At 68.2% G+C, this 48,078-nt stretch carries 43 protein-coding genes and 1 pseudogene; 23 read left to right on the top strand and 21 right to left on the bottom strand.

What is annotated here, in order from left to right:
- Positions 1–198 precede the first annotated feature (198 nt).
- A complete protein-coding gene (locus tag NFU04_RS16495) occupies positions 199–453 on the top strand; it encodes a GNAT family N-acetyltransferase (RefSeq protein ID WP_459382073.1) in 255 nt (84 codons plus the stop codon).
- Positions 454–675: 222 nt separating this feature from the next.
- On the top strand, positions 676–2,862 hold the full coding sequence (locus tag NFU04_RS07955; protein ID WP_251308968.1) for an OsmC domain/YcaO domain-containing protein: 2,187 nt from the start codon (positions 676–678) through the stop codon (positions 2,860–2,862).
- A 148-nt stretch (positions 2,863–3,010) separates the two neighbouring features.
- Here NFU04_RS07955 and NFU04_RS16375 read toward each other — a convergent pair.
- The 7 genes and pseudogenes from NFU04_RS16375 to NFU04_RS07925 form a co-directional block, all read right to left on the bottom strand.
- Positions 3,011–3,175, bottom strand: a pseudogene (locus NFU04_RS16375) (hydroxymethylglutaryl-CoA lyase); the annotation flags it as partial.
- Between the two features lie 28 nt (positions 3,176–3,203).
- Positions 3,204–4,103: a hydroxymethylglutaryl-CoA lyase gene (locus tag NFU04_RS07950; RefSeq protein WP_251308967.1), complete on the bottom strand. Its 900-nt coding sequence runs from the start codon at positions 4,101–4,103 to the stop codon at positions 3,204–3,206.
- A 4-nt stretch (positions 4,104–4,107) separates the two neighbouring features.
- The gene (locus NFU04_RS07945; protein ID WP_251308966.1) at positions 4,108–6,138 is read right to left on the bottom strand and encodes an acetyl/propionyl/methylcrotonyl-CoA carboxylase subunit alpha; all 2,031 of its coding nucleotides are present in this window, start codon (positions 6,136–6,138) and stop codon (positions 4,108–4,110) included.
- Entirely contained in the window at positions 6,135–6,953 is an 819-nt protein-coding gene (locus tag NFU04_RS07940; protein WP_251308965.1) for an enoyl-CoA hydratase-related protein, read from the bottom strand. The genes NFU04_RS07945 and NFU04_RS07940 overlap by 4 nt, the downstream gene beginning before the upstream one ends.
- A gap of 135 nt (positions 6,954–7,088) precedes the next feature.
- Positions 7,089–8,696, bottom strand: a complete 1,608-nt coding sequence (locus tag NFU04_RS07935) for a carboxyl transferase domain-containing protein (RefSeq protein WP_251308964.1) — start codon at positions 8,694–8,696, stop codon at positions 7,089–7,091.
- A gap of 38 nt (positions 8,697–8,734) precedes the next feature.
- A complete protein-coding gene (locus NFU04_RS07930; protein ID WP_251308963.1) occupies positions 8,735–9,904 on the bottom strand; it encodes an isovaleryl-CoA dehydrogenase in 1,170 nt (389 codons plus the stop codon).
- Between the two features lie 231 nt (positions 9,905–10,135).
- A complete protein-coding gene (locus tag NFU04_RS07925; protein ID WP_251308962.1) occupies positions 10,136–11,077 on the bottom strand; it encodes a sodium-dependent bicarbonate transport family permease in 942 nt (313 codons plus the stop codon).
- Positions 11,078–11,203: 126 nt separating this feature from the next.
- On the opposite strand from NFU04_RS07925, the gene NFU04_RS07920 reads away from it, so the two are divergent.
- The 5 genes from NFU04_RS07920 to NFU04_RS07900 all read left to right on the top strand — a co-directional run bounded on the left by NFU04_RS07920 (position 11,204) and on the right by NFU04_RS07900 (position 16,355).
- Complete coding sequence (locus NFU04_RS07920) at positions 11,204–12,163, top strand: LysR family transcriptional regulator (protein WP_251308961.1); 960 nt, start codon at positions 11,204–11,206, stop codon at positions 12,161–12,163.
- Between the two features lie 119 nt (positions 12,164–12,282).
- Positions 12,283–13,293 carry a Bug family tripartite tricarboxylate transporter substrate binding protein gene (locus NFU04_RS07915; RefSeq protein ID WP_251308960.1) on the top strand — a complete coding sequence of 337 codons (1,011 nt, stop codon included), beginning with the start codon at positions 12,283–12,285 and terminating at the stop codon, positions 13,291–13,293.
- Between the two features lie 56 nt (positions 13,294–13,349).
- Complete coding sequence (locus NFU04_RS07910; RefSeq protein WP_251308959.1) at positions 13,350–13,805, top strand: tripartite tricarboxylate transporter TctB family protein; 456 nt, start codon at positions 13,350–13,352, stop codon at positions 13,803–13,805.
- 12 nt (positions 13,806–13,817) lie between these two features.
- Positions 13,818–15,326, top strand: coding sequence for a tripartite tricarboxylate transporter permease (locus tag NFU04_RS07905; RefSeq protein WP_251308958.1), 1,509 nt, complete (start codon positions 13,818–13,820; stop codon positions 15,324–15,326).
- A 3-nt stretch (positions 15,327–15,329) separates the two neighbouring features.
- Entirely contained in the window at positions 15,330–16,355 is a 1,026-nt protein-coding gene (locus tag NFU04_RS07900) for an AbrB family transcriptional regulator (RefSeq protein ID WP_251308957.1), read from the top strand.
- Here NFU04_RS07900 and NFU04_RS07895 read toward each other — a convergent pair.
- The 5 genes from NFU04_RS07895 to NFU04_RS07875 all read right to left on the bottom strand — a co-directional run bounded on the left by NFU04_RS07895 (position 16,294) and on the right by NFU04_RS07875 (position 20,766).
- Entirely contained in the window at positions 16,294–17,697 is a 1,404-nt protein-coding gene (locus tag NFU04_RS07895) for a sensor histidine kinase (RefSeq protein ID WP_251308956.1), read from the bottom strand. The genes NFU04_RS07900 and NFU04_RS07895 overlap by 62 nt on opposite strands.
- Positions 17,694–18,368 carry a response regulator transcription factor gene (locus NFU04_RS07890; protein ID WP_251308955.1) on the bottom strand — a complete coding sequence of 225 codons (675 nt, stop codon included), beginning with the start codon at positions 18,366–18,368 and terminating at the stop codon, positions 17,694–17,696. The genes NFU04_RS07895 and NFU04_RS07890 overlap by 4 nt, the downstream gene beginning before the upstream one ends.
- A 117-nt stretch (positions 18,369–18,485) precedes the next feature.
- Positions 18,486–19,298 carry an ABC transporter substrate-binding protein gene (locus tag NFU04_RS07885; protein WP_251308954.1) on the bottom strand — a complete coding sequence of 271 codons (813 nt, stop codon included), beginning with the start codon at positions 19,296–19,298 and terminating at the stop codon, positions 18,486–18,488.
- A 26-nt stretch (positions 19,299–19,324) separates the two neighbouring features.
- Positions 19,325–20,065: an ATP-binding cassette domain-containing protein gene (locus tag NFU04_RS07880; protein ID WP_251308953.1), complete on the bottom strand. Its 741-nt coding sequence runs from the start codon at positions 20,063–20,065 to the stop codon at positions 19,325–19,327.
- Positions 20,062–20,766, bottom strand: coding sequence for an ABC transporter permease (locus NFU04_RS07875; RefSeq protein ID WP_251308952.1), 705 nt, complete (start codon positions 20,764–20,766; stop codon positions 20,062–20,064). Before NFU04_RS07875 ends, NFU04_RS07880 begins: the two co-directional genes overlap by 4 nt.
- 150 nt (positions 20,767–20,916) lie before the next feature.
- Between NFU04_RS07875 and NFU04_RS07870 the strand changes: the two genes are divergently transcribed.
- On the top strand, positions 20,917–21,804 hold the full coding sequence (locus tag NFU04_RS07870; RefSeq protein ID WP_251308951.1) for a helix-turn-helix transcriptional regulator: 888 nt from the start codon (positions 20,917–20,919) through the stop codon (positions 21,802–21,804).
- Positions 21,805–21,899: 95 nt separating this feature from the next.
- On the opposite strand, the gene NFU04_RS07865 is transcribed toward NFU04_RS07870, so the two are convergent.
- Positions 21,900–23,321, bottom strand: a complete 1,422-nt coding sequence (locus NFU04_RS07865) for an FAD-binding oxidoreductase (protein ID WP_251308950.1) — start codon at positions 23,319–23,321, stop codon at positions 21,900–21,902.
- Positions 23,322–23,495: 174 nt separating this feature from the next.
- Between NFU04_RS07865 and NFU04_RS07860 the strand changes: the two genes are divergently transcribed.
- A complete protein-coding gene (locus NFU04_RS07860) occupies positions 23,496–25,532 on the top strand; it encodes a BTAD domain-containing putative transcriptional regulator (RefSeq protein WP_251308949.1) in 2,037 nt (678 codons plus the stop codon).
- A 129-nt stretch (positions 25,533–25,661) separates the two neighbouring features.
- Positions 25,662–26,534: a class I SAM-dependent methyltransferase gene (locus NFU04_RS07855; protein ID WP_251308948.1), complete on the top strand. Its 873-nt coding sequence runs from the start codon at positions 25,662–25,664 to the stop codon at positions 26,532–26,534.
- Between the two features lie 133 nt (positions 26,535–26,667).
- Here NFU04_RS07855 and NFU04_RS07850 read toward each other — a convergent pair whose 3' ends face one another.
- Complete coding sequence (locus NFU04_RS07850) at positions 26,668–28,671, bottom strand: sigma-54-dependent Fis family transcriptional regulator (RefSeq protein ID WP_251308947.1); 2,004 nt, start codon at positions 28,669–28,671, stop codon at positions 26,668–26,670.
- A 295-nt stretch (positions 28,672–28,966) separates the two neighbouring features.
- On the opposite strand from NFU04_RS07850, the gene NFU04_RS07845 reads away from it, so the two are divergent.
- Genes NFU04_RS07845 through NFU04_RS07815 form a run of 7 tightly spaced genes read left to right on the top strand, consistent with a single transcriptional unit; the run spans position 28,967 to position 34,874 of the window.
- Positions 28,967–29,476 carry a twin-arginine translocation signal domain-containing protein gene (locus tag NFU04_RS07845; protein WP_251308946.1) on the top strand — a complete coding sequence of 170 codons (510 nt, stop codon included), beginning with the start codon at positions 28,967–28,969 and terminating at the stop codon, positions 29,474–29,476.
- 12 nt (positions 29,477–29,488) lie between these two features.
- The gene (locus tag NFU04_RS07840) at positions 29,489–31,069 is read left to right on the top strand and encodes a GMC family oxidoreductase (protein WP_251308945.1); all 1,581 of its coding nucleotides are present in this window, start codon (positions 29,489–29,491) and stop codon (positions 31,067–31,069) included.
- 15 nt (positions 31,070–31,084) lie between these two features.
- Positions 31,085–32,083 carry a thiamine pyrophosphate-dependent dehydrogenase E1 component subunit alpha gene (locus NFU04_RS07835; protein ID WP_251308944.1) on the top strand — a complete coding sequence of 333 codons (999 nt, stop codon included), beginning with the start codon at positions 31,085–31,087 and terminating at the stop codon, positions 32,081–32,083.
- A complete protein-coding gene (locus tag NFU04_RS07830; protein WP_251308943.1) occupies positions 32,080–33,111 on the top strand; it encodes an alpha-ketoacid dehydrogenase subunit beta in 1,032 nt (343 codons plus the stop codon). Before NFU04_RS07835 ends, NFU04_RS07830 begins: the two co-directional genes overlap by 4 nt.
- Positions 33,112–33,123: 12 nt before the next feature.
- On the top strand, positions 33,124–33,360 hold the full coding sequence (locus tag NFU04_RS07825; RefSeq protein WP_251308942.1) for a lipoyl domain-containing protein: 237 nt from the start codon (positions 33,124–33,126) through the stop codon (positions 33,358–33,360).
- A gap of 11 nt (positions 33,361–33,371) precedes the next feature.
- Positions 33,372–34,112, top strand: a complete 741-nt coding sequence (locus NFU04_RS07820) for a 2-oxo acid dehydrogenase subunit E2 (RefSeq protein WP_251308941.1) — start codon at positions 33,372–33,374, stop codon at positions 34,110–34,112.
- Positions 34,113–34,127: 15 nt separating this feature from the next.
- Positions 34,128–34,874, top strand: coding sequence for a lipoyl protein ligase domain-containing protein (locus tag NFU04_RS07815; RefSeq protein ID WP_251308940.1), 747 nt, complete (start codon positions 34,128–34,130; stop codon positions 34,872–34,874).
- Here the strand turns inward: NFU04_RS07815 and NFU04_RS07810 are convergent.
- The 5 genes from NFU04_RS07810 to NFU04_RS07790 form a co-directional block, all read right to left on the bottom strand.
- Positions 34,852–35,262 (bottom strand): VOC family protein, encoded by a 411-nt coding sequence (locus NFU04_RS07810; protein WP_251308939.1) that lies wholly within the window; start codon positions 35,260–35,262, stop codon positions 34,852–34,854. The genes NFU04_RS07815 and NFU04_RS07810 overlap by 23 nt on opposite strands.
- 11 nt (positions 35,263–35,273) lie before the next feature.
- The gene (locus tag NFU04_RS07805; protein ID WP_251308938.1) at positions 35,274–36,320 is read right to left on the bottom strand and encodes a proline racemase family protein; all 1,047 of its coding nucleotides are present in this window, start codon (positions 36,318–36,320) and stop codon (positions 35,274–35,276) included.
- Positions 36,317–37,519 (bottom strand): alcohol dehydrogenase catalytic domain-containing protein, encoded by a 1,203-nt coding sequence (locus NFU04_RS07800; protein ID WP_251308937.1) that lies wholly within the window; start codon positions 37,517–37,519, stop codon positions 36,317–36,319. The genes NFU04_RS07805 and NFU04_RS07800 overlap by 4 nt, the downstream gene beginning before the upstream one ends.
- 127 nt (positions 37,520–37,646) lie before the next feature.
- Complete coding sequence (locus NFU04_RS07795) at positions 37,647–38,135, bottom strand: LabA-like NYN domain-containing protein (RefSeq protein WP_251308936.1); 489 nt, start codon at positions 38,133–38,135, stop codon at positions 37,647–37,649.
- Complete coding sequence (locus NFU04_RS07790) at positions 38,132–38,698, bottom strand: thioredoxin family protein (protein WP_251308935.1); 567 nt, start codon at positions 38,696–38,698, stop codon at positions 38,132–38,134. The genes NFU04_RS07795 and NFU04_RS07790 overlap by 4 nt, the downstream gene beginning before the upstream one ends.
- Positions 38,699–38,826: 128 nt before the next feature.
- Here NFU04_RS07790 and NFU04_RS07785 point away from each other — a divergent pair, with 128 nt between their 5' ends.
- On the top strand, positions 38,827–39,303 hold the full coding sequence (locus tag NFU04_RS07785; protein ID WP_251308934.1) for a YbhB/YbcL family Raf kinase inhibitor-like protein: 477 nt from the start codon (positions 38,827–38,829) through the stop codon (positions 39,301–39,303).
- Between the two features lie 10 nt (positions 39,304–39,313).
- On the opposite strand, the gene NFU04_RS07780 is transcribed toward NFU04_RS07785, so the two are convergent.
- Positions 39,314–40,252, bottom strand: a complete 939-nt coding sequence (locus NFU04_RS07780; RefSeq protein WP_251308933.1) for a 2-dehydropantoate 2-reductase — start codon at positions 40,250–40,252, stop codon at positions 39,314–39,316.
- Between the two features lie 16 nt (positions 40,253–40,268).
- Positions 40,269–40,550: a hypothetical protein gene (locus NFU04_RS07775; protein ID WP_251308932.1), complete on the bottom strand. Its 282-nt coding sequence runs from the start codon at positions 40,548–40,550 to the stop codon at positions 40,269–40,271.
- Between the two features lie 277 nt (positions 40,551–40,827).
- On the opposite strand from NFU04_RS07775, the gene NFU04_RS07770 reads away from it, so the two are divergent.
- The 5 genes from NFU04_RS07770 to NFU04_RS07750 form a co-directional block, all read left to right on the top strand.
- Positions 40,828–42,636 (top strand): TolC family outer membrane protein, encoded by a 1,809-nt coding sequence (locus tag NFU04_RS07770; protein WP_309296789.1) that lies wholly within the window; start codon positions 40,828–40,830, stop codon positions 42,634–42,636.
- Positions 42,637–42,710: 74 nt separating this feature from the next.
- Positions 42,711–44,861 carry a type I secretion system permease/ATPase gene (locus tag NFU04_RS07765; protein WP_251308931.1) on the top strand — a complete coding sequence of 717 codons (2,151 nt, stop codon included), beginning with the start codon at positions 42,711–42,713 and terminating at the stop codon, positions 44,859–44,861.
- Complete coding sequence (locus NFU04_RS07760; RefSeq protein WP_251308930.1) at positions 44,861–46,285, top strand: HlyD family type I secretion periplasmic adaptor subunit; 1,425 nt, start codon at positions 44,861–44,863, stop codon at positions 46,283–46,285. The genes NFU04_RS07765 and NFU04_RS07760 overlap by 1 nt, the downstream gene beginning before the upstream one ends.
- A 2-nt stretch (positions 46,286–46,287) precedes the next feature.
- Positions 46,288–46,902, top strand: a complete 615-nt coding sequence (locus NFU04_RS07755) for a helix-turn-helix transcriptional regulator (RefSeq protein WP_251308929.1) — start codon at positions 46,288–46,290, stop codon at positions 46,900–46,902.
- Between the two features lie 171 nt (positions 46,903–47,073).
- On the top strand, positions 47,074–48,078 hold a 1,005-nt coding region (locus NFU04_RS07750; protein WP_251308928.1), incomplete at its 3' end, for a retention module-containing protein.

Raw genomic sequence — 48,078 nt, 5'->3', positions numbered from 1 at the left:
TTGGAGCCGATCGGCAACATGCCACCGGCCGAGCGAGAAGCGCTGTATTATGAGCAACAGGGTCAGGCCAAGAAGGCGGCCTGACTCAAACCAACGGGTCTCCGAGAAAGCCGGGACGGCTCAGGGTGCCGAATGAGGCAGGATTATCTAACGCTGATAGCTATCTAGGAGGCTTCGGTCAGGGCCACACACGACTTCCTGGCGGAGGAAGACCTGCAGGAGCTCAAGCCGCTTATCCTCGATCAGTATTTCGATGCCGTCGAGCTGAGGTGTGCCAGGAGTGACGAGGGCGAGATATTGGGCTTCTGCGGTGTCCATGAGGGCAATATCGAGAGGCGGTTTGTCTCGCCGGAAGCCCGCGGGAAAGGCGTCGGCACGCTGCTGGTGACGCATGCCACCGGCATTCAGGGGCCACGCGGGTCGATGTCGATGAGCAGAAGCACCAGGCCTTGAGGCTCTATCGGCATAGCGGGTTTGCGGTAACGGGACGCTCGATGGCCAGGGCAAGCCGTACCCACTGCTGCATATGGAGTGGGTGGTGACGCGGTGACGACGTCGGCAGGCGGTCGGTGAATTTTTAGCCAGCCCCCGAGACGGGTGGCGGGAAAAGCTGGATAATGGCAGGTTACGCGCCCTCGGGGCCTCGCCGAAATTCATAGATCCGGTGCTTTGTCAATGGAAATCAAGGTCAACTATCTCGATAACCTCCGGCTGGAGGCGAAGTTCGACGACTTCACCGTCATCTCCGACCAGCCGATCCGCTACAAGGGCGACGGCTCGGCCCCGGGACCCTTCGACTACTTCCTGGCGTCGTCGGCGATGTGCGCGGCCTATTTCGTCAAGGTCTACTGCAACGCGCGGGATATCCCCACCGAGAATATCCGCCTGGCGCACAACAATATCGTCGACCCGGAGAATCGCTACAAGCAGATCTTCAAGATCCAGATTGAGCTGCCGGAGTCCATTTCCGACAAGGATCGCGAGGGCATCCTGCGCTCCATCGACCGCTGCACCGTGAAGAAGGTGGTGCAGACCGGCCCGGAATTCCAGCTCGAGGTGGTGGAGAACCTGGACGAGGATGCCCAGGCCCTGCTGCTGGGCGAACCGCAGGGGGAGGGCAACACCTGGATCGAGGGCAAGGACCTGCCGCTGGAGCAGACCATCGCCAATATGACCCAGATCCTCGCCGATCTCGGCATGAAGATCGAGATCGCCTCCTGGCGTAATATCGTGCCCCATGTGTGGTCGCTGCATATCCGCGATGCCGCCTCGCCGATGTGCTTTACCAATGGCAAGGGCGCCACCAAGGAGAGCGCGCTGTGTTCGGCGCTGGGCGAATTCATCGAGCGCCTGAGCTGCAACTTCTTCTATAACGATCAGTTCTTCGGCGAGGAGATCGCCAATAGCGACTTCGTTCACTACCCCAACGAGCGATGGTTCCAGCCGGGGCCGAACGACGAGCTGCCTGACGAGATCCTCGACGACCATACCCGCGAGATCTATGACCCGGAGGGCGAACTGCGCGGCTCGCACCTGATCGACACCAACTCCGGCAAGGCGGAGCGGGGCATCGTCTCGCTGCCCTTCGTGCGTCAGTCGGATGGCGAGACGGTCTACTTCCCCTCCAACCTGATCGAGAACCTCTACCTCAGCAACGGCATGAGCGCGGGCAACACCCTGCCCGAGGCCCAGGTGCAGTGCCTCTCGGAGATCTTCGAGCGGGCGGTGAAACGCCAGATCATCGAGGAGGAGATCGCCCTGCCGGAGGTGCCCCTGGAGGTGCTGAAGCAGTACCCGGCGATCCTCGAGGGCATCGAGGCGCTGGAGGCCCAGGGCTTCCCGGTGCTGGTCAAGGATGCCTCCCTGGGCGGCCAGTTCCCGGTGATGTGCGTGACCCTGATGAACCCCAAGACCGGCGGGGTCTTCGCCTCCTTCGGCGCCCACCCGAGCTTCGAGGTGGCGCTCGAGCGCAGCCTTACCGAGCTGCTGCAGGGGCGCAGCTTCGAGGGCCTCAACGACTTCATGCCGCCCACCTTCAGCTCCCTGGCGGTGACCGAGCCCAACAACTTCGTCGAGCATTTCATCGACTCCTCCGGGCTGATTTCCTGGCGTTTCTTCAGCAGCAAGGCGGACGTGGAGTTCGTCGAGTGGGACTTCTCGGGCAGCAACGAGGAGGAAGCCGCCGGCCTGTTCGGCATCCTCGAGGAGCTGGGCAAGGAGGCCTATATGGCCGTCCATGAGGACCTGGGCGCGCCGGTGTGCCGCATCCTGGTGCCGGATTTCTCCGAGGTCTATCCGGTGGAGGACCTGATCTGGGACAACACCAACCAGGCGCTGGAGTACCGGGAGGATATCCTCAATCTTCACCGCCTGAACGATGATCAACTGGCCGACCTGCTCGAGCGCCTGGAGGAGAGCCAGCTCGACGAGCATATGGATATCATCACCCTGATCGGTATCGAATTCGACGAGAATACCGTCTGGGGCCAGCTGACCATCCTCGAGCTGAAGCTGCTGATCAACCTGGCCCTGGGCCAGCACGAGGAGGCCCTGGAACGGGTCGAGATGTTCCAGCAGTTCAACGACAATACCGTCGAGCGTGGGCTCTTCTACCAGGCGGTGAGCGCGGTGCTGGAGATCGTCCTGGATGACGAGCTGGCGCTCGACGACTTCCTCTACAACCTGCGCCGCATGTTCGGCGAGCAAACCATGGAGGCGGTGGTCGGCTCGGTGAACGGCAGCGTGCGCTTCCATGGCCTGACCCCCACCAGCATGGAGCTGGAGGGCCTGGAGAAGCACCAGCGGCTGGTCGAGAGCTACAAGAAGCTGCACGCGCATCGCGCCGCCAGGGCCGCTCGATAGTCACTCGTTGAAGGTGCCATAAGCGATGGCACCGCCCGCGGTGATGAGCGTCGACTCCCTGGAAGATCGACAGGGAGCCCCGGCGCTTCGTCCATATCGGGCCCCGGCTCGCGCGCTTGCTGGGCTCGGGCGTGGAGAGAGGCAAGCTGGCGGCCAGTGCCACGCCCACCTTGGCGCGGTTGGGGCGGCCGATGGCCTGGGTGATCCAGGAGCCCGTTTCGGCGAGCTTGTCCAGGTCGATGCCACTTTCGATGCCGAGTCCCTGGAGCAGGTAGGCCACGTCCTCGCTGGCGACGTTGCCCGAGGCGCCTTTGTGACTATAGAGAGCGGGCAGCCGCCGATCAGCGGCTGGCCAGGGCGACACCCACCTTGGAACGGTTGGGGCGGCCGATGGCCTGGGTGATCCAGGCGCCCGTTTCGGCGAGCTTGTTCAGGTCGATACCGCTTTCGATGCCGAGTCCCTGGAGCAGGTAGACCACGTCTTCGCTGGCCACGTTGCCGGAAGCTCCTTTCGCATAGGGACACCCCCCCAGGCCCGCCACCGAGCCGTCGATTACCGCCACGCCTTCCTCCAGCACGGCGTAGAGGTTGGCGATCGCCTGGCCATAGGTGTCGTGGAAGTGGGCGGCGAGTTTCGCCATGGGGACTTCCCTGGCCACCGCCTCGAGCATGCGCTTGGCCTTCAGGGGCGTGCCGACGCCGATGGTGTCGCCCAACGAGATCTCGTAGCAGCCCATCTCGAAGAGCGCCTTGCTGACCTCGGCGACCCTGGCGGGGGCGATCTCGCCCTCGTAGGGGCAGCCCAGCACGCAGGAGACGTAGCCGCGCACCCGCACGCCGGCCTCCTGGGCACGGGCCAGCACCGGGGCGAAGCGCTCCAGCGACTCGGCCACCGAGCAGTTGATGTTCTTCCGGGAGAAGGCCTCGCTGGCCGCACCGAATACCGCCACCTCCTCGACGCCGCACGCCAGCGCCGCCTCCAGGCCCTTGAGGTTGGGGGTCAGCGCCGAGTAGACGACGCCGGGGCGGCGCTTGAGGCCGGTCATCACCTCCCGGTGGTCGGCCATCTGCGGCACCCACTTGGGGGAGACGAAGCTGGCCGCCTCGATATGGGTGAGGCCCGCCGCGCCGAGGCGGTCGATCAGTTCCAGCTTGGTGGCCGTGGCGATGGGCTCGGCCTCGTTCTGGAGGCCGTCCCGGGGGCCGACCTCGACCAGGCGCACCTGGGTGGGAAATGCCATCGTCTTACTCCTTCGCGGAAAACTCGAGCAGCACATCGCCCTGGCCGACGGTGTCGCCGGCGGCGAAGTGGAAGCTCTCCACCTGACCATCGGCGGGGGCGGTCAGGGTGTGCTCCATCTTCATCGCCTCCATGACCATCAGCGGCATGCCTTTCTCCACCGCCTGGCCGGGCTCCACCAGCAGCGCCACCACGGTGCCGTGCATGGGGGCGGTGAGGGTCGATTCCGCCTCGTGGTGGCCGTGGTCGATGCCGTCGATGCGCCGCCAGTGCAGGCGGGTCTCGCCCTGGGGATCGGCCATGACCACCAGGCTGTTGTCCACCAGGCGGGCCTGGAGGCGGCGGCGGTGCCCGTTCAATGTCACCGCCACGGCATCGCCGGCCAGGCGTTCGAGGCGGGCGCTGAGGGTCTGGTCGCCGATGGTCAGCTGCCAGGCGTCGGCGTCGCCCTCGCGGCGGCCTTCCACCACCACCGGGGTGGCCTCGCTGTCGTTGGCCTCGGCGGGATCGCCGAGGGCGAGCCGGATGGTATGGGGGGCGTTGAGGCGGAAGCCGTCGTGGCGGTCCCAGGGGGAGCGGCTCTCGCACTCCCGGGCCAGCTGGTCGAGGCCGATCAGGGCGGCGCCGGCGTAGTCCTCCACCCGGTAGGGCTGGGGGGCGAAGAGGCTGGCCTCGTGGCGCTCGATAAAGCGGGTATCCAGCTCGCAGGCCTTGAAGGCCGGGTGGCCGGCCAGGCGCTGCAGGAAGCCGCGGTTGGTGACCACCCCCTGGACATCGAGTGCGGCCAGGGCCCGGTTGAGGGTGGCCAGGGCCTGGTCGCGGTCAGCGCCATGGACGATCAGCTTGGCGAGCATGGGGTCGTAGTGCATGGAGACCTCGTCGCCGCTCTCCACGCCGCTGTCCAGGCGTACCTTGTCGGCAGCGAGGCCGGCACCGGCGAGGTCCAGGGCGAAGCGCTCCAGGCGCCCGGTGGCGGGCAGGAAGTCCTGTGCCGGGTCTTCGGCGTAGAGGCGCGCCTCGAAGCTATGGCCACTGAGGGTCAGTTCGTCCTGGGCCAGCGGCAGCCGCTCGCCCATGGCTACCCGCAGCTGCCACTCGACTAGGTCCTGGCCGGTGATCATCTCGGTGACCGGGTGCTCCACCTGCAGGCGGGTGTTCATCTCCATAAAGTAGAAGGACCCGTCCGCATCCAGCAGGAATTCGACCGTGCCGGCGCCCACATAGCCGATCTCCTTGGCGGCGCGCACCGCGGCCTCGCCCATCTCGCGGCGGAGCGAAGCGGTCATGCCCGGCGCCGGGGCTTCCTCCAGCACCTTCTGGTGGCGACGCTGCACCGAGCAGTCCCGCTCGAAGAGGTAGACGGCGCCGCCGTGGCTGTCGCAGAACACCTGCACCTCCACGTGGCGGGGCTGGGTCAGGTACTTCTCGATCAGCATGCGGTCATCGTCGAAGGCGGCGCGGGACTCCCGGCGGCAGCCGTCCAGGGCGGCCTGGAAGTCAGCGGCGGACTCCACCACCCGCATGCCCTTGCCACCGCCGCCGGCGCTGGCCTTGAGCAGCACCGGGTAGCCGATCTGGTCGGCCTCGGCCTTGAGCAGGGCGTCGTCCTGGTCGGCGCCGTGGTAGCCGGGCACCAGGGGCACGCCGGCGGCCTGCATGCGCGCCTTGGCGGCGGACTTGTCGCCCATGGCGGCGATGGCCGAGGCGGGGGGGCCGACGAAGGTGATGCCGGCCTCGTCGAGGGCCTCGACGAAGGGGCCGTTCTCGGAGAGGAAGCCGTAGCCGGGGTGGATGGCGCCGGCGCCGGTGCGCCGGGCCGCCTCGATCACCGCCTCGACCTTGAGGTAGCTGTCGCGGGCGGCGGCGGGGCCCAGGCGCACGGCCTCGTCGGCCTCGCGGACATGGCGGGCATTGGCGTCGGCATCGGAATAGACGGCGATGGTGCGCAGGCCCATGGCGCGTGCGGTGCGCATCACCCGGCAGGCGATCTCGCCGCGGTTGGCCACGAGCAGGGTATCGAAGCGAGAGAGGCTCATGAGGCGTTGTCCTTGTTGGGCGTCCAGCGCGGGGCGCGCTTGTCGAAGAAGCTGGCCAGGCCCTCCTGGCCTTCGGGGCTGACGCGAAGCTCGCTGATCACCCGGCAGGTGTGCTCGCGGGTGGCCTCAGAGTCGGGCTCCCGGGCCACCACGCCGAGCAGCGCCTTGGTGGCGCGCTGGGCCTGGGGCGAGCCGGCCAGCAGGGTATCGAGCATGGCGGTGACGGCATCGTCGAGTTGGTCGTGCCCCACCACTCGATGGGCCAGGCCCAGGGCCAGGGCGGTGGCGGCGTCCATGACCTCGGCGGTCAAGGCGTAACGGCGCATCTGGCGGGGCCCCAGGGCGCGCTGCACATAGGGGCTGATCACCGCCGGCGACAGGCCGATCTTAACCTCGGAGAGGCAGAACCTGGCCTTCTCGGAGGCGATCACGATATCGCAGCAGGCGGCCAGGCCCACGGCGCCACCGAAGGCGGCCCCCTGCACCCGGCAGACGGTAGGGCAGGGCAGGGTGTCGAGGTCGTGCATCAGTCGGGCCAGGTGGCGGGAGTCGGCCAGGTTGGCCTCGACGTCGTACTCGACCATGCGTTTCATCCAGCCGAGGTCGGCGCCGGCGGAGAAGCTCTTGCCCTCGGATCCCAGCACCACCCCCCGCACCTCGCCACGGGTGGCGGCCTCGTGCAGGTGCGCCAGGTGGCCATTGAGTTCGGCAATCAGGCCGTCGTCGAAGGCGTTGTGTACCGCGGGGCGGTTCAACGTCAGCCAGGCCACGCCGCGGTCGTCGATCTCGAGTCTTGAGAAGCTTGTCTGTGACATGTCAGACCTCGTTAGCAGAGCTTGAAGCCGGAAGCTGGAAGCTTGAAGAAACCCCGGTAGCTTGCCTCCGGGGCGTGCGGTGGTGACTTCCCGCTTAGAGCTTCAAGCTTCCAGCTCCCTTGCGGAGCAAGGGGACTACATCCGGAAGACGCCGAACTTGGTGTCCTCGATCTCGGCATTCATGGCGGCGGCCAGGGACAGGCCGAGCACGTCGCGGGTCTGGGCCGGGTCGATGACGCCGTCGTCCCACAGCCGGGCGCTGGCGTAGGTGGGGTGGCCCTGGTGCTCGTACTGCTCCCGGGTGGGTTGCTTGAAGGCCTCCTCCTCTTCCTCGCTCCACGCATTGCCTTCGCGCTCGAGCTGTTCGCGCTTGACCTGGGCCAGCACCCCCGCCGCCTGCTCCCCGCCCATCACCGAGATGCGCGCGTTGGGCCACATAAACAGCAGGTTGGGGTCATAGGCGCGGCCGCACATGCCGTAGTTGCCGGCGCCGAAGCTGCCGCCGATCAGCACGGTGAACTTGGGCACCCTGGCGCAGGCCACGGCGGTGACCAGCTTGGCGCCGTGCTTGGCGATGCCCTCGTGCTCGTACTTGGAGCCGACCATAAAGCCGGTGATATTTTGCAGGAACACCAGCGGGATCTTGCGCTGGGCGCAGAGCTCGATAAAGTGCGCGCCCTTGACCGCACTCTCCGAGAAGAGCACGCCGTTGTTGGCGACGATGCCCACCGGGTGGCCGTGGATATGCGCGAAGCCGGTGACCAGGGTGTCGCCGTAGTAGCGCTTGAACTCGTCGAAGGCGGAGTCGTCGACGATGCGCCCGATCACCTCGCGCACGTCGAACGGCTTCTTGAGGTCGGTGCCGACGATGCCGTAGAGCTCCGTCGGGTCGAGGCGCGGGGGCTTGGGCTCCTGCATCTTCAATTGGCCGCGCTTCTGCCAGTTGAGCCGCGACACGCAGGCCCGGGCCAGCTGCAGGGCGTGGGCGTCGTTCTCGGCGTAGTGGTCGGCCACGCCGCTGAGCTTGGCGTGGACGTCGGCGCCGCCCAGGTCCTCGGCACTGATCGACTCACCGGTGGCGGCCTTCACCAGGGGCGGGCCGCCCAGGAAGATGGTGCCCTGCTGCTTGACGATGATCGACTCGTCGGCCATGGCCGGCACATAGGCGCCGCCGGCGGTGCAGGAGCCCATCACTACGGCGATCTGCGGGATGCCCTCGGCGGAGAGCGTGGCCTGGTTGTAGAAGATGCGCCCGAAGTGGTCACGGTCGGGGAAGACCTCGTCCTGGCGGGGCAGGAAGGCGCCGCCGGAGTCGACGAGATAGATACACGGCAGGCGATGCTTGCGGGCGATCTCCTGGGCGCGCAGGTGCTTCTTGACGGTGAGCGGGTAGTAGGTGCCGCCCTTGACGGTGGCGTCGTTGGCGACGATCACGCACTCCACCCCCGAGACCCGGCCGATGCCGGTGACCACCCCGGCGGCGGGCACCGGGGAGTCGTAGACCTCATGGGCGGCCAGGGCCGAGAACTCGAGGAAGGGGGAGCCCTCGTCGATCAGGTGGTCGATGCGGTCGCGCACGAACAGCTTGCCGCGGGACTCGTGGCGGGCGCGGGCCTTGTCGCCGCCGCCCTGGCTGATCGCCGCGGTCAGCTCGCGCAGCGTCATCACCTCGGCGCGCATGGCCGCTTCGTTGGCCTGGAAGGCCTCGCTGCGCGGATTGATCTGGGTGTTCAGGATGCTCATAGCCGATCCTTGTGTTCGATGACCTGGGCCGGTGGCGGTTAGGCGGACTCGGCGAAGAGTTCGCGGCCGATCAGCATGCGGCGAATCTCGCTGGTGCCGGCGCCGATCTCGTAGAGCTTGGCATCGCGCAGCAGGCGCCCGGTGGGGTATTCGTTGATATAGCCGTTGCCGCCGAGCAACTGGATGGCGTCCAGCGCCACCTGGGTGGCCTTCTCGGCGCAGTAGAGGATCACCCCGGCGGCGTCCTTGCGGGAGGTCTGGCCGCGGTCGCAGGCCGCCGCCACCGCATAGAGGTAGGCGCGGCAGGCGTTGAGGGTGGTGTACATATCGGCCACCTTGCCCTGCACCAGCTGGAATTCGCCGATCGCCTGGCCGAACTGCTTCCGCTCATGCAGGTAGGGCACCACGATATCCATGGCGGCCTGCATGATGCCGATGGGGCCGGCGGCCAGCACGGTGCGCTCGTAGTCGAGACCGCTCATCAGCACCCGCACGCCACGGCCCACCTCGCCCAGCACGTTCTCGACCGGAACCTCGCACTCCTCGAATACCAGCTCGCAGGTGTTGGAGCCGCGCATGCCCAGCTTGTCGAGCTTCTGGGCGGTGGAGAAGCCGGGCATGCCCTTCTCGATGATAAAGGCGGTGATGCCCTTGGAGCCGGCGTCCGGGTCGGTCTTGGCGTAGACCACCAGCACATCGGCGTCGGGGCCGTTGGTGATCCACATCTTGTTGCCGTTGAGGATGTACTTGTCACCCTCCAGGCGGGCGCGCAGCTTCATGGAGACCACGTCGGAGCCGGCCCCCGGCTCGGACATGGCCAGCGCCCCCACGTGCTCGCCGCTGATCAGCTTGGGCAGGTACCTGGCCTTCTGCTCGGCCGAGGCGTTGAGCTTGATCTGGTTAACGCAGAGGTTGGAGTGGGCGCCATAGGAGAGGCCCACCGAGGCGCTGGCCCGGGAGATCTCCTCCATGGCGATGCAGTGGGCCAGGTAGCCCATGCCGCTGCCGCCGTCCTCGTCCGGCACGGTGATGCCGAGCAGGCCCATGTCGCCGAACTTCTGCCAGAGGTCGTTGGGGAAGGCGTTGGTCTCGTCGATCTCGGCGGCACGCGGGGCGATCTCGTCGCGGGCGAAGGCGTTGACCTGGTCGCGCAGCATGTTCAGTTCGTCGTCGAGGCCGAAGTCGAGGGGCTTGAAGGGCGTATGCATGACGGGTCTCCGGGATCGAGTGGTCATAGCCAAAGGGGCGTTGGAATGGCTCTAGACTAGGCAAGGTTTACGTTAACGTAAAGTGCAAATCGCCTATACCAAGGTCGCAGGCGAGTCGTCCTGCGCCAACGCGGCGGGGTGTCGTCTTGAGCGTAGTGGCTGGCCCCGGTGGGCCGCCAAGACGGCAGGCGCCCCGCGGGGCGCCTGGTCGTCGGCAGGAGGGGGAGCGGATCAGCCGCCCAGGGCGTGGACCAGCTGATAGTAGAGGGGGATGCCGACGATGACGTTGAGGGGAAAGGTGAAGCCCAGGGAGGCGAGCATCGCCAGGCCGATATTGGCGTTGGGGATGGCGGCGCGCATGGCCGCCGGGGCGGCGATATAGGAGGCACTGGCGGCCAGGGCGGTGAGGATCAGCAGCGAGCCGCTGGGCAGCCCCAGGGTCAGGCCCACGGTGAGGCCACACAGGGCCAGCAGCGGCGGGGCGAGGAGGGCGAAGGCCAGCAGGCGCCAGTGGCGCCAGGGAATGGGCCTCAGGGTCTCGGCGGCGGTCAGGCCCATCTCCAGCAGGAACAGCGCCAGCACCGCATGGAAGGCCCCGGTCAGCAGGTCGGTGACGTTGGACCCCTGGGCCGGGCCATACATGGCGCCGATCACCACGCCCCCGGCCAGCAGGATCACGCCGCGATTGGTCAGGGTCTCGTGCCATAGGCTGCTCATCGCCTCGCCGGGTTCGCGCCCCTTGTAGCGGCGATAGGTGGCGATGGCCACCATGATCGCCGGCAGCTCCATCATTACCAGATAGAGGGTCACCTCGGCGCCGATGGGCAGGCCGCGGCCCTCGGCGAAGGCCAGCGCCACGGCGAAGGTGCCGGCACTGACCGAGCCGTAGTGGGCGGCCAGGCTGGCGCTGTCGGCGGGGGCGAGGCGCACCAGGCGCCGCAGCACCGGCATCAGCGCCAGCGGAATCAGGCCGCCGAGGGCCGCCACCGCGGCCAGCTCCGGCACCAGGGACCAGCCCAGGTTGCCGTAGAGGGCCATGCCCCCCTTGAGGCCGATGGTCAGCATCAGCAGCAGGCTCAGGGTGTCGTAGGCGGCCTTGGGAATGGTCAGGTCGGATCTCACCACGCCGGCCAGCAGGCCGAGCAGGAAGAACATCACCACGATATCGGGCATGGGCGTATCTCGTCTCGCGAAGGGAAAGCGCCGCGCATTGTGCTTAGGTCGAGGTATGGATACCAATTAAGAGTTTAGTGATGCAGTATAGATAATCATCTATGTCATCGACGCGCGGGGTGCGCCATGAACAGTCGCCATCTGACCTTTCGCCTCTTGCAGGTCTATGCCGCGGTGGTCGGCAGCGGCTCGGTCAGCGAGGCGGCACGGCGCCTGCACCTGACCCAGCCCACCGTCTCCCAGCAGCTCAAGCGCCTGGCCGAGACGGTGGGGGAGCCGCTGCTCGAGAGTCGCCAGGGGCGGCTCGTGCCCACCGAGGCCGGGGCCGAGCTCTACCGGGCCAGTCGCGAGGTGCTGGGGCGCTTCGATGACTTCGGCGACTACCTGGAGGCCTTGCGCGGCGGCGAGCGGGGGCGTTTCTCCATCGCCCTGGTCAATACCGCCCAGTACGTGCTGCCGCGGCTGCTGGGGCCCTACAGCCGGGCCTTTCCCGAGGTGGACGTGACCGTGCATATCGGTAACCGCCGGCAGATGCTGACCCGCTTCGAGCGCCAGGAGGACGACCTCTATGTGTTCAGCCATCCGCCCTCGTTGGCCCATGCGGTGGCGGGACGCTTCCTGCGCAACCCCCTGGTGGCGGTGGCGCCCCGGGATCATCCCCTGGTCGGGCGCGAGCGGGTGGCGATGAGCGAGTTGCTCGGCGAGCGCATGCTGCTGCGCGAGCCGGGCTCGGCGACCCGCATGCTCTTCGACAGTTGGCTCCAGGAGCAGGGCCTGAGCCTGGGGCCGACCCTGCAGATGGCCAGCAACGAGGCGATTCGCGTCGGCGTGGCCTCCGGCATGGGGCTCGCCGTGCTCTCCGAGCATGTGCTGCCGCCGGAGCATCCCGACCTGGTGATCCTGCCGGTGGCGAGACTGCCGCTGGAGAGTCACTGGCAGTTCATCGTGCGTCGCGACCGCCGGCTCTCCCATGCGGCGCTGGGCTTCTTGCGTTTCGCCGAGGGGCACCTGGGCGAATGCGTGGAGTCGCGTTTCTTGTGCAACGAACTGGGGGGGCTGCTGGAGCGGCTGGAGGCGGCGCCCTGAGGGGCTTAGACCTTGGTCGAAGGTTGGCGCCGTGCAAGCTTGGTGACAGTTTGGTCCTCTAGAGTCTCGGTGGCCGGGCGACGACCCGGGGACCATCTAACAACGAGGATACACACGCCATGTTCGATCGCTTCCTTCCCCAGAGTGGCAAGACGACCCTGATGGCCGGCGCCGCGGCGGCCATGCTGGCCTCCCTGGCGATGACCACGCCGGTGGCCGCCGATGATTACCCGGACCGTCCCCTCGACCTGGTGGTGGGCTTCGGCACCGGGGGCAGCGCCGATCGCATGACCCGCGCCGTCTCCACCTACCTGGCCGAGGAGCTCGGCGTACCGGTGCGGGTCACCAACCGCCCCGGCGCCGGCACCCAGGTCTCGGCGAACTATATCCTGTCGCGCCCGGACGATGGCTATACCGTCTACGCCTCTACCTTCGCTCCCTACCTGACCAATACCATCCTCACCGGGGGCGCCCAGTACGGTATCGAGGACTTCTCCTTTATCAACTTCCAGTGGTTCGACCTGGACCTGATCGCCGCCAACAAGGACAGCGGCTTCGAGGATCTGCCCACGCTGCTGGAGGCGATCCGCGACAACCCCGGCGAGGTACGGGCCTCGGTGGTACAGGGCTCCGCCGGCCACCTGATGGTGCGCCTGCTGCTGGAGGAGGCGGGGATTCCCCAGGAGAACCTCAACCTGGTGACCTATAACAGCGGCGGCGAGGCGCGCTCCGCGGTGGCCGGCGGCCAGGTCCATTTCACCTCCATCAGCGCCCAGGGCAGCGAGGGGATCCGCGAATTCCTGACGCCGCTGGCCGTGGTCAGCGACGAGCGCATCGAGCAGTGGGACGCCCCGACCATCAACGAGGCGCTCGATCCCATGGATATCGAGGTGCCGGTGCTGCAGGGCTCCATGCGCGGCTTCGCGGTGACCGCCGAGACCGAGCGTCAGTATCCGGAGCGCTACGAGATCCTCTCCGAGGCGATCCAGAACACCCTGGCGCGCAAGGAGGTCCAGGACCACCTCGAAGGCAATGACATCGGCGGGGTCTGGATCGGCCCCGAGCGCTCCAATGAGCTGATGCACACCAACTTCGAGGTCTTCGAGGCCTACGCCGACCTGCTCAACTGATCCTTCCCGCATGATGCGCCCCCGGCGTGTGGGTCGGGGGCGACTGGAGTCCATCCATGACCGCCAACAAACGCGACTATGGGGACCTCTTGGTCCTCATGGCTCTGGCCGGCTTTACCCTCTGGTACCTGCTGGATGCCATCCGGGTCTCCTCGGCCGTACAGAACCTGCTGCTGATCCTGCCCCTCTCCCTGGTGGTGCTGGCCATCGTGGTCCTGGAGGTGGGGATGCGCCTGAAGAAGGGCACCCTGCTGATCCGCGAGGAGCGCGAGGGCGAGCCGCTGCACCGCACCCTGCCGGTGGTGGGGCTGTTCGCCGCCTATGTGCTGTCGCTGGAGACCCTGGGCTTCGACGTGGGCACGGTGCTCTTCATCGCCGCCTTCCTGGTGCTCAAGGGCGAGCGCCACTGGCCGCTGCTGGGGGGCTACAGCCTGGCCTTCGGCTTCGGCGTGGCCTTCTTCTTCGCGCAGATGCTGCCCTATCCCATGCATATGCTGATCCTTCCGGGCTAAGGGAGTCACACCATGATCGATTTCATCGCCGTCGAGCAGGGCCTGGCCCTGCTCTTCTCGAGCTTTTCCCCCTGGATGGTGGTGGTGCCCGGCATCGTCATCGGGCTGATCTTCGGCGCCACCCCGGGGCTGCAGATCTCCATGGCCATGGCGATCTTCCTGCCGATGACCCTGTACATGGATTTCGTCCAGGCGATGCTGTTCCTGACCGCCATCTTCACCGGGGGCTCCTTCGGTAGCGGCATCCCGGCGATATTGATGAATATCCCCGGCACCTCCTCGGCCATCGCCACCGCCTTCGACGGTTACCCCATGGCGCGCCAGGGCAAGCACAACCAGGCCCTGGGCGTGGCCCTGGTGTCGTCGGTGCTCGGTACCCTGATGGGCTACGTCATTCTCTTCGTAATGATCCAGCCGCTCTCCCTGATGGTGCTCAAGCTGGGGCCCGCGGAGATGTTCGCGGTGATCCTGTGGGGCATGACGCTGATCGCCAGCCTCAAGGGCGAGCAGGTACTCAAGGGCCTGATGGCCGGCTTCGTGGGGCTGTTGATCGGCACCATCGGCTTCAACGAGCTGGGCATGGCGCGGGGCACCATGGGCCAGACCTATCTTCTCGACGGGGTGCCGGTGATTCCCGCCATGATGGGCATGTTCGCCGCCTCGGAGCTGTTCAAGCTGGCCAACAAGGGCTTTATCGTCGAGTCGAAGGCCTCCCGCAGGGTCAAGCTCGGGGAGATCTTCCAGGGTTTCAAGCTGGCCGTTCGCTACCCCTGGGTGATGATCCGCGGCGGCCTGATCGGGGTCTTCGTGGGGGCGGTGCCCGGGGTCGGCTCCTCGGTCTCCAACCTGCTCTCCTACGTGGAGACCCAGCGCCGCGACGAGGACCCGGACTCCTTCGGCAAGGGCAACCCCAAGGGCGTGGTGGCCTCGGAGTCGGCCAACAGCACCTCGGAGGCGGGCTCCATGGCCACCCTGCTGGCCCTGGGCATTCCCGGCGGCGGGGCCACGGCGGTGATGCTGGCGGCCTTCGCCATGCATAACATCACCGGCGGCCCGCAGTTCATCCGCCAGCAGACCGACGTGGTCTACGCCATCATCTTCGCCAACTTCGCCCAGGTGTTCCTGCTGCTGGTCATCGGGCTGCTGTTTATCCCGCTGCTGGCCAATATCATCAAGGTGCCGATGCGCTACCTGATTCCCTCGGTGCTGGTGCTGGCGGTGATGGGCTCCTTCGGCCTCACCGGCAACATGACCGGGCCGGTAACGGTGCTGGTGTTCGCGGTGGTCGGCTGGATCTTCCGCCACTACGGCTATTCGGTGCCGGCGGCGGTGATCGGCATGCTGCTGGGGGCCATGGCCGAGAAATCCCTGCTGCACTCCTACCAGATCAGCGGCGGCGACCTGAGCTATGTGCTGGAGCGTCCGGTGACCCTGCTGATCCTGGCGCTGCTGCTGGTGTCGCTGTTCGGCAAGCGCTTATTGGGCCTGGTCCGGGGGCGCAAGAAGGCCGCCGGCGCCTGAACCATGCTCAAGCGCAGCCTGCTGACCCTGCTGATCGGCGGCCTGGGGGGCGGCCTCGCCAGCCTGGCCGCCTTGCCCCTGGCCTGGATGCTGGGGCCGCTGTGCCTGGTGCTGGCGGCCTCCTTGGCCGGGGCGAAGGCGGGCATCGACCCGCGGCTGCATCGCGGCGCCATCGCCATGCTCGGCCTGTTTATCGGTAACCGCATCGACCTGGGCGAGCTGTCGCATCTGCTCGAGTGGTACCCCAGCGTGCTGGCCATGCTCGGCTATATGGGACTGATGCTGCTGGGCGGGCGCTGGCTCTTCGCGCGCAGCGGCATGAGCCGGCTCAGCGCGCTGTTCTGCGCCTTCCCTGGCAGCATGAACGGCGCCGTCATCCTCGCCGACCGCCTCGGCGCCGACGTGCGCTGGATCGCCATCACCCATGCCATCCGCCTGGTGATGGTGGTGGCCTCCGCCGCCCTGCTGGCCAGCCACCTGGCCGGTGGGGTGATCCTGGGAGAGGGCAACGGCCTGCACTGGGGGGATCTCTACCTGCTGGCGCTGGCTCCGGCCTGCGCCTGGCTGGGCCGGCGGCTGCGCCTGCCGATCCCCGAATTCCTGGGGCCCATCGCCGTGGGCGCGGCCATGGCCAGCCTCGGCCATGGGATCGTGCTGCCGGATCTGCTGCTGATCCTGACCTTCCTGGTCCTGGGTAGCTCGGTGGGCGCGCGTTTCTCGGGCACCGGTTGGTCGCGGCTGCTCCGGGTGGGGCGCTATGGGCTGGCGTTCGGCGCCTATGCGGTGGTGATGGCCCTGGGCACCGCCTGGGGGGTGTCGAGCCTGACGGACCTGCCCTTCGCGGCGGTGCTGCTGGCGCTGCTGCCCGGCGGCGTCGGCGAGATGGCGGTGATCGCCGTGGCGCTGGAGATCGACCCGGTCTATGTGGTCTCCCACCATGTGCTGCGCCTGCTGCTGTTGATCCTGCTTACCCCGCCGCTGATCGCCCTGGCGCGTCGGCGTCGCGCCGCGGCGCAAAGACGACGCTGACGGTCAGTCCCTGGCCCGGGGGGCTGGCGAAGTCGAGGCGGGCGCCATGGGCCCGGGCCACCTCGTCGACGATGGCCAGGCCCAGGCCGCTGCCCGGGGTCGCCGGGCTGGCCCGATAGAAGCGCTCGGTGAGCCGGGCCAGGTCGTCGGCGGCCACCCCCACCCCGTCGTCGGCGACGCTCAGCGCCGGCGCCCCCTCCCGCTGGAAGACCCGCACCCGGATGGGCCCTCGGTAGGGCGTCTCGCCGCCGGCGTGCTGGCTGGCATTCTCGATCAGGTTCTGCACCAGCCAGCGCAGCCGCACCGGGTCGCCGAGCACCTCGCCGGCCTGTTGCTCGATCAGCTCCAGCTCCTGGCCGCGCTGATAGATGCGCGCGGCCGCCTCGGCGCAGGCCTCCCGGCATACCTCGCCGAGGGACACCGGTACCAGGGCCTGGGTGTCCACCAGCTCGTGGCGGGTCTTGGCCAGGGTCAGCAGCTGCTGCACCGTGTAGCCGGCCTGCTCGGCGATGCGCTCGATCTCCTCCAGGGGGTGGCGCAGGGCGGGGTCCGCGCAGCGTCGCGCGGTGAGTTCCGCCAGGGCGCGGATCTCCGAGACCGGGGTGCGCAGCTGGTGAGAGACATCGGCATTGAACTGCTGGGTATTGCGGATGCTCTGACGCATCCGCGCCATCAGGCCGTTGATGCTGGCCACCAGGGTGGTGACCTCCCGGGGCACCCGGGTCGCGATGGGCTCCAGGTCGTTGGGGGAGCGCTGGCGCAGGCCGCGGCTGATGGCGCGCAGCGGCGCCAGGCCCTGGTGAATCGCCAGCAGGGCGATGGTCACGGCGAGCAGGCCGCCCACGGCGGTCAGTCCCGAGAGGGTCAGCAGGAAGTCGTTGATCAGGCTGTCGCGGGCCTCGGTGGATTCGGCCACGATCACCTCGATATGGCCACTGCGGGTGGCGCGGATCACCGGGAAGCTGGTGGCCACGGCGCGCAGTTCGTTGCCGGCATAGTAGGTGTCGTAGAAGGCCGGCGTGGTGGCGCCCGGGGGAGGGCCCTCCAGGCCCTCGAAGCCGGCCAGCATATTGCCGGCATCGTCGCGGATGCGATAGAAGATCTTGCCCTCGCCGCGGCTGCCCAGGGTGCTGATGCTGAAGTAGTGCATATTGATGCGCAGCTCGCCATCCACCGAGTGGATGCGCCGTTCCACCCGCTCGGCGGCGTTGAGCAGCATGGCATCGAAGGTCTCGTTGATCTGGCGGGAGAGCACCACCTGGCTGGCGACCAGGGTGAGGATGCCCACCAGGCTGAAGGGCAGGCCGATCCACAGCAGCAGGCGGGCGCGGATCGAGCTCATGGGCGCGGCTCGCCGGCGTCGAGGAGGTAGCCGAGGCCGCGCACGGTGCGTAGCTGGGCGGCCTGGCCGATCTTCTTGCGCAGCCGCGAAATATAGGTCTCCACGGCGCTAGGGGTGATGGCATCGTCCAGGTCGGAGAGGCGGTCGATGATCTGCGCCTTGCTGACCAGGCGCCCCTGGTTGATCAGCAGGTACTCGAGGACCTCCCGCTCGCGGCGGTGCAGCGCCACCGCCTCGCCGTCGACCCGCACGGTGGGGCTGTCCGGGGGCAGCTCCAGGCCGCCGCACTGCAGGCTGTTTTCGCCGAACTGCTTGGCGCGACGCACCAGCGCCTTGGCCCGGGCCACCACCTCGACCAGGGAGAAGGGCTTGCCCAGGTAGTCGTCGGCGCCTTCCTCCAGCCCCAGCACCCGCTGGTCCAGGTCGTCCCGGGCCGAGATGATCAGCACCGGCGTCTTGTCCTGACGGGCGCGCAGCCGGCGCAGCACATGGATGCCGTCCAGGTTGGGCAGCCCCAGGTCGAGCAGGATCAGGTCGAAGGAGAGGTGGCGCAGCCACTGCTCGGCGGCCCGGCCGTCGTCGCAGGTCTCCACCCGGAAACCCGCCTCCGTGAGGAAGCTGGCGATGGAGGTGGCCAAGTTGGGGTTGTCTTCGACTACCAGCGCTTTCACGTGCCATCCCGTCTCATGAGTTGCCGAGGCGGGCAGTATATCGCGATGGGGCGGCTCGGGTCTTACGGCGATACCGGCCGACGGGAAGCGACGCCCGGGCGGGCGCCGCCGTGGGGGTTAGTCGGCGTTGGGGAAAAACAGCTGCTGGCCGTCGACGCTGAAGTCGGCGATGGCCTGCTGGCCCTCGTCGGAGAGCAGCCAGGCGTGCCACTGGGCGGCCAGCTCATGCTTGAGGTGGGGGTGGCGCTCGGCGTCGATCACCACGCTGCCGTACTGGTTGAAGAGACGCTCGTCGCCCTCGAAGCGCAGGGTCAGGTCCTGGGGGTTGGCGAAGGCCACCCAGGTGGCGCGGTCGCTCATCACATAGGCGTCCATGCCGGCGGCGGTATTGAGGGTCGGGCCCATGCCGCTGCCCAGCTCGCGGTACCAGGGGGCGGCCGGGGTGATCTCGGCGGCCTCCCAGAGGCGCTGCTCGGCGCGGTGAGTGCCGCTGTCGTCGCCGCGGGAGGCGAAGGGCGCCTCGGCCTCGGCGATTCGCGTCAGGGCGTCGGTGACGCTATCGGCCTCCGCGACGTCGGCGGGGTCGGCGCTGGGGCCGATCAGAACGAAGTCGTTGTACATCACATCGGCCCGCTCGCTGCCGTAGCCCTCGTCCACGAAGCGAGTTTCGCCTGCGGTGTCGTGCACCAGCAGGGCGTCGGCATCGCCGCGGCGGGCCAGCTCGAAGGCCTGGCCGGTGCCCACGGCGACGACTCGCACCTCGATCCCGGCGGCCTCGGTGAACTGCGGCAGGATGGCGTCGAAGAGTCCCGAGTTCTCGGTGGAGGTGGTGGAGGCCAGGGTAATGTAAGGGGCCTCCTCCTGGGCGAGCAGGGGGGAGGAGAGGCCGAGCAGGCCGATACCGGCGAGTGTCGCTGCGATCTGGTTCATGGCGCTTCCTTTCGTGTGGGTGGTGGTCAGGGAGGGGGCGGCGAGACCACCAGGTCGCCGCGGATAAAGGCCCGGGCCTCCGTGGAGGTCGGTGCCGTGAAGAAACGCTCGGCGGGGGTGTGTTCCAGCAGCCGCCCGCCGCACAGGAAGAGGACGTCGTCGGCCAGGCGCCGCGCCTGATGCAGGTCGTGGCTGCTCATGACGATGCGCGTGCCGTGGCGGTGGAACTCGTCGACGGCGGCCTCCACCGCCTGGATGGCGGCGGGGTCCAGGGCCGAGGTGGGCTCGTCGAGGAACAGCACCCGAGGCTCCAGCAGCCAGGCCCGGGCCAGGGCCAGACGCTGTTGTTCGCCGCCGGAGAGCACCCGGGCGGGGCGCGCCTCCAGGGTCGCCAGGCCGAAGCGTTCCAGGGCCTCCCGGGCCAGGGCCTTGCGATGGCGCCGGGGCGTGCCCTTGACCGCCAGGGCATGGGTGAGGTTGGCCAGCGCCGAGCGCCGCAGCAGCACTGGGCGCTGGAAGACCATGGCCTGACGCGGCGTCTCGCCCTCCCAGTGGAGGCGTCCCTGGCTGGGAGCCAGCAGGCCATGGGCCAGGCGCATCAGCAGGCTCTTGCCGGCGCCGTTGGGGCCCATCACCAGGGTGCGGCGACAGCCATCCAGGCGCAGGGTCACCGGGGCCAGCAGGGGCTGGCCCCGGTGACGAAAGCTCACCTCCTCCAGGATCAGCGAAGGGATGGCCTGGGTCAGGGGTTGATTCAGGGTGGTCATCCCAGCCGCCTCCGTGCCATCTCGCCCAGCAGGTGGGCGGCGCCGTTGATCAGGGTCACCAGCACCAGCAGCACCAGGCCGAGCCCCAGGGCCAGGGCCAGGTTGCCCTTGCTGGTCTCCAGCACGATGGCGGTGGTCATCACCCGGGTCACGCCATCGATATTGCCGCCGACGATCATCACCGCCCCCACCTCGGCGCTGGCGCGGCCGAAGCCGGCCAGCACCACGGTGATCAGCCCCAGGCGAGCGTCCCACAGCAGGGTGGGAATGCGCCGCAGCCGCGTCAGCCCCAGGGAGGTCAACTGCTCGGCATACTCGCCGTGGAGCTCCTCGACCTGTTGGCGGGTCAGGGCGGCGATGATCGGCAGGATCAACAGCACCTGGGCGATCACCATGGCGCCGGGCGTGAACAGCAGGCCGAACTGGCCCAGGGGGCCGGCCCGGGAGAGCAACAGATAGACCGCCAGGCCCGCCACCACCGGCGGCAGTCCCATCAGTGCATTGAGCACCACGATCAGCAGGCCGCGAGCGGGGAAACGCCATAGCGCCAGGGCGGCGCCCAGGGGCAGGCCGACCAGGGCGGCGATCAGCACCGCCGCCAGCGACACCTGCAGCGACAGGGCGACGATGGCCAGCAGGGCCGGGTCCAGGCCGAGGACCAGGTTCAGGGCGGTGATAAAGGCGGAATCGGACGTGGGCATCGTGTCTCCCTGGGTCTTCTCGCATCTTCTGCATTTATTCGCGTTGATGCATCCTATGCTGGAAAATATGCAGGATAATGCAGTAATACGACGACCCCTGGCGTCGATACGACGCGAGGGGTCGTCGTGGGAACCCCCGAGGGAGAGCGGATGGAATCGACAGCGACCTATCTGACCACCAGCGAGGCGGCCGCCTATTTGCGGCTGAAGGAACGCAAGCTCTACGACCTGGCCGCCCAGGGGGTGATCCCCTGCACCCGGGTCACCGGCAAGCTGCTGTTTCCCCGCCATAGCCTGGACCTGTGGCTGATGCACCACCTGGAGGGGGATAGGGCCGGTCGTCGCGCTGCGCCCCCGGTGCTGGCGGGTAGTCAGGATCCGCTGCTGGAGTGGGCGGTGCGCGAGAGCGGCTGTGACCTGGCGCTGCTCTGTCACGGCAGTGGCGATGGGGTCAGGCGCCTGGCCGAGGGCGATGTCATGCTGGCCGGGGTGCATCTGATCGATGCCGAGAGCGGCGAGTACAACCGGCCGGAGCGTCTGGGACTGAGTGCCATGGGCGACCTGGTGGCGCTGCGCTGGGCGCGCCGCCGCCAGGGGCTGTTGCTCGCCCCGGGCAATCCGCTCGCTATCCGCGGCCTGGCGGACCTGGCCCGGCCGGGGGTGGTGGTGGCCCGGCGTCAGCCGGACGCCGGGGCCGAACGGCTGCTGCGCTACCTGCTGGCGCGCCAGGGCGTCGAGGTCGAGGCGTTGTGCTTCGGCCCCCATCTGGCCCTGAGCGAGGACGACCTGGCCCTGGCGGTGCGCCAGGGAGAGGCCAGCGCGGGCCTGGGGGTGGCGGCGGCGGCGCGCCGTCAGGGCGTCGACTTCCTGCCCCTGCACTGGGAGCCCTTCGATCTGCTGATGCGCCGACGGGACTATTTCGAGGCGCCGATCCAGCGCCTGCTGGCCTTTACCCGGGAGTCGCGCTTCGCCGAGCGGGCGGCGGCCCTGGACGGATATGACCTCGGCGAGCTGGGGCGGGTGGTCTATAACGCCTGAACCGAGGCGAGGCGTTTTCACCCCGGCCCATCTCGAGCCAGCCCCGGGAATCCTGCTGCGCCGTGGGTGAGGGATCCGATGCCAAGGACGTGCTTTTAGGCAGTGTCGGTGGGGGGGCCGGGGGCAATATTGTGATTGAGCCGAAATCGGTTGCTCGGATCGAAGCGGGTCTTGAGCGCCGTCAGGCGATCATGGTTCTGTCGGTAGTTGGCGGCTACCCGCTCGGTGTCGTCTGCGGACATGAAGTTCACATAGCCACCCGCCTGGGAGTGAGGGAGCAACGCTTGGTAGTAGGCCCGTCCCCAGGCGATATTGGCCTCGCTGTCGCGGGCGTCCGGCCAGCTTGGCCCTAGGGCGGTGGCGAAGGCCGCCTCCCGGTAGGCGAACGCCGTGGCTTCCGCGGCGACGCGTTGGCAGGCCCCATCGATGGGGAACAGCAGGGTGGCGGTCTGTGGGCAGGGGATGCGGGACCCGAAGTCGAGATGCACGGCGATCGCCGCGTCGCTCAGTTCCCGGCTGAAGCAGCCCTTCCAGTAGTGATGCAGCCCGGCGGGCAACAGCTCATCGAACAGGGTGTTGATCACTGGGTAGGGCATGCGCTGGAGAAATTGCCCTAGCACTGGGCCGAGGTGGCCGAGCCGCTCGCGTATCGCGTCGTCCTCGCCCGCCGGTCCGCTCCAGCAGGTCAGCACCACGACCACCGGGTGGCCGTGCCACCCTTCGGGCACGAAGGGCAGCGGTGGCGCCAGGGTGATGCCGAGGATCGCCCCCAGCGCCTCGGGCGCCTCGGCGATCAGCTCCCGGTAGGCCTGGAGGATCCCGGCCTCGAGCGGGTAGAAGGTCGGGCCGCCGAGGACATCGGCCACCTCGTGCAGGCGGTACTCGAAGGAGGTGACCACGCCGAAGTTACCGCCGCCGCCGCGGATGGCCCAGAACAGTTCCTCGTGGCGGCCTTCGCTGCAGGTCAGCAAGCGACCTTCGGCGGTGACCAGGTCCGCCGAGACCAGATTGTCACAGGTCAGCCCGCAGCGCCGCGCCAGATAGCCCAGGCCGCCGCCCAGCGTCAGTCCGGCGATGCCGGTGGTGGAGACGATGCCTCCGGTGGTCGCCAGGCCGAAGGCGGCGGTGGCATGGTTGAAGTCGGCCCAGGTGCAGCCGCCCTGGGCCCGCACGCGGCGTTGCTCGGGGTCGACCCGGATGCCGCGCATGCGCTCGAGGGAGAGGACCAGGCCGTTGTCGCAGGTCCCGAAGCCGGGCACGCTGTGTCCGCCGCCGCGCACGGCCAGGGGAAGGTCGTGCTCACCGGCGAAGGTCACGCCTGCCATCACGTCGGCGACATCCGCGGCCTGGACGATCAGCGCGGGGTGGCGATCGTGCTGGGCGTTGTAGACCCGGCGTGCCGTGTCGTAACCCGCATCACCCGGTCGCATCAGGACGCCGTGCAGGCGCTGTTCCAGGGCCTGAATGTCCTTCGCGTTCGGGGCGCCATGCCCCGTCTCGATATCGGTCATTTTCATCTCGCACCTCCCGGCCTGGGGTATCGAGCCGGATTGGAACGGCGTCCCCCTGGGCTGTACCTCAGGCATAGCAGGGTTAGCGTCCCGCAAGCGTGACGACGGCGTGACAAGCAAGGCAAGGAAGTCGGGCAGTGATCCGTATCCGGGGATAGGCTGGAGGCAGGAGGAGTGTCCATGACTCGACTGCATGCCTCGCTGCTGGGCCCGTTCGCCTGCCATACGCCGGATGGGAAGGAGCTCGTCTTCCCGACCCGTAAGGTCGAGGCCCTGCTAGCCTACCTGATGGCGAGCCCGACACGGCGGGAGACGCGGGACCGGCTTGCTGGCCTGCTGTGGGACGACATGGCGGAGCCACGGGCCCGGGCCAACCTGCGCCAGGCCCTGTCTCGGCTGCGGCGTGCGTTGCCGCCGGCGGTGCGCGACGGCCTGATCATCGGTGCCCGGGAGGTGGCCGTGGAGCCAAAGGCGTTCGAGGTCGATCTGGAGGAGTTCGAGCGGCGGGTGGCCGATGGCACTCCGGAGACCCTGGAACGAGCGCTCGCCCAGTATCGGGGCCCCTTCCTGGAGGGCATGGCCGACTGCGGTGAGGCCTACGAGGCGTGGCTGGTGGCCCAACGCTGTCGCCTGGAGGAGCAGCGGCAGCAGCTGATGCGCCGCTTGCTCGACCACTATGTCATCACCGGCGCCATCGATCCGGGGATCCAGCTCGCCCTGCGGTTATTGGCGGATGACCCGCTGGACGAAGGGATACTGCGCATGCTGATGCGCCTCTACCTCTACCAGGACCGGATCGGGGCGGCGCTCGCGCAGTATCGACGTTTCGGCGAACGGCTCGCCGCTGAGCTCGGCGTCACTCCCGCCCCGCAGACCGAGCGCCTGCGGCAGGAGCTGCTGGCGCTGCTGCCGGGCGATACGCCCGACCTGGCGTGGGAAAGCGACGACCTGCCCGAGCGCCCCGAGGTGATCGTGGCCGCCGCCGCGGCACGCCGGTGGCGCCGCGGCGAGCCCTCCGGGCTGCCGGCGTTGGCCGTCCTGGCTCTGGAACCGGCCGAGGAGGGGCTGTGTCACCTGGGTGAGGGCCTGGCCGAGGATATCGCCACCGAGCTGGGTCGTTTTCGTGAGCTCGAGGTGATCGCCCCGGCCAGCGCCCTGGCCTATCGCCATAGCGGGGCCAGCCGGGAACAGATCGGTCGCGAACTCGGCGTCGATTATCTCCTCGACGGGCGGCTGCGTGGCTTCGGAGAGGGGCTGCGGCTCACCACCCGCCTGCTGGCGACCGAAGGGGGACGTCAGGTCTGGGCGGAGCGTTACGACTGCCGGCGCGACGAGCTCTTTGCGGTACAGGACGAGATCGTTGCGCAGCTCGTCGGTCGCCTGGTCGGGCGGATCGAGGATGATCGCCTGACCCGGACCCGGCGGATCCCGCCCCGGGACTGGCAGGCCTATGACCTCTGGCTGCGCGGCTGGCATGCTCTGCGCTACCCGGATCTGCCGGCGATCCAGGAGGCGCGGCGCTGCTTCCGGCAGGCACTGGCCCGGGACCCGCGGTTCGCCCGGGCCTACGTCGGGCTGGCCCTGGCGCACCTGGATGAATGGGCCTGCTACGCCTGGCAGCACTGGGTATTCTTGCAGGATGAGGCCCTGGCGCTCGGTCGCCGGGCGGTCGCCCTGGACAAGCATGATCATCGTGCCCACTGCATGCTGGGCCTGGCCGAGCTCTATGCACGGCGTTACGAGGCCGCCGACCGGGAGCTGACGCTGGCCCTCGCCCTCAATCCCAGCGATGCCGACGTGCTCGCCCATGCCGCCTTCGCCCTGGCCTTGATCGGCGACCCCGAACGTGGGGTGGAGGCGGCGCGCAAGGCGCTACGCCTGGCCCCTTACCGGCCAGAGTGGTACGCCGGCATGGCCGGGATCGCCTTCTTCAGCGCCCGGCGCTATGGCGAGGCCATCGACACCCTGGCCTCGGCGCCCCAGGCCTTCTGCAATACACCGGCCTTCCTCGCCGCGGCCCATGCCCATCTCGGCCAGCTCGAGCAGGGCCGCCATCACCGCGATACCGTCTATCGCCACTACCGTTATCAACTGGCCCGCGGCACCTTCCCCGCGGATATCGGTTGCCTGGAATGGCTGGCCGCGCTCGACCCCTACCGTCGCGACGCCGATGCCGAGCACTATCTGGAGGGACTGCGTCGGGCAGGGTTCGACTAGGGCCGCAAAAAGGAGGGCCAACTGCTAGAACTGATAGGGAGGCGGCTAGGCGAGGAAACGTCGATGTCCCGCCGCCGACCGGCGGCACCAAGGTGTCGCAACCCCATGGCTCCCATGCGGAGGTGTGCCATGAACCAGCCCCCACCAGCGGCCAGCGAGTATGTCGAGTTCTGGAACGACACCCTGGCCGAGAAGTTCGATCGTTTCCAGAATATCCTGATGAATGGCCTGAGCTACCATAGCCGAGTGCCCCTCGAATCCCTCTCCATTACGCCGGGTAGCCGGATCCTCGATGTCGGTTGCGGCTGGGGTGATACCGCCATTGCGTTGGCACGCCAGGCCGGCCCCCGGGGCGAGGTGCTGGGCCTGGACTGTGTCGAGCAGTTCCTCGAGGATGCCCGGCGACGCGCCACGGCGGCGGGCATCGATAACGTCACCTTCGTGGCCGCCGACGTGGAGCGTTACCCCTTCGAGCCGGAGTATGACCTCTGCTTCTCGCGCTTCGGCATGATGTTCTTCGAGCATCCGGTGGTGGCCATGCGCAACGTCCACAAGGCCCTCAAGCCGGGCGGCGATCTGATGTTCATCGTCTGGCGCGATATCGCCGATAACCCCTGGCTGGGCCTGCCCAAGCAGGTGGTGCTGGACTTCCTGCCGCCCCCCGGCGAGGACGCCCGCAGCTGTGGCCCGGGGCCCTTCTCCATGGCCAATCCCGAGGTGGTTACCCAGCAGCTGGAGATTGCCGGTTTCGAGGAGGTCGCCTTCGAGCGCAACGACGGCCCCGTGGAGGTGGGTGACTCGGTGGAGAACGCCATGCGCTTTCAGCTTGCCCTGGGACCGGCCGGCGAGGTGTTCCGCGAGGCGGGGGAGGAGGCCGAGCGCCAGCGCCCCGAGATCGAGGAGGCGCTGCGCCAGGCCCTGGCCCCCTTCGAAAAGGCGGGCCGCATCGTCATGGGGTCCAGTTCCTGGACGATTACCGCGCGCAAGCCGGGAGGCGCCTGAGCCACTCGGCCGGCGGGCATGGCATCTATCACCATGGCTCTTCGAGAATCGCGAGCTGGCCGCCGAGTGGGCACGGCACTCGCTGGATGCCGCACGGCGTGCCCAGCATAGCTGCTTTGGTTCAAGGTATGGTTCAACTCGGCGTCGGCGGGTTCTGCAGGTTGGGCGGCACGATGCCCAGGCGCTTCATGCGCCGGTAGATGGTGGGACGCGACAGTCCCAGTTCCCGGGCCACGGCGCTGACATTCCACTGCTGGCGGCACAGCGCTCGGTAGAGCAGGTCCTGCTCCAGCGGGCGCGGGGCCGGCGCCGCCGGCTGGCGGGTGCCGCCGTCGTCGACCGCGGCGGGGCGCCCGGCGCCGGGATGCGCCAGCTGGCCGTGCAGGCACTCCTCCGGCAGGTCGCCGACCACCACCTCCTCGCCGTCGCCGGTGGCCAGGGCATAGCGCAGGGCGTTGTGCAGCTCGCGGATATTGCCCGGCCAGGGGTAGGCGAGCAGGGCGCTGATGGCATCGCCGCGCAGCCGTGCCCGGCCGCCGCGCTGGTGGTTGAGCTCGGCGAAGATCTGGCGGATCAGGTAGCCCTTGTCGGCGCGCTCGCGCAGCGGCGGCAGGCGCAGGCTGGCGCCGTTGAGGCGATAGTAGAGGTCTTCCCGGAAGCGCCCGGCGGCGATCAGTTCGCGCAGGTCGCGGTGGGTGGCGGCGACGACCCGCAGGTCGACCTTGATGGGGCGGCTGGCGCCGATGGGCAGCACCTCCTGCTCGGCCAGCACCCGCAGCAGCCGGGTCTGCAGCTGCAGCGGCATGTCGCCGATCTCGTCGAGGAAGAGAGTGCCACCATCGGCCTGGGCAATCAGCCCCTTCATGCCCTGGCTGCGGGCGCCGGTGAAGCTGCCGGCCTCGTGGCCGAAGAGCTCGCTCTCGATCAGCGATTCCGGCATCGCGGCGCAGTTGATGGCCACGAAGGGTCGGTCGTGGCGCCGGCTCGCGTCGTGCAGGGCCCGGGCCATGCGCTCCTTGCCGGTACCGGTCTCGCCCATCACCAGGATATTGATCGGCTCGTTGCGTAGCCGGGCGGCCCGGGTCAGGGTATCACGCATGCTGGGGTCATCGTCGGCCAGGGCCTCCAGGGGGGCCAGGCTGGTGTCGCGGCTCGGCGTCGCGCCGCCGGTCGCGCGGCGTGGCGGCTCGATCAGGGTGGCGAAGTGAATCTCCCGGTGGCGGCGGGTATGAAAGGCCTGGACCCGATCGTCGCTATGCCGGGGAATGGCCAGTACCTCGTCGACCCGGGCATCGAGCAGGTCCTGGATATTCCAGGCCTTGAAGGGGCGCGCCTCGCCGCCCTCGGGCAGCGGCAACTCGTGATGGCGAAGCAGCTTGCGCCCGGCGGTATTGGCCGCCACCAGGCTGCCGTCCTCCTCGATGGCCAACAGGTAGCGGCGATTGATCTGCACGAACTCCCGGGAGCGATCCAGGCAGACGATGGCGTGGTCGCCATAGCGCTGTAGGAAGTAGGCATCCTCGATCATCTTGGCGGTGGTTTTCACCAGTTGCAGGGCGAAGGTCTGGGAGTCCTTGGTGGCCGGCGACTGGTAGGCGGAGATATCGAGCACCGCCAGCAGGCGGCCATGGGGGTCGAAGATCGGCGCCGCCGTGCAGGTCAGGCGGATATGGTGGGCGCTGAAGTGATCGCTGTGGTGGCAGGTCAGCGCCGTGCGCTCCTGGATGCAGGTGCCCACCGCGCAGGTGCCGGCATGGGCCTCGCTCCAGTCGGCACCGAGGAAGAGGCCGGTGCGCTGATGTTCACGCTGGTCGGCCTTGGCGCCGAGGAACTGCACGGCGATACCCCGGGCATCGGTGAGCAGCACCACATAACCCAGGGGCGCCACCTGGCGATAGAGCTGTTCGACTCCGGCGCGGGCCACCTGCAGCAGGTCGTCGGCCTGGTCCTGATGCTCGCGCAGGGTGGCGCCGGGCACGTAGCGGGCCGGGGTGGGGCGGGCCGGGTCCAGGCCGTAGCGGTCGATGCAGCGCCGCCAGGAGCGCTCGATGATGGCCGCCTCCCCCTGGCTGCCGGGGCGATGCAGGGACTCGAGGATGGTCTCGACATGCTGGCGTTGGCTCGGGCTGGCGGTCATGGCGTGCCTCTGGTCGTTGTTATGTCTTCAAGGTAAGGGGCGGTCCCCCGAGTCGAGATACGACCTTGGTCGAGCATCGTTACACCTGTAATGGGGGGCGCCGGGACAGCTGTCACGCCCCGTTCGCCTCGGCGTTACGCTCCAGGCACCTCTCTCGCGTATTGCTGCTCCTGTATTTTTATTAATTATCAAGTGGTTATGCGTATTTCTCGTCGACTTGGCACGAAAGCTGCCTTGTCATGGGCGTGTCCGCCGGACCGGTGGACCTGCCAATAACAAGACGAGGAGTCACGCCATGACCGCTTCTCCCCGGGTGACGCTGAGCCGTCGCCGTTTCCTCTCCATGACCGGGGCCCTGGCCGCCGGCGGCCTGGCCCTGGGCGCCACCGGCCTGTGGCCGCGCTGGGCCCGGGCCGAGCCCGCCCTGGCCCGCCGCCTGCTGCGCCTGGGGCGCGATATCTACCCCCACGAGGCAATCGAGGATCGCTATTACCTGGCGCCGCTGACGCCCTTGCTGGAAGCGCGGCGCGACGAGATCGCCGCCGGCCTCGAGGACCTCGACCGGCGTGCCCGGGCCGCCCACGGCCGGGATTACGGCGAGATCGAGGGCGCGGCCGAACGCGAGGCGCTGCTGCGCGAGATCCAGTCCAGCGACTTCTTCCAGGCGGTGCGGGGCGCCCTGGTGGTGGGGCTCTACAACACCCCCGAGCTGTGGGAGCCCCACTTCGGCTACCAGGGCTCCTCCTGGGAGCAGGGCGGCTACCTGAACCGCGGTTACAACGACCTGGTGATCGACTGGCTGTAAGGGAGAGATGCTATGAGTACGCGCTTTTCGCATGACGACGATGGGGTGGTGGTGATCATCGGCTCCGGCGCCGGGGGGGGCACCCTGGCCCATGCCCTGGCCAGGAAAGGCATCAAGAGCGTGGTGCTGGAGGCCGGCCGGCGCCATGCCATGGAGGAGATCGAGAACGACGAGTGGGCGATGTTCGAGAAGCTCTCCTGGCTCGACGAACGGATGACCGCCGGCCCGCGTCAGCTCACCGAGACCTTCCCCCACCTGCCGGCCTGGATCGTCAAGGGGGTGGGCGGCAGCACCATTCACTGGGCCGGGGTCTCGCTGCGTTTCCAGCCCCACGAGTTCCGCATGCACAGCGAGGTGGGGGATATCCCCGGCGCCAACCTGCTGGACTGGCCGATCTCCTACGCCGAGCTCGAGCCCTATTACGTCCAGGCCGAGCGCCATATGGGGGTGACCGGCGAATCCTCCGGGATGCCGCTTCACGACTGGAACAACAACTTCAAGGTACTGGCCGAGGGCGCCAGCCGCATCGGCTACCGGCAGCTGCGCGCCGGTCCCATGGCCATCAATACGCGCCCCTACGATGGTCGGGCCTCCTGCATGCAGGCGGGGTTCTGCATGCAGGGCTGCCGCTTCGGCGCCAAGTGGTCGACGATGTACACCGACATCCCCCGCGCCGAGGCCACCGGCCTCTGCGAGGTACGCCCCAATGCCATGGCGCTGAAGATCGAGCATAACGACGCCGGGCGGGTCAATGCCGTGGTCTATGCCGACGGCGACGGCAACCTTCAGCGGCAGCGGGCGCGGGCGGTCTGCGTGGCCGGCAACTCCATCGAATCGCCGCGGCTGCTGCTCAACTCCCACTCGTCGCTCTTCCCGGACGGCCTGGCCAACTCCTCCGGTCAGGTGGGGCGTAACTACATGACCCACGCCACCGCCTGCGTCTTCGCCGAGATGCCCAGGCCCGTGAACATGCATCGCGGCACCACCTTCGCTGGAATCATCTCCGACGAGGCTGGGCTCGACCGCTCCCGGGGCTTCGTCGGTGGCTACACCCTGGAGGTGATGTCGCTGGGCATTCCCTTCTTCGCCAAGTTCATGGACCCGGGGCAGGGGGGCTGGGGCCGCGACTATGCCGGCATCCTCGAGAAGTACGACCACCTCTCCGGGGTGTGGATCTGCGGCGAGGACCTGCCCATGGAGGAGAACGGCATTCGCCTGCATGACAGTCGCCGCGACCAGTACGGCCTGCCGGTGCCCATCGTCTACAAGGGCGACCACCCCAACGACGAGGCCCTGCGCCGCCATGGCCAGCAGCAGGCGCGGCGCTGCTACGAGGCGGTGGAGGCGGTGCGGGTCTTCGATGTGCCGGACTTCCCCACCAGCCACAATGTGGGCACTAACCGCATGAGCGCGCGCCCCGCCGACGGCGTGGTGAACCGCTTCGGGCAGACCCACGACATCGACAACCTCTTCGTTTCCGACGGCAGCCAGTTCACCTCGAGCGGCGCCGAGAACCCCACCCTGACCATCGTCGCCCTGGCGCTGCGCCAGGCCGACCATATCGCCGAGCGCATGACGCGCGGCGAGCTCTGACAGGAGGACGCCCTAATGCAACCCACAGTCGAACAGCGGCGCTGGATGTACCGCCATATGGTGCTTAGTCGCTACCTCGAGGAGCGCATCGAAGCGCTCTATATGGAAGGCAAGACCCCGGTCTTCAACATGGCCAAGGGCCCCATCCCCGGGGAGATGCACCTCTCCAATGGCCAGGAGCCCTGTGCCGTGGGGGTCTGCGCCCATCTCACGGCGGACGATATCGTCACCGCCACCCACCGTCCCCACCATATCGCCGTGGCCAAGGGAGTCGACCTGGACGCTATGGTCGCCGAGATCTTCGGCAAGGCCACCGGGCTCGCCGGCGGTCGCGGCGGCCATATGCATCTCTTCGACGGCGCGGTGAACTTCTCCTGTTCGGGGATCATCGGCGAGGGCCTGGGCCCGGCGGTGGGGGCGGCGCTCTCCCGTCAGATGCAGGGCAAGCCCGGGGTGGCGGTGGCCTTTATCGGCGAAGGCGCGGCCAACCAGGGCGCCTTCCACGAGGCGCTGAACCTGGCGGCGGTGTGGAAGCTGCCGGTGGTCTTCGTCATCGAGGACAACGCCTGGGGCATCTCGGTGGCCAAGCAGGCCTCCACCGCCGTGCCGCGCAATGTCACCCGCGCCGACGCCTATGGCATGCCCGGCCATCACGTGGCCGACAACGACGTGGAGGGTGTCTATGCCGCGGCGGGCGAGGCCATCGGCCGGGCCCGGGAGGGCCTGGGGCCGAGCCTGATCGAGATCGAGACGGTGCGCCTGGCCGGCCACTTCATGGGCGACGGCGAGGACTACCGACCCGAGGGGGAGAAGGCGGGGCTCACCGATCCCCTTCCCCGCTATCGCGCGGCCCTGCTCGCGGCCGGGGTCCTCGACGAGGCGGCCGATGCCGCCCTGGTGGCCGAGGCCCAGGAGCGGGTCGAGGCGGCCATCCGCTTCGCCCAGCAGAGTGACTTCCTGCCGCCCGAGGCGGCGCTGGAAACCGTCTTCGTCGAATCGGGAGAACCGCAATGACTACTGCGACCAAGAGCGCCAACCGCAAGCTGACCATGGCCCGGGCCATGGCCGAGGCCACCGCCCAGGAGATGCGCATCGATCCGCGGGTCTTCGTGATGGGCGAGGACGTGGGGCCCCTCGGCGGGGTCTTCGGCAACACCCGAGGCCTGCATGAAGAGTTCGGGGCCGAGCGGGTGCGCGATACGCCGATCTCCGAGACCGCCTTTATCGGCGCCGCCGTGGGGGCCGCCTCCGACGGCATGCGCCCCATCGTCGAGCTGATGTTCGTCGACTTCTTCGGCGTGTGCATGGACGCCATCTACAACCTGATGGCCAAGAATACCTACTTCTCCGGCGGCAAGGTCCCGGTGCCCATGGTGCTGATGACCTCCACCGGCGGTGGCTACTCGGATGCCGGCCAGCACTCCCAGTGCCTCTACGGCACCTTCGCCCACCTGCCGGGCATGAAGGTGGTGGTGCCGAGCAATGCTTTCGATGCCAAGGGGCTGATGACCGCGGCGATCCGCGACGACAACCCGGTGGTCTTCATGTACCACAAGGCGCTGCAGGGCATGGGCTGGCTGGGTACCGAGAAGGGCGCCACCGTGGCGGTACCGGAGGAGGCCTATAGCGTGGAGATCGGCAAGGCCGCGGTGACCCGGGAGGGGCAGGACCTGACCCTGGTCAGCCTCGGCGCCGGCGTGCATCACTGCCTGCGCGCCGCCCAGGCCCTGGAGGCAGAGGGCTTCTCCGCCGAGGTGATCGACCTGCGCAGCCTGGTGCCGCTGGACCGCGACACGGTGCGCGAGTCGGTCGCCAAGACCGGGCGACTGATCGTGGTCGACGAGGACTACCACAGCTATGGCGTCAGCGGCGAGATCATCGCCAGCGTCGCCGAGCACCCGGGGTGTCGCCTGCGCGCCGCCCCCAAACGGGTGGCCTACCCGGATATTCCCATTCCCTTCGCGCCGACCATGGAGCAGTGGGCGCTGCCCAATGCCGACAAGATCGTCGCCGCCTTCCATCAAATGCTGAGTGAAAGTTGAGGAGAATCCCCTATGACGACCGACATTACCGTACCCGCGGACCTCTGGGAGGGCGAGACCGAAGGCGTGATCACCGCCTGGCTGGTTAATGACGGGGCCGAGGTCGCCCAGGGCGACCTGGTCGCCGAGGTGATGGTGGAGAAGGCCCAGTACGAGATCGAGGCACCGGTCTCCGGGCGGCTCAGCATCACCAAGGAAGAGGACGAGGTGGTGAGCAAGGGGACCCTGATCGCCACCCTGGAAGCCTGAGGAGATTCGCCATGCGACTCGATACCCAGGAGACCGCCGCCCCCGAGGAGGCGGCGGCCGCCACGGCGCCGATCAAGCTGCGCGGCATGCGCGGCATGATCGCCGCGAAGATGCTGCAGAGCCTGCAGCAGTCGGCCCAGCTGACCCATCACGCCAGTGCTCGCCTGGATGCGTTGCAGGCGCTGCGCGATCACTGCCGGGGGCGGGGGCTCGCCGTGCCCTCGCTGCAGGATCTGCTGCTGCGCCTGATCGTCCAGACCCTGGGCGATTTCCCGGCCCTCAATGCCACCCTGGAGGAGAACTGCATCACCCGGCATGCCGCGGTGCACCTGGGCCTGGCGATTCCGCTGCCCGATGACCTGCTGGTGGCCCCGGCGCTCTTCGATGCCCAGGCCCTGCGCCTGGGCGAGCTGCCCGAGGCGCGCCGGGCGCTCACCGAACAGGCCCGCCATGGCCAGCTCGGCGTCAAGGCGCTCACCGGCGCGACCTTCACGGTATCCAACCTGGGGCGCTCCCGGGTGCACCACTTCACGCCGCTGCTCAACCTGCCCCAGGTGGCGATCCTCGGCATCGGTGGTGTGGAGTCCCGGGTCGTGCCAGACTCGGACGGCTGGCGCGCCGTGGAGGTGATCGGCCTGTCGCTGACCTTCGATCATCGCGCCGTCAATGGGGCGCCGGCGGCGGCCTTCCTCGATGCCCTCTGCACGCGTATCGAGGGGCTCGCCGCCGATGCCTTCGACCCTGAACTCTGACGCGGAGCCCGAGCCATGACGCCTGCCTGTTCCCCGGAGCGCGACTCCCAGACCCTGCGTCGGCCCAGCGTGGCGGAGGGCCTGGCCCTGGAGGAGGCGCTGCTGGAGTCGATCTGTCACGGCGAGGGCGACTTCGGCCTGGTGGCCTGGTCGCCCCGGGATCGTGCCCTGGTGATGCCGCGTCGCCACGAGCGCCTGGAAGGCTTTCCCGAGGCCCGGGCGGCGCTCGCGGTCCAGGGCTGGCCGATCCAGTTCCGTTCCACCGGCGGTACCCCGGTGCCGCAATGTCCGGCGGTGATCAACGTGGCCCTGGCCCTGCGCTGCCGGGTCGCCGGCTCCGCCGCCCACCTGGAGTGGGGCTACCGACGCCTGGGAATGCCCTGGTGCGACTGGCTGAGTGAGCTGGGCGCGACGGACCCCAACCTCGGCGAGGCGCCGGGGGCCTATTGCGACGGGCGCTTCAATGTGCGCATCGGCGAGCGCAAGCTGGTGGGCACCGCCCAGCGCTGGCGGCGGGTGCGGGGCTGTCGCGACATGGCGATGCTGGCCCATGGTGCTATGCAGGTGGGAGAGAGCCCGGAGGCCCTGGTCGGCGTGGTCAACGCCTTCCAGGCCGCCATCGGCGACCCGGAACGCTTCTCGCCGGCCAGCCATATCGCCCTCGGCCAACTGCTGCCGGAGGCGCAGGTCGAGGCGGCCCTGCCCGGGCTGCTGGCGCGGCTGAGGGAAGCCGGACCGCTCAGGGATCCGGCGGCCCCTTGAGCTCGATGGTATTGCCCTCCGGGTCCTGCAGGTAGATCGAGGGGCCGTACCCGTCGGCGCCGTAGCGCCGCCGGGTCTCGCCGGCCTCGATGCCATGGGCGGCGAGGTGGCGGCGGATGGCCGCCTCGTCGAAGGAGGCGAGGCGCAGGCAGAAGTGATCCAGGTTGTGTCCCTTGCGCCCCGGCGCCGGTCCGCCCTGGAGGCCCAGGGGGCCGTCCACGGGGACCAGGTCGATCAGGGCGTCGCCGGCGCGCAACTGGATCAGGCCGAGCTCGTTCTGGCGCTTCTCCAGCTCACAGCCCAGCGCCTCGAGATAGAAGGCCAGCATGGCCTGCTCGTCGCGGATGTGCAGCACCAGGTGGTCGAGGCCGCGGATGGGCAGGCTCATGGTGCCTCCTGTCAGCGATCCGAGCGGTTAGCCTCCAGAATATGTGTCAATCCGGCGCACTCCACCAGGGGGTCGTCGCCGTTGACCACGACTTCGGTATGCCCCAGCACATAGCCCTTACCGGTGATGGTGTTCTCCACCACCTGGTGTTCACCTTCCCGATGGGTACCGGTGAAGGTGCCGATAAAACCGGTCTCGCGCAGCGAGACGGTCTCCAGGCGGTCGCCGGGCCGGATGCGTCCCTCGTGGTGCATCAGCGCCAGGCGCGCCGAGGTGCCGGTGCCGGTGGTGCTGCGGCAGATCACCCCCGGGTGCACATAGGTGGCGGAGCGAGAGCGATAGAAGTCGTCGGCGACCCGCTCCACCGGGCCCATGAAGTGCAGGAAGGGCAGGGGGCCCACGTCGCCCAGGGTGTAGTGGGAGAAGCCCCGTTCGGCCTGGATCGCCTCGACGATCTTGTGGGCGCAGTCGGCAAGCGCACGCTCCTCGTCCCGGCTCAGGTCGAAGCCCAGCTCGGCCGCCTCCACCAGGGCGTAGAAGCCGCCGCTATAGGCCACCGAGTAGGTAACCTCACCCAACTCCGGCACATGGATCGTTGCCCGGTGGGTGTCGATGTAGCTGGGCAGCCCCTCGCAGGTGATCGCCTCCACCACGCCGTTCTCCACCCTGGCCTCGATGGAGACCAGCCCCGCCGGCGCCTCCAGCTTGAAGCGCTGGACGCCCTCGCGCTTTGGCACGATCCCTGCCTCCAGCACCGCCGTGGCGGTGCAGATGGTGTTGGAGCCGGAATAGATGGGGTAGCCCATCACCTCCATGATGATATAGCCCGCCGCCGCCTCCGGGTCGGTGGCCGGCACGATCAGGTCCACCGACATCTCGGGGATGCCGTAGGGCTCGAAGAGCAGCAGTTGGCGCAGGCCGTCGGCGTCGTCGCGCAGGTAGTGCATCTGCTTGCGCACCGTGTCGCCGGGCAGGGGCGTGATGCCGCCGAGCACGATGCGGCTGACGTCGCCGCCGGCGTGGGTGTCCATCATCTGGAAGGTCAGCGGGCGGCTCATGCGGAGGCCTCCTGGGTCGAGGTGGCGGCGGAGGGCGTCACGGCGAAGGGGGCGCCGTGCTCGTCCCACTGGGCGTCGGGGACGAGCACGATCTTGCCCAGGAAGTTGCTGCCGCGATTGACGAAGTAGCGCTCGGCGGTGTGCAGCTCGGAGAGCGGGAAGGCGCCATGCAGCACCGGCTTGAGCCGGCCCTCGCGGATCCAGGCGATCAACTGCTCGGCCTCCTCCCGGGTGCCGTGGGAGACGCCGAAGAGCTGCACCTGGTAGAGGTAGATGCGCGTCCACATGATCTCGCTCACATTGCCGCCGCTGGCCCCGGCAATGGAGAGCCGCGGGTAGCTGGTGCGGGCCCGCATGTCCTGGATCATGGTGTCGATAAAGCGGTCGGTCATCTCGCCGCCGACCAGGTCCATCACCGCATCGATGGGGGCGCCGCCGGTGGCCCGAAGTACCCGCTCGACGAAGCTCTCCAGGTCGCCCCGGTCGATCACCGCCTCGGCGCCCAGGGCCAGCAGCGCCTCGGCCTTCTCCGGCTGGCTTACCGCATAGGGAATCGCCCCGACGATGCGGCACAGCTGGATCAGCGCCGTGCCCACGCCGCCGCTGGCGCCGCTGACCAGTACCCGCTCGCCGGCGGTGACCCCGGCCGAGGTCATCATATGATAGGCGGTCTGGTAGGAGCACATGCCCATGGCGGCGAGCTCGGCGTCACGCAGCTCCGGGTTGGGCACATGATGGAACTGGTCCGACGGTACGACCACGTATTCGGCATAGCCGCCGTCGGCGCCGTGGCCATAGTAGTCCGGGGTCAGGTTGATATCGCGTCGGGCATCGGCATAGAGGTTGAAGTCGAGCAGGCCGCGCTCGCCGATCCGCCCAGCGTCGACGCCTTCACCCACCGCCGCCACGCGCCCGGCGATATCGGCGCCCTGGATGCGCGGGAAGGTCAGGGTCGGCTCGCCACCCATGGCGAAGGAGGTGACGTCGCCCTGCTCCTTGGTGGGGTAGAGCCCCTCGCGAGCCTTGCGGTCGGTGTTGTTCTTGGCGGTGGCGGTGACCCGCACCAGCACCTCGCCCGGCCCCGGCGTGGGGACGGGAACATCGTCGTGATAGACCAGCTTGTCCACGTCGCCATGTCCGGTGAGCACCATGGCGGCCATGGTGGCGGGAATCGCATCGGGGGAGGAGGTGTCGTGCATCGGCGTGTTTCCTGAGTCGGGTGAATACCCTGCTGACGATAGCAGAGCGGCTCGGGCGCACCGATGGGGATTTTTTCGGTTTACGGGGCGGATTCGCCGGGAATTTTTTGTTCGCCGCCGGGCCGGCTCAGCGGCCGGGTGAGCCCAGCAGCAGGCCGTCCTCGATGGGGATAAAACGGCTCGCCGACTGGATCAGCGCCTGGGCGGTAAGGCGCGGCACCCCATAGACCTCCACGGTCTTGCCGCGGGCCTGGCGCAGGTGGTCCACCAGCAGGGTGAAGTCACCATCCCCGGAGGCCAGGATCACCACCTCGGCCGCCTCGGCATGCAGCATCGCATCCAGGGTGATGCCCACGTCCCAGTCGCCCTTGGCCGAGCCGTCGGCGCGCTGGATAAAGGGCTTCAGGCGCACCTCGAAGCCGATGCCGCGGAGGATGTTCTGAAACTGGCGCTGCTTCTCGTCGCCCCGGTCGATGGCGTAGGCGATGGCCCGGGTCACGCGGCGTCCCCGGGTGGCCTGAGCCCAGAAGGCGTTGTAGTCGAAGTGACGCCCATAGGCCTGGCGGGTGGTGTAGTAAATATTCTGCACATCGACCAGCAGCAGGACGGGGGTCATGGGGTGTCCCCGTCGGTCTTCCACTTGATATTGCAGCCCAGGGAGGGGCGCTGGTCGGGATTCGCTGCCTCTCCCGCCAGCACCGCCTCGATGGCGGCACGCAGATCGGCGCCGCTCACCGGCGTCTCCTGGCCCGGGCGGCTGGCGTCGAACTGGCCGCGGTAGGCCAGGCGATGGTCGGCATCGAAGAGGAAGAAGTCCGGGGTGCAGGCGGCCTGGAAGGCCCGGGCCACCGCCTGGGTGTCGTCCACCAGGTAGGGGAAGTCATAGCCCCGGACGCGGGCCTCTTCGCGCATCGATTCGGGGTCGTCATCCGGGTAGGCGTGGGGGGCGTTGCTGTTGATGGCCACCACGCCGAGCCCCCGGGCCCGGTACTCCCGGGCGAGCTCGGCGAAGGCGTCGGCGATATGCCTGACGAAGGGGCAGTGGTTGCAGATAAAGGCCACCAGCAGGGGACGGCCGAGGAAGTCCTCGCGTGCGGTGATTTCGCCCTCGGGGTCGGCGAGGCGGAAGTCGGGCAGGGCGCTGCCCAGGTCGATCATGCGGGAGGCGGTCTTGGCCATGGTCTCGCTCCTGATGAGGGGGAACCTGCATTGATAGAGTATCTGCAGCCTATCAGATCCCTCGAGCTTGATGCCGAGCGCCCAGGTGGCGATGCTGGTGATGTCACTCGCTAGAAGAGGTTCCTGCCATGCCCTTTGCCCTCTCGTCCCTGACCCTGAGCAGCCCCGCCTTCGGCCCCGGCCAGGCGATTCCCCGCAAGCACAGCGGCGAAGGCGAGGACCTCTCGCCCGCCCTGCTCTGGGAAGACGCCCCCAAGGGCACCCGCGCCTTCGCCGTCTTCTGTCACGACCCGGACGCGCCCCTGGTGCAGCATGGCGGCTATGGCTTCGTGCATTGGGTGCTCTATAACCTGCCGGCGGAGACCACCCAACTGGCGGAAGGCAGTACGGCGGGCACGCCTGGCGTCAATGATTTCGGCCTGCCGGGCTACGGCGGCCCCATGCCGCCGGAGGGGCATGGGGAGCATGGCTATTACTTCTGGGTGTTGGCCCTGGACGTGGACCTGGACCTGCCGGCGGGACTGCGCCTGGATGAACTGCTGGCCAGGATAGAACCCCATCTGCTGGGCATGAATCGCCTGATGGGGCGCTATCGCCGGGGGTGAGGCGACTCGCTCAGAAGCTTAGCTCGCCCCGGGCGCGCCGCTCCTGGGGCAGCAGGGCGGCATGAATCGCCGCGTTGATCGGCGTGGCGATGCCGGTGGCGTGGCCCAGCCGCACCACGGCGCCGTTCTGGGCGTCGAGCTCGGAGGGCCTGCCGCCGATGATATCCCGCTGCATCGAGGCGGTGCTGCTCTCCGGCAGGCTGTCGATAAACGTCATGGCGCGTGTCACCGCCGCATCGGGCAGGCGCATGCCGCGGGCCCGGGCCACGGCGCAGATCTCCTCCATCACGCCTTCCAGCATCCGCCGGGTCTCCGGCTGGGTCCGGCTGATGCCGATGGGCGCCCGGGTAATCGCGCCCACGCCGCTCATGGCGCAGATAAACAGGAACTTGCTCCAGATGGCCGTGTGGATATCGGCGGGAATCTCGGCGGTGACGCCCGGCGCCGCGTCGAACATCGCCTTGAGGCGTTGGGTGCGCTCGCTGGGTCGATTGTCCAGCTCGCCGAAGCGCAGGAAAGGGTCGACGCCGGCGTGACGGATGACCCCGGGCGCCTCGCGGTAGGCGAGGATGCCACAGAGGCCGCCCAGCACCCGCTCGCGTCCCCAGCGCTCGGCGAGATGGTCGCTGGCTTCCACGCCGTTCTCCAGGGGCAGCAGGAGGGTCTCGGGGCCCAGCAGGGGGCCCAGGGCATCGGCGATCTCGGCCACCTGCCAGGCCTTGACCGCCACCAGTACGCAGTCCACGGGACCGATCTCGGCCGGGTCATCGCTGGCCCGTGCCGGGGTGATCCGGCAGTCGCCCTGGGGGCTGCGTACCCTCAGGCCATCACGACGAATGGCGTCCAGGTGCTCGCCACGGGCGATAAAGCCAACCTCCTCGCCAGCCTCGGCGAGGCGCGCGCCGAAATAGCCGCCGACGCCGCCGCTGCCGTAGATCGCAACACGCATCCTGTGTCCTCGTCGCTTAGTAGAGGGCCTGCTCTTCGTTGACCACTTCCTTGAGCAGCTCCAGGTAGAGCTTGTCCGCTTCCGAGTGCTCGCTGGGATCTTCGGGGATATGCACGCTGGTGGTATCGGAAATCTCGTTGGCGATGCGCGCCATCACTTCCTTGTCATTGCCTTCGCTGAGGTGCTTGCGGGCCACCACCAGGGATTGCTCGAGGATCTTGGGATCCTCCAGCAGCTTCTTGATAAAGCTGCGTAGCTCATTGATGACTCGAGTCTTTTGAATTTCAGAGGCCGACATGGGCGTACGCTCCTTAAGCGCAGGAAAACACGCCAACCATACCATGGCGGGCCCATGGCGTCAGGGGTAGGGGAGTATTCGGTCCGTCCCGGCGGTCGGCGTCGGCCAGGGGCGCGGGGGCCGGTGAATTTCATGGCGGCTCCGAGGGGCTTTGACTAGAGTGCAAGGAGGATTACGTTCGTTTACAAAAAGGGGGCGTCTCCCGGACCGAGTGTCCGGGAGACGCGACGCATCACGATTTCATCAGTGACGATGCATTGATGCACGAGGGGCGATCATGAAGACCTTCATGTCGATTCAAGGGATAGCGATTAACCGCCTGGTGCTGGCCGTCGGGGCGGCCTGCCTGAGTGGCGTGACCACGACCGCGTCGGCGCAGAGCATGGCGGGCAATCTCACCGAGGCGGCGCAGCGGGCCATCAATACCAACCCCGAGGTCCAGGCCAGCTGGCATGGCTTCCAGGCGGCCATCGATGAGGTCGGGGTGGCGCGGGGCAATTACTTCCCCAGCGTCGATCTGGTGGGGGGCATCGGTCGCGAGGCCCGCGAGGGGGATGGCCGGGGCAGCTTCTCCTCGGATTTCGTCGAGATCTCCCTGACCCAGATGCTCTATGACGGTTTCGCCACGCGCAGCGCCGTGGAAGAGCTCGACCGCGCCAAGCTGGTGCGCTACTACGAGCTGCTCGGGGCCAGCGAGGAAGTGGCCCTGGAGACGACGCGGGCTTATCTGGACGTGCAGCGCTTCCGCGAGCTGGTCGCCCTGGCCCAGGACAACTACGCCGAGCATCTGCGTGTCTTCAACCAGATCGAGGAGCGGGTAGGTACCGGCGCCGGGCGTGGGGTCGACCTGGAGCAGATCAGCGGGCGCCTGGCACTCGCCGAATCCAACCTGCTCACCGAGGCCTCCAATCTGCATGACGTCAGCGCCCGTTACCTGCGCCTCGTCGGCGAGCTGCCGGCGGAGAACCTGGCGCCGGCGCCCAGCATGGATGATCGCATGCCGGCCTCGGTGGCCGAGGCGGTTCGCATGGCCTACGAAGGCAATCCGGGCTTCCATGCCGCCATCGAGAATATCGCCGCGTCGCGGGCCGAGCGCGAGGGGGCGCGTTCCGCCTTCCATCCACGCCTCGACTTCCGGGCGCGTCACGGCACCAACAACCTGGATGACGTGGCGGGGCGCCGCGACCACTCGGTGGTGGAGCTGGTGGCCAGCATCAACCTCTTCAACGGGGGGAGCGACCTGGCGGAGTTCCGGCGCACCAGCGACCTGCTCGAGCAGTCCATGGACCTGCGTGATCTGGAGTGTAGCAACGTTCGCCAGACCACCCAGATCGCCTATAACGATACCCGTCGACTCCGCGAGCAGATGAACCACCTCAATCAGCATCGCCAGTCCATCGATCGTGTCAGGGGGGCCTACCAGCAGCAGTTCGATATCGGTCAGCGTACGCTACTCGACGTGCTGGACTCCGAGAACGAGTACTTCGAGGCCAGTCGCGCCTATGCCAACGCCCAGTATGATCTGGCGCTGGCACAGGCCCGCACCCTGGCGTCCATGGGCGGCCTGCTGCCGGCCCTGGGCATCACCCGCGAGGGCCTGCCGACCCTGGCCGACCTGGGGAGTGACGGCGTCAGCCTGAGTCCCGAGGATATCTGCGCCGATATCGCCCCCACCAGCTACAGCCTGGATGACCTGGTGGCGGGCATGAACATGCCGGCACCGACCCGCGCCCCGGATATCACGCTCTCGGCGGATACCCTCTTCGCCATCAACAGCGCCGAACTGAGTCCGGCGGCGCGCAGCGAGCTGGATCGCCTGGCGGAGCAGATTCGTGGACGCAATGACCTGCGCCGGATCTTTATCGCCGGCCATGCGGATATCACCGGCAATGACGCCATTAACGATCCGTTGTCCCAGCGCCGCGCCGACAGCGTGGCACGCTATCTGGTCAGCCAGGGGGTATCCGCCGACCTGATGGAGACCCGCGGCTATGGCTCCCGTCAGCCGGTGGCCAGCAATGCCACGGTGGAGGGACGCCGCGCCAATCGCCGTGTCGAGATCACCCTGGAACGACTGGATGAGTAGCCCGTCGGCGGCCCACAGGGAAGGGCGCTGATTTATGCAAGGGAGCATGCGAAGGTCGATGCGAAGGAGTTGCCGTGACCAGTGACGAGAAGTGGTTCCGCTTCGTGGGAGGCGACCTGGCCGAGTGCCTCAGGGTCGTGGCCCGAGCCCATGACCACGAGGTCGTCACCGAGGCCCTGGTGGCCGGCTTGCCGCTGGAGAATGGCGAGCTGACCCCCGGGGTCTTCCCGCGGGCGGCCAGGCGGGCGGGGCTGGCGGCGCGCCAGACCCGCTGCGCCCTGGTGCGCCTCAACCCGTCGCTCTTTCCCGTGATTCTGCTGCTGGAACCCCACCGGGCCTGTGTATTGCTCTCCCTGGATATCGAATCGCGGCGTGCCGAGGTGATCTTCCCCGAGCTGGGGGAGGCCGCCACGGCGATCGGGCTTGATGAGCTGGAAGCGCGCTACAGCGGCCGGGCCATCTATGCGCGGCCCAGCTTCCGCTTCGATGCCCGGGGGCCCGAGGTCAAGCGCCTGCGGGCTCGCCACTGGTTCTGGGGCGTGATCGCCGAGAATCGTCGCCTCTATCGGGACGTGCTGGTGGGCTCGGTATTGATCAACCTCTTCGCCGTGGCCATGCCGCTGTTCGTGCTCAATGTCTACGACCGGGTGGTGCCCAACCAGGCCACCGAGACCCTCTGGGCCCTGGGCATCGGGGTCTTGGTGGTGCTCTGCTTCGACCTGGCGCTGCGCCTGATGCGTAGCGCCTTCGTCGATCTGGCCGCCAGCCGCGCCGACGTCAAGGTCTCCAGCCATATCATGGAGCGGGTCCTGGGCATGCGCATGGAGGCGCGACCGGCCTCCACCGGGTCCTTCGCCGCGACCCTGCACTCCTTCGAGGCGGTGCGTGGCTTTATTGGTTCCGCCACCGTGGTGGCCCTGGTGGACCTGCCCTTCGTGCTGCTGTTCGCCGGCATCATAGCGATTATCGGCGTGCCGCTGGTGATTCCCATCGTGGTCGGGGCGCTCTTCGTGCTGCTCTATGCCCTGGCCGCCCAGGGCCGCATGCATGAGCTCTCCGAGACCACCTGGCGGGTCAGTGCCCAGCGCAATGCCAGCCTGGTGGAGTCGGTGGCCAACCTGGAAACCGTCAAGGCGCTGCGCGCCGAAGGGCGTACCCAGGGGGTATGGGAGAAGACCACCGCCTTCCTGTCGCGGACCGCGGCCCAGTTGCGACTGCTGAGCGGCTCGGTGTCCAGCGTCGCCCTCTGGGCACAGCATACGGTGGCGGTGGCGGTGATCATCATCGGGGTCTACCTGATCATCGCCGGTGAGCTGAGTCAGGGCGGATTGATCGCCGCCTACCTGCTCTCTTCCCGAGCCATGGCGCCGATCAGCCAGGCCGCGGCGCTGCTGGCGCAGTACCATCAGTCCGCCACCGCCCTGGCCGGCCTCGATCAGGTCATGGCCAAGCCCCAGGAGCGGGAGGCGGGACGTCACTTGATCAGCCGCCCGGTGATTCGCGGCGAGATCGCCTTCGACAAGGTGAGTTTCCGTTACCCGGAGGAGGCGCAGGACGCGCTGCGCGATGTCTCGCTGACGATCGCCGCCGGCGAGAAGGTGGCCCTGCTGGGACGGATCGGCTCCGGCAAATCGACCCTGGACAAGCTGATCCTGGGGCTCTATCAGCCCACGGCGGGAGCGGTGACTGTGGATGGTGTGGACATCCGCCAGTGGGATCCCATGGACCTGCGCCGGCATATCGGTTATGTGCCCCAGGATATCAGCCTCTTCTTCGGCAGCCTGCGCGATAACATCATCGCCGGGGCCGGCAGCGAAGGCATCAGCGACGAGACGCTGCAGCAGGCCCTTGAGGTGGCGGGGCTGACCGAGCTGGTCAATCGCCACCCGCTGGGCCTGGACATGCCGGTGGGGGAGCGCGGTGAGTCGCTCTCCGGTGGCCAGCGCCAGAGCGTGGCCATCGCCCGGGCCCTGGTGCTCGATCCGACGATCCTGCTGCTGGATGAGCCCACCAGTGCCATGGACCATGCCAGCGAAGAGGCCTTCAAGGCGCGTCTCGCCGCCCTGGCCGAGCACAAGACGCTGATCGTGGTTACCCATCGCACCTCGCTGCTGGCGCTGGTGGAGCGGATTGTCGTGGTCGATGCCGGCAAGGTGGTAGCCGACGGGCCCAAGGAGAAGGTGGTGACCGCCCTGCGCAGCGGGCAGATCGGGAGGGCGCGCTGATGGCCGAGCACAAGCCAACCCTGGAACAGCGCGGCTTCGAGCGCATCGGGCGGCTCAGCGAGGGAGGCAGCAGACCCTTCCGGCCGCTGATCGACCGCCTCTTCTCGCGCTGGGTCTCCTCGGCCCATCTCGATCGCGACTGGGCCAGCGATGCCGACTGGGCGCGCATGCAGCAGGAGCCGCTACGCGCCCGAGCCTTTCTCTACCTGGTGGTCATGGCGCTGGTGGGGCTGGTGATCTGGGCGAGCCTGGCGCAGATCGACGAGATCACCAAGGGCCCCGGGCGCATTATCCCCTCGTCTCAGCTGCAGCGGGTGCAATCCTACGATGGCGGCGTGGTCCAGGAGATCCGGGTCGCCGAGGGGCAACGGGTAGAGGCCGGACAACTGCTGATGAGCATCGATCCGACCCGTTATGCCTCGAGCTTCCGCGAGAACCAGGCTCGGGTCTGGGCCCTGCAGGCCCGGGCGGAGCGATTGCGCGCCCTGGTCACCGATGAGCTCTTTCGTCCTTCCCCCGAACTCGTGGCCCAGGCCCCCGATCTGGTGGATCGCGAGCGGGAGCTGTATGACGGCTTGCGTGCCGAGTTGCGGGAGCAGGAGAGTATCGTCCGCGAGCGTTTGACCCAGCGTCGCGAGGAACTCAACGAGGCGCGTGCCCGCTACAATGCGGCCTCTCGGGACCTGGGGCTGGCCAGTCAGGAACTCAATATGACGCGGCCGTTGCTGCAAAGCGGTGCGGTGTCCGAGGTGGAGGTGATTCGCCTGCGTCGTGAGGTCTCTCGGGCCAGCGGCGAGCGTAGCCAGGCCAGTGCCCAGGTCTCGCGTCTCGAAGCCGCCGTGGAGGAGGGCGAGGCCCAACTGCGCGAGGTCACCCTGGAGCGTCGCGCCGAATGGCGAAACGAGCTGGCGCAGACCATCGGCGAGCTCTCGGCCCTGGAAGAGAGCAGCACCGGGTTGGAGGATCGGGTGCGCCTGGCCGAGCTGCGGGCGCCGGTGGCGGGCATCGTCCAGCGTCTGCATATCACTACCCTGGGGGGCGTGGTCCAGCCCGGCCAGGACGTGGTGGAGATCGTGCCCATCGATGACCAGTTGCTGGTGGAGGCGCGTATCGCGCCCCAGGATATCGCCTTCCTGCGCCCCGGCCAGGCGGCCTTTATCAAGCTGACCGCCTATGATTTCTCGATCTATGGCGGGCTCGAGGCCGAGCTGGAACATATCAGTGCCGACACCATCACCGATGACGAGGGCAATAGCTTCTATCTGGTGAGGGTGCGCACCCAGGAGGCGACCCTGGCACCGGAGATGCCGATCATTCCCGGCATGACCGCCCAGGTGGATATCCGCACCGGGCAGCGCACCATCATGGAGTACCTGCTCAAGCCGGTGCTGCGCGGCATGGGCAATGCGATGACGGAGCGCTGACCATGCGCCATGTGCTGGTGGTTTCCGGGCGTGTGGCGCTACCCCGCTGGATCAGCGCCTTCCCCGATGGCTGGACGCTCTCGGCCCGCGAGGCTCCGAGTCGCCTGGGGCAGGGCGATCACGCCTGGGTGCTCAGCGATAACGACGAATGGCCCCAATTGATCGAGACCCTGGTGAATCAGCAAGTGGTCTGCGTGGCACTCTCCTGGCTGCCCCGCAAGGAAGAGGCCTTCCTGGCCCTGGGCGCCGGGGCGCGGGGCTATGCCCATGCGCTGAGCTCCGTGGAACTGTTGCATGAGGTGGCCCTGGTCACCATGCATCACGGCCTCTGGGTGGGGCCCGAGCTGCTCAGCGACGTGGTGGGGTCCACCTTTCGTGCCCTGGGGGGCGGCCTGGCCCATCAGGCCGGCGTGCTGGCGGAGCTGACGGCCCGGGAGCGTGATGTGGTACTGGCGGTGGCCGCGGGGCATACCAACAAGGAGGTGGCCAGGGCCCTCGAGATCACCGAGCGTACCGTCAAGGCACACCTGGGGGCCGCCTATCGCAAGCTTGGTGTGCGAGACCGCATGCAGCTGATTCTCAAGCTATCCGGTCACCTGGAGACCACCCTGAGATAGCCACTTCGTCCAAATATACATTTGGATACTTTTGTTTACCCTGTACCACGGTCCAATACTCCGCCCCTTTTCCCTCTCCTAGCTTTGAGATAAGTGCCGGCCGTCGTCGGCTCGCCTCGTGAAGCCTTTTTGGCTCGGGGCAAGAATCCAGGGAATACAGGGGGCCCCGCCATGAGCATTGCAGTCGTTCTCTCGATTACCGGACAGGCCTGGGCGCGTGATGCCGAGGGTAACCTTCGCGAGTTGCGTCCCGGTGATGCCGTCGAGGAAGGCGAGGTGGTCGTGACCTCGGCCGATGGCAGCGTCGAGCTAGACTTCGGCGGCGGCGAGTCGGGCCTGGTCGTCATCGAACCCGGCCAGGAAGTGCTGATGCAGGCCGAGCTGGCTCCGGATGCCGAGGTCGATCCCGAGCAGGCCAGCGTCCAGGACGAGGAGGTCGAGGCCTTGCTGGCGGCACTCGAGGACGATGATGGCGACCTCTTCGATCTTCTCGAGGATCCCGCCGCGGGCGCCGGTGCTGGTGATGCCGCCGGTGGCGGTCATGGCTTCGTGCGCCTGGCACGGATCACCGAAGGCGTCGATCCGCTGAGCTATCAGTTTGGTGTGGCCCTGGCGGGTGGCCCCGAGGACGGGCTCGGCGAGCCGCAACTGCTGGAGGAGGAGTCTTTCCCGGCGATCTCGGTGGTGGACGCCGAGGGCGGTAACCAGGTCGACGAGGCGGCGCTGGATGATGGCAGCAACCCGTCGAGCCCGGCGGAGAGCGTCAGTGGCAGCTTCAATATCACCCACAGCGGCAATGACACCACCGCCTCGCTGGTGGTGGGTGGCGTCGATGTGACCGCGGGCGGGGTGGTCAACGGCACCTACGGCACCCTGACGGTGACGCTGAATGCCGGCGTCTACGCATGGACCTACACCCTGGACGACAACACCACGGACCACCCGGATGACACCAGTACCGGGACCAGCGAAGGGATCCAGGACGTCTTCGCGGTGACGGTAACCGATAGCGATGGGGATACGGCAAGCACCAGCCTGGCCATCGATGTGCTCGACGACGGCCCGGTGGCCGTCGACGATAGCGTGGTCGGCGAAGTGCCCGAGGACGGCAGCGTCGATATCGATGTCTTCGCCAATGACACCGCCGGTGCCGATGGCGTCGACCTGGCCACCGGT

Source organism: Halomonas sp. NCCP-2165 (assembly GCF_023708045.1).
Classification (GTDB): Bacteria; Pseudomonadota; Gammaproteobacteria; order Pseudomonadales; family Halomonadaceae; genus Bisbaumannia; species Bisbaumannia pacifica.
Note: the sequence above shows the minus strand (reverse complement) of the source record. Positions and strands in the feature narration are given on the sequence as shown.

Bases quoted from the DNA above. Each gene is read 5' to 3' on its own strand.
- NFU04_RS07955 (WP_251308968.1), top strand. From the start codon at position 676: ATGGAAATCAAGGTCAACTATCTCGATAACCTCCGGCTGGAGGCGAAG.
- NFU04_RS07950 (WP_251308967.1), bottom strand. From the start codon at position 4,103: ATGGCATTTCCCACCCAGGTGCGCCTGGTCGAGGTCGGCCCCCGGGAC.
- NFU04_RS07945 (WP_251308966.1), bottom strand. From the start codon at position 6,138: ATGAGCCTCTCTCGCTTCGATACCCTGCTCGTGGCCAACCGCGGCGAG.
- NFU04_RS07940 (WP_251308965.1), bottom strand. From the start codon at position 6,953: ATGTCACAGACAAGCTTCTCAAGACTCGAGATCGACGACCGCGGCGTG.
- NFU04_RS07935 (WP_251308964.1), bottom strand. From the start codon at position 8,696: ATGAGCATCCTGAACACCCAGATCAATCCGCGCAGCGAGGCCTTCCAG.
- NFU04_RS07930 (WP_251308963.1), bottom strand. From the start codon at position 9,904: ATGCATACGCCCTTCAAGCCCCTCGACTTCGGCCTCGACGACGAACTG.
- NFU04_RS07925 (WP_251308962.1), bottom strand. From the start codon at position 11,077: ATGCCCGATATCGTGGTGATGTTCTTCCTGCTCGGCCTGCTGGCCGGC.
- NFU04_RS07920 (WP_251308961.1), top strand. From the start codon at position 11,204: ATGAACAGTCGCCATCTGACCTTTCGCCTCTTGCAGGTCTATGCCGCG.
- NFU04_RS07915 (WP_251308960.1), top strand. From the start codon at position 12,283: ATGTTCGATCGCTTCCTTCCCCAGAGTGGCAAGACGACCCTGATGGCC.
- NFU04_RS07910 (WP_251308959.1), top strand. From the start codon at position 13,350: ATGACCGCCAACAAACGCGACTATGGGGACCTCTTGGTCCTCATGGCT.
- NFU04_RS07905 (WP_251308958.1), top strand. From the start codon at position 13,818: ATGATCGATTTCATCGCCGTCGAGCAGGGCCTGGCCCTGCTCTTCTCG.
- NFU04_RS07900 (WP_251308957.1), top strand. From the start codon at position 15,330: ATGCTCAAGCGCAGCCTGCTGACCCTGCTGATCGGCGGCCTGGGGGGC.
- NFU04_RS07895 (WP_251308956.1), bottom strand. From the start codon at position 17,697: ATGAGCTCGATCCGCGCCCGCCTGCTGCTGTGGATCGGCCTGCCCTTC.
- NFU04_RS07885 (WP_251308954.1), bottom strand. From the start codon at position 19,298: ATGAACCAGATCGCAGCGACACTCGCCGGTATCGGCCTGCTCGGCCTC.
- NFU04_RS07880 (WP_251308953.1), bottom strand. From the start codon at position 20,065: ATGACCACCCTGAATCAACCCCTGACCCAGGCCATCCCTTCGCTGATC.
- NFU04_RS07875 (WP_251308952.1), bottom strand. From the start codon at position 20,766: ATGCCCACGTCCGATTCCGCCTTTATCACCGCCCTGAACCTGGTCCTC.
- NFU04_RS07870 (WP_251308951.1), top strand. From the start codon at position 20,917: ATGGAATCGACAGCGACCTATCTGACCACCAGCGAGGCGGCCGCCTAT.
- NFU04_RS07865 (WP_251308950.1), bottom strand. From the start codon at position 23,321: ATGAAAATGACCGATATCGAGACGGGGCATGGCGCCCCGAACGCGAAG.
- NFU04_RS07860 (WP_251308949.1), top strand. From the start codon at position 23,496: ATGACTCGACTGCATGCCTCGCTGCTGGGCCCGTTCGCCTGCCATACG.
- NFU04_RS07855 (WP_251308948.1), top strand. From the start codon at position 25,662: ATGAACCAGCCCCCACCAGCGGCCAGCGAGTATGTCGAGTTCTGGAAC.
- NFU04_RS07850 (WP_251308947.1), bottom strand. From the start codon at position 28,671: ATGACCGCCAGCCCGAGCCAACGCCAGCATGTCGAGACCATCCTCGAG.
- NFU04_RS07845 (WP_251308946.1), top strand. From the start codon at position 28,967: ATGACCGCTTCTCCCCGGGTGACGCTGAGCCGTCGCCGTTTCCTCTCC.
- NFU04_RS07840 (WP_251308945.1), top strand. From the start codon at position 29,489: ATGAGTACGCGCTTTTCGCATGACGACGATGGGGTGGTGGTGATCATC.
- NFU04_RS07835 (WP_251308944.1), top strand. From the start codon at position 31,085: ATGCAACCCACAGTCGAACAGCGGCGCTGGATGTACCGCCATATGGTG.
- NFU04_RS07830 (WP_251308943.1), top strand. From the start codon at position 32,080: ATGACTACTGCGACCAAGAGCGCCAACCGCAAGCTGACCATGGCCCGG.
- NFU04_RS07825 (WP_251308942.1), top strand. From the start codon at position 33,124: ATGACGACCGACATTACCGTACCCGCGGACCTCTGGGAGGGCGAGACC.
- NFU04_RS07820 (WP_251308941.1), top strand. From the start codon at position 33,372: ATGCGACTCGATACCCAGGAGACCGCCGCCCCCGAGGAGGCGGCGGCC.
- NFU04_RS07815 (WP_251308940.1), top strand. From the start codon at position 34,128: ATGACGCCTGCCTGTTCCCCGGAGCGCGACTCCCAGACCCTGCGTCGG.
- NFU04_RS07810 (WP_251308939.1), bottom strand. From the start codon at position 35,262: ATGAGCCTGCCCATCCGCGGCCTCGACCACCTGGTGCTGCACATCCGC.
- NFU04_RS07805 (WP_251308938.1), bottom strand. From the start codon at position 36,320: ATGAGCCGCCCGCTGACCTTCCAGATGATGGACACCCACGCCGGCGGC.
- NFU04_RS07800 (WP_251308937.1), bottom strand. From the start codon at position 37,519: ATGCACGACACCTCCTCCCCCGATGCGATTCCCGCCACCATGGCCGCC.
- NFU04_RS07795 (WP_251308936.1), bottom strand. From the start codon at position 38,135: ATGACCCCCGTCCTGCTGCTGGTCGATGTGCAGAATATTTACTACACC.
- NFU04_RS07790 (WP_251308935.1), bottom strand. From the start codon at position 38,698: ATGGCCAAGACCGCCTCCCGCATGATCGACCTGGGCAGCGCCCTGCCC.
- NFU04_RS07785 (WP_251308934.1), top strand. From the start codon at position 38,827: ATGCCCTTTGCCCTCTCGTCCCTGACCCTGAGCAGCCCCGCCTTCGGC.
- NFU04_RS07780 (WP_251308933.1), bottom strand. From the start codon at position 40,252: ATGCGTGTTGCGATCTACGGCAGCGGCGGCGTCGGCGGCTATTTCGGC.
- NFU04_RS07775 (WP_251308932.1), bottom strand. From the start codon at position 40,550: ATGTCGGCCTCTGAAATTCAAAAGACTCGAGTCATCAATGAGCTACGC.
- NFU04_RS07770 (WP_309296789.1), top strand. From the start codon at position 40,828: ATGAAGACCTTCATGTCGATTCAAGGGATAGCGATTAACCGCCTGGTG.
- NFU04_RS07760 (WP_251308930.1), top strand. From the start codon at position 44,861: ATGGCCGAGCACAAGCCAACCCTGGAACAGCGCGGCTTCGAGCGCATC.
- NFU04_RS07755 (WP_251308929.1), top strand. From the start codon at position 46,288: ATGCGCCATGTGCTGGTGGTTTCCGGGCGTGTGGCGCTACCCCGCTGG.